General features: G+C 47.2%; 58 protein-coding genes, 1 tRNA gene, 1 pseudogene, 1 riboswitch and 1 other annotated feature (2 of these 62 cut by a window edge). Of the genes and pseudogenes, 11 read left to right on the top strand and 49 right to left on the bottom strand.

The window, feature by feature from the left end:
* Both HZF24_RS03420 and HZF24_RS03415 read right to left on the bottom strand, forming a co-directional pair.
* Positions 1-192, bottom strand: partial view of a hybrid sensor histidine kinase/response regulator gene (locus HZF24_RS03420; RefSeq protein ID WP_179236871.1) — the start only. Its footprint begins 1,029 nt before the window's first position; the window shows 192 of its 1,221 coding nt (coding positions 1-192); its start codon is at positions 190-192; its stop codon lies off the left edge, out of view.
* 281 nt (positions 193-473) lie between these two features.
* Positions 474-549 (bottom strand) — tRNA-Lys (locus HZF24_RS03415).
* A 117-nt stretch (positions 550-666) separates the two neighbouring features.
* Here HZF24_RS03415 and HZF24_RS03410 point away from each other — a divergent pair.
* Entirely contained in the window at positions 667-1,911 is a 1,245-nt protein-coding gene (locus HZF24_RS03410; RefSeq protein ID WP_179236870.1) for a pyridoxal phosphate-dependent aminotransferase, read from the top strand.
* A gap of 262 nt (positions 1,912-2,173) precedes the next feature.
* On the opposite strand, the gene HZF24_RS03405 is transcribed toward HZF24_RS03410, so the two are convergent.
* The gene (locus HZF24_RS03405; protein ID WP_179236869.1) at positions 2,174-3,421 is read right to left on the bottom strand and encodes an argininosuccinate synthase; all 1,248 of its coding nucleotides are present in this window, start codon (positions 3,419-3,421) and stop codon (positions 2,174-2,176) included.
* A 74-nt stretch (positions 3,422-3,495) separates the two neighbouring features.
* Positions 3,496-3,704 (bottom strand) — a binding site (T-box leader).
* A gap of 347 nt (positions 3,705-4,051) precedes the next feature.
* On the opposite strand from HZF24_RS03405, the gene HZF24_RS03400 reads away from it, so the two are divergent.
* The 6 genes from HZF24_RS03400 to HZF24_RS19425 all read left to right on the top strand — a co-directional run bounded on the left by HZF24_RS03400 (position 4,052) and on the right by HZF24_RS19425 (position 10,040).
* Entirely contained in the window at positions 4,052-5,839 is a 1,788-nt protein-coding gene (locus tag HZF24_RS03400; RefSeq protein ID WP_179236868.1) for an ABC transporter ATP-binding protein, read from the top strand.
* Positions 5,840-5,843: 4 nt separating this feature from the next.
* On the top strand, positions 5,844-7,649 hold the full coding sequence (locus tag HZF24_RS03395; RefSeq protein ID WP_179236867.1) for an ABC transporter ATP-binding protein: 1,806 nt from the start codon (positions 5,844-5,846) through the stop codon (positions 7,647-7,649).
* A 139-nt stretch (positions 7,650-7,788) separates the two neighbouring features.
* On the top strand, positions 7,789-8,073 hold the full coding sequence (locus tag HZF24_RS03390) for a putative quinol monooxygenase (protein WP_179236866.1): 285 nt from the start codon (positions 7,789-7,791) through the stop codon (positions 8,071-8,073).
* 48 nt (positions 8,074-8,121) lie between these two features.
* Positions 8,122-9,105, top strand: coding sequence for a haloacid dehalogenase-like hydrolase (locus tag HZF24_RS03385; protein WP_179236865.1), 984 nt, complete (start codon positions 8,122-8,124; stop codon positions 9,103-9,105).
* A gap of 54 nt (positions 9,106-9,159) precedes the next feature.
* Positions 9,160-9,669, top strand: a complete 510-nt coding sequence (locus HZF24_RS03380; protein WP_218835244.1) for a response regulator transcription factor — start codon at positions 9,160-9,162, stop codon at positions 9,667-9,669.
* Positions 9,639-10,040 (top strand): ABC transporter permease subunit, encoded by a 402-nt coding sequence (locus tag HZF24_RS19425; RefSeq protein ID WP_179237139.1) that lies wholly within the window; start codon positions 9,639-9,641, stop codon positions 10,038-10,040. Before HZF24_RS03380 ends, HZF24_RS19425 begins: the two co-directional genes overlap by 31 nt.
* Positions 10,041-10,115: 75 nt before the next feature.
* On the opposite strand, the gene HZF24_RS03370 is transcribed toward HZF24_RS19425, so the two are convergent.
* From HZF24_RS03370 to HZF24_RS03360, 3 genes are all read right to left on the bottom strand, one after another.
* Positions 10,116-11,297 (bottom strand): mechanosensitive ion channel, encoded by a 1,182-nt coding sequence (locus tag HZF24_RS03370; protein ID WP_179236864.1) that lies wholly within the window; start codon positions 11,295-11,297, stop codon positions 10,116-10,118.
* Positions 11,298-11,498: 201 nt separating this feature from the next.
* Positions 11,499-12,023 (bottom strand): hypothetical protein, encoded by a 525-nt coding sequence (locus HZF24_RS03365; protein ID WP_179236863.1) that lies wholly within the window; start codon positions 12,021-12,023, stop codon positions 11,499-11,501.
* 651 nt (positions 12,024-12,674) lie between these two features.
* Positions 12,675-13,889 (bottom strand): ATP-binding protein, encoded by a 1,215-nt coding sequence (locus HZF24_RS03360; protein WP_179236862.1) that lies wholly within the window; start codon positions 13,887-13,889, stop codon positions 12,675-12,677.
* A 220-nt stretch (positions 13,890-14,109) separates the two neighbouring features.
* On the opposite strand from HZF24_RS03360, the gene HZF24_RS03355 reads away from it, so the two are divergent.
* Both HZF24_RS03355 and HZF24_RS18905 read left to right on the top strand, forming a co-directional pair.
* Entirely contained in the window at positions 14,110-14,274 is a 165-nt protein-coding gene (locus HZF24_RS03355) for a hypothetical protein (protein ID WP_246345942.1), read from the top strand.
* 298 nt (positions 14,275-14,572) lie between these two features.
* On the top strand, positions 14,573-14,845 hold the full coding sequence (locus HZF24_RS18905; RefSeq protein ID WP_246345941.1) for a hypothetical protein: 273 nt from the start codon (positions 14,573-14,575) through the stop codon (positions 14,843-14,845).
* Positions 14,846-15,046: 201 nt separating this feature from the next.
* On the opposite strand, the gene HZF24_RS03345 is transcribed toward HZF24_RS18905, so the two are convergent.
* The 43 genes and pseudogenes from HZF24_RS03345 to HZF24_RS18895 form a co-directional block, all read right to left on the bottom strand.
* The gene (locus tag HZF24_RS03345; protein ID WP_179236861.1) at positions 15,047-15,916 is read right to left on the bottom strand and encodes a DUF1016 N-terminal domain-containing protein; all 870 of its coding nucleotides are present in this window, start codon (positions 15,914-15,916) and stop codon (positions 15,047-15,049) included.
* 83 nt (positions 15,917-15,999) lie between these two features.
* Positions 16,000-16,578, bottom strand: coding sequence for a hypothetical protein (locus HZF24_RS03340; protein WP_179236860.1), 579 nt, complete (start codon positions 16,576-16,578; stop codon positions 16,000-16,002).
* Positions 16,579-16,637: 59 nt separating this feature from the next.
* The gene (locus tag HZF24_RS03335; RefSeq protein WP_179236859.1) at positions 16,638-17,198 is read right to left on the bottom strand and encodes a hypothetical protein; all 561 of its coding nucleotides are present in this window, start codon (positions 17,196-17,198) and stop codon (positions 16,638-16,640) included.
* Positions 17,199-17,213: 15 nt separating this feature from the next.
* On the bottom strand, positions 17,214-17,495 hold the full coding sequence (locus HZF24_RS03330; protein ID WP_179236858.1) for a DUF4314 domain-containing protein: 282 nt from the start codon (positions 17,493-17,495) through the stop codon (positions 17,214-17,216).
* 14 nt (positions 17,496-17,509) lie between these two features.
* Positions 17,510-17,770: a DUF7736 domain-containing protein gene (locus HZF24_RS03325; protein WP_246345940.1), complete on the bottom strand. Its 261-nt coding sequence runs from the start codon at positions 17,768-17,770 to the stop codon at positions 17,510-17,512.
* A gap of 20 nt (positions 17,771-17,790) precedes the next feature.
* Positions 17,791-18,531: a metallophosphoesterase family protein gene (locus HZF24_RS03320; RefSeq protein ID WP_179236857.1), complete on the bottom strand. Its 741-nt coding sequence runs from the start codon at positions 18,529-18,531 to the stop codon at positions 17,791-17,793.
* A 14-nt stretch (positions 18,532-18,545) separates the two neighbouring features.
* Complete coding sequence (locus tag HZF24_RS03315) at positions 18,546-20,165, bottom strand: recombinase family protein (RefSeq protein WP_179236856.1); 1,620 nt, start codon at positions 20,163-20,165, stop codon at positions 18,546-18,548.
* Positions 20,138-20,995 (bottom strand): recombinase family protein, encoded by an 858-nt coding sequence (locus HZF24_RS03310; protein ID WP_246345939.1) that lies wholly within the window; start codon positions 20,993-20,995, stop codon positions 20,138-20,140. The genes HZF24_RS03315 and HZF24_RS03310 overlap by 28 nt, the downstream gene beginning before the upstream one ends.
* 37 nt (positions 20,996-21,032) lie before the next feature.
* Complete coding sequence (locus HZF24_RS03305; protein ID WP_179236854.1) at positions 21,033-22,613, bottom strand: recombinase family protein; 1,581 nt, start codon at positions 22,611-22,613, stop codon at positions 21,033-21,035.
* Positions 22,614-22,705: 92 nt separating this feature from the next.
* Positions 22,706-22,864, bottom strand: a complete 159-nt coding sequence (locus HZF24_RS03300; RefSeq protein ID WP_179236853.1) for a hypothetical protein — start codon at positions 22,862-22,864, stop codon at positions 22,706-22,708.
* Entirely contained in the window at positions 22,861-23,247 is a 387-nt protein-coding gene (locus HZF24_RS03295; protein ID WP_179236852.1) for a type II toxin-antitoxin system PemK/MazF family toxin, read from the bottom strand. Before HZF24_RS03295 ends, HZF24_RS03300 begins: the two co-directional genes overlap by 4 nt.
* Before the next feature lie 640 nt (positions 23,248-23,887).
* On the bottom strand, positions 23,888-24,307 hold the full coding sequence (locus HZF24_RS03290; RefSeq protein WP_179236851.1) for a sigma-70 family RNA polymerase sigma factor: 420 nt from the start codon (positions 24,305-24,307) through the stop codon (positions 23,888-23,890).
* 403 nt (positions 24,308-24,710) lie between these two features.
* A riboswitch (cyclic di-GMP riboswitch) is annotated at positions 24,711-24,799 on the bottom strand.
* Between the two features lie 41 nt (positions 24,800-24,840).
* Positions 24,841-25,203: a zinc ribbon domain-containing protein gene (locus HZF24_RS03285; RefSeq protein WP_179236850.1), complete on the bottom strand. Its 363-nt coding sequence runs from the start codon at positions 25,201-25,203 to the stop codon at positions 24,841-24,843.
* Positions 25,204-25,217: 14 nt separating this feature from the next.
* Entirely contained in the window at positions 25,218-26,546 is a 1,329-nt protein-coding gene (locus HZF24_RS03280; RefSeq protein ID WP_179236849.1) for a zinc ribbon domain-containing protein, read from the bottom strand.
* Positions 26,547-26,559: 13 nt separating this feature from the next.
* Positions 26,560-26,964, bottom strand: coding sequence for a hypothetical protein (locus HZF24_RS03275; protein ID WP_179236848.1), 405 nt, complete (start codon positions 26,962-26,964; stop codon positions 26,560-26,562).
* A gap of 17 nt (positions 26,965-26,981) precedes the next feature.
* Positions 26,982-29,270: a hypothetical protein gene (locus HZF24_RS03270; protein WP_246345938.1), complete on the bottom strand. Its 2,289-nt coding sequence runs from the start codon at positions 29,268-29,270 to the stop codon at positions 26,982-26,984.
* A 222-nt stretch (positions 29,271-29,492) separates the two neighbouring features.
* A pseudogene (locus tag HZF24_RS19420) lies at positions 29,493-29,561 on the bottom strand (zinc-ribbon domain-containing protein); the annotation flags it as partial.
* 12 nt (positions 29,562-29,573) lie between these two features.
* Positions 29,574-30,278, bottom strand: a complete 705-nt coding sequence (locus HZF24_RS03265; RefSeq protein WP_179236846.1) for a hypothetical protein — start codon at positions 30,276-30,278, stop codon at positions 29,574-29,576.
* A gap of 83 nt (positions 30,279-30,361) precedes the next feature.
* Positions 30,362-32,356, bottom strand: a complete 1,995-nt coding sequence (locus HZF24_RS03260) for a hypothetical protein (protein WP_179236845.1) — start codon at positions 32,354-32,356, stop codon at positions 30,362-30,364.
* Positions 32,357-32,378: 22 nt separating this feature from the next.
* Positions 32,379-32,939: a DUF4352 domain-containing protein gene (locus HZF24_RS03255; protein ID WP_179236844.1), complete on the bottom strand. Its 561-nt coding sequence runs from the start codon at positions 32,937-32,939 to the stop codon at positions 32,379-32,381.
* A 44-nt stretch (positions 32,940-32,983) separates the two neighbouring features.
* A complete protein-coding gene (locus HZF24_RS03250) occupies positions 32,984-33,475 on the bottom strand; it encodes a lipoprotein (protein WP_179236843.1) in 492 nt (163 codons plus the stop codon).
* Positions 33,476-33,488: 13 nt separating this feature from the next.
* Positions 33,489-35,378 carry a hypothetical protein gene (locus HZF24_RS03245; protein ID WP_179236842.1) on the bottom strand — a complete coding sequence of 630 codons (1,890 nt, stop codon included), beginning with the start codon at positions 35,376-35,378 and terminating at the stop codon, positions 33,489-33,491.
* The gene (locus tag HZF24_RS03240; RefSeq protein WP_007786229.1) at positions 35,375-36,325 is read right to left on the bottom strand and encodes a zinc-ribbon domain-containing protein; all 951 of its coding nucleotides are present in this window, start codon (positions 36,323-36,325) and stop codon (positions 35,375-35,377) included. Before HZF24_RS03240 ends, HZF24_RS03245 begins: the two co-directional genes overlap by 4 nt.
* A 41-nt stretch (positions 36,326-36,366) precedes the next feature.
* Positions 36,367-36,885 (bottom strand): hypothetical protein, encoded by a 519-nt coding sequence (locus tag HZF24_RS03235; protein WP_246345937.1) that lies wholly within the window; start codon positions 36,883-36,885, stop codon positions 36,367-36,369.
* Between the two features lie 133 nt (positions 36,886-37,018).
* Positions 37,019-38,431 (bottom strand): LuxR C-terminal-related transcriptional regulator, encoded by a 1,413-nt coding sequence (locus tag HZF24_RS19165; protein ID WP_179236841.1) that lies wholly within the window; start codon positions 38,429-38,431, stop codon positions 37,019-37,021.
* Entirely contained in the window at positions 38,428-38,637 is a 210-nt protein-coding gene (locus tag HZF24_RS03225) for a helix-turn-helix domain-containing protein (protein WP_179236840.1), read from the bottom strand. Before HZF24_RS03225 ends, HZF24_RS19165 begins: the two co-directional genes overlap by 4 nt.
* Positions 38,638-39,028: 391 nt before the next feature.
* The gene (locus HZF24_RS03220) at positions 39,029-39,295 is read right to left on the bottom strand and encodes a helix-turn-helix domain-containing protein (RefSeq protein WP_179236839.1); all 267 of its coding nucleotides are present in this window, start codon (positions 39,293-39,295) and stop codon (positions 39,029-39,031) included.
* An 11-nt stretch (positions 39,296-39,306) separates the two neighbouring features.
* Complete coding sequence (locus HZF24_RS03215) at positions 39,307-41,133, bottom strand: type IV secretory system conjugative DNA transfer family protein (protein WP_179236838.1); 1,827 nt, start codon at positions 41,131-41,133, stop codon at positions 39,307-39,309.
* Positions 41,134-41,202: 69 nt separating this feature from the next.
* Complete coding sequence (locus HZF24_RS03210; RefSeq protein ID WP_179236837.1) at positions 41,203-42,621, bottom strand: DUF3991 and toprim domain-containing protein; 1,419 nt, start codon at positions 42,619-42,621, stop codon at positions 41,203-41,205.
* 146 nt (positions 42,622-42,767) lie between these two features.
* Positions 42,768-45,644, bottom strand: a complete 2,877-nt coding sequence (gene mobP3 / locus HZF24_RS03205) for a MobP3 family relaxase (RefSeq protein WP_179236836.1) — start codon at positions 45,642-45,644, stop codon at positions 42,768-42,770.
* Positions 45,644-46,060, bottom strand: coding sequence for a hypothetical protein (locus HZF24_RS03200; protein WP_179236835.1), 417 nt, complete (start codon positions 46,058-46,060; stop codon positions 45,644-45,646). Before HZF24_RS03200 ends, mobP3 begins: the two co-directional genes overlap by 1 nt.
* Positions 46,061-46,460: 400 nt before the next feature.
* The gene (locus HZF24_RS03195) at positions 46,461-46,730 is read right to left on the bottom strand and encodes a DUF6103 family protein (RefSeq protein WP_179236834.1); all 270 of its coding nucleotides are present in this window, start codon (positions 46,728-46,730) and stop codon (positions 46,461-46,463) included.
* 13 nt (positions 46,731-46,743) lie between these two features.
* On the bottom strand, positions 46,744-47,118 hold the full coding sequence (locus tag HZF24_RS03190) for a DUF3846 domain-containing protein (RefSeq protein ID WP_179236833.1): 375 nt from the start codon (positions 47,116-47,118) through the stop codon (positions 46,744-46,746).
* A 19-nt stretch (positions 47,119-47,137) separates the two neighbouring features.
* Positions 47,138-48,226 (bottom strand): M23 family metallopeptidase, encoded by a 1,089-nt coding sequence (locus HZF24_RS03185; RefSeq protein WP_179236832.1) that lies wholly within the window; start codon positions 48,224-48,226, stop codon positions 47,138-47,140.
* Positions 48,227-48,230: 4 nt separating this feature from the next.
* A complete protein-coding gene (locus HZF24_RS03180) occupies positions 48,231-48,734 on the bottom strand; it encodes a gamma-glutamylcyclotransferase family protein (protein WP_179237136.1) in 504 nt (167 codons plus the stop codon).
* A 10-nt stretch (positions 48,735-48,744) separates the two neighbouring features.
* On the bottom strand, positions 48,745-49,782 hold the full coding sequence (locus tag HZF24_RS03175) for an amidoligase family protein (RefSeq protein ID WP_179236831.1): 1,038 nt from the start codon (positions 49,780-49,782) through the stop codon (positions 48,745-48,747).
* Between the two features lie 13 nt (positions 49,783-49,795).
* Positions 49,796-50,296, bottom strand: coding sequence for a hypothetical protein (locus tag HZF24_RS03170; protein ID WP_179236830.1), 501 nt, complete (start codon positions 50,294-50,296; stop codon positions 49,796-49,798).
* Complete coding sequence (locus tag HZF24_RS03165) at positions 50,296-52,125, bottom strand: VirB4 family type IV secretion system protein (protein WP_179237134.1); 1,830 nt, start codon at positions 52,123-52,125, stop codon at positions 50,296-50,298. Before HZF24_RS03165 ends, HZF24_RS03170 begins: the two co-directional genes overlap by 1 nt.
* Positions 52,118-52,705, bottom strand: coding sequence for a hypothetical protein (locus tag HZF24_RS03160; protein ID WP_179236829.1), 588 nt, complete (start codon positions 52,703-52,705; stop codon positions 52,118-52,120). The genes HZF24_RS03165 and HZF24_RS03160 overlap by 8 nt, the downstream gene beginning before the upstream one ends.
* Before the next feature lies 1 nt (position 52,706).
* The gene (locus HZF24_RS03155) at positions 52,707-52,964 is read right to left on the bottom strand and encodes a hypothetical protein (protein WP_179236828.1); all 258 of its coding nucleotides are present in this window, start codon (positions 52,962-52,964) and stop codon (positions 52,707-52,709) included.
* On the bottom strand, positions 52,940-55,561 hold the full coding sequence (locus HZF24_RS03150; protein ID WP_407695743.1) for a DNA cytosine methyltransferase: 2,622 nt from the start codon (positions 55,559-55,561) through the stop codon (positions 52,940-52,942). Before HZF24_RS03150 ends, HZF24_RS03155 begins: the two co-directional genes overlap by 25 nt.
* Positions 55,561-55,944, bottom strand: a complete 384-nt coding sequence (locus HZF24_RS03145) for a DUF7768 domain-containing protein (protein WP_179236827.1) — start codon at positions 55,942-55,944, stop codon at positions 55,561-55,563. Before HZF24_RS03145 ends, HZF24_RS03150 begins: the two co-directional genes overlap by 1 nt.
* A 19-nt stretch (positions 55,945-55,963) precedes the next feature.
* The gene (locus HZF24_RS18895) at positions 55,964-56,866 is read right to left on the bottom strand and encodes a conjugal transfer protein TrbL family protein (protein ID WP_322790711.1); all 903 of its coding nucleotides are present in this window, start codon (positions 56,864-56,866) and stop codon (positions 55,964-55,966) included.
* A gap of 160 nt (positions 56,867-57,026) precedes the next feature.
* Between HZF24_RS18895 and HZF24_RS03135 the strand changes: the two genes are divergently transcribed.
* On the top strand, positions 57,027-57,194 hold the full coding sequence (locus HZF24_RS03135; RefSeq protein ID WP_179236826.1) for a hypothetical protein: 168 nt from the start codon (positions 57,027-57,029) through the stop codon (positions 57,192-57,194).
* Positions 57,195-57,497: 303 nt separating this feature from the next.
* On the top strand, positions 57,498-57,671 hold the 5' portion of the coding sequence (locus tag HZF24_RS03130) for a hypothetical protein (RefSeq protein WP_018213991.1). Its footprint extends 174 nt past the window's final position; 174 of the gene's 348 nt are visible here — the first part of the coding sequence; it begins with the start codon at positions 57,498-57,500; the stop codon falls past the right edge of the window.

Raw genomic sequence — 57,671 nt, 5'->3', positions numbered from 1 at the left:
GCCTATTATGCTCATTAATTGATTGTTGAAATCATGTGCAATACCACCTGCCAGCTGGCCCAAGGCGGCCATTTTTTCACTTTGTCTTTTCGCTAATTCCTGCATTTCATGCATTTTGTACATCTCTTCGCTATCAGATGCCATTCTTGGAATTTCTTCTCTTGCAACAATTTGCATTTCTTCGCTTAACATCGTATCCCCTTTACCAATATTTTCTTAATTTCTGTCCCAATTAATATACAATGTAAAGAGTGAAAAATTTGTAGAAAAATGTAGTATAACTAAATTAATTGTTGTTCGCCTCAATAGTCACGCAACAATTAATTTTTTCAGAGGGGATTGACCACACTGAAAGCGTTGAATTACAAGCGAATACCTATTGAATGAAGTAATTTGCAACGGAGTGAATAAAGGATAATTTGCAAAAAAAAACAACATCCAACGTCAAAAGAAGCGTCAAATGTCGTTTGTAATGGTGATCCATCGGCGATTCGAACGCCGGACACCTTGATTAAAAGTCAAGTGCTCTGCCAGCTGAGCTAATGGATCATAAATAATAACTTTTATATAATAACCAACTTGTCTAATCTTGTCAACTGTTTATTTTATATATATTGACTTATATTTTTTATTTTGTTAGAATTAAAGAAAAACGAGGTGATATATATGGGTTTGAATATGGTTGCAGCTCATGCCAAATGGCCGGAAGAAAATGATGCAATATTTGGTTTGGCGGCTAAGGCAAAACAAGCAATTGATACATACGGAAAAGACAATGTTATTGACTCAACACTTGGAGCATTGGTTGATGATGACGGTAATCTGATATGTCTTGATACGGTATTCAACGAATTGAAGTCATTGCCGAATGCACAGATAGCGGCATATGCACAGGTTGCAGGTCAAGAGGATTTCTTGGATGCAGTTCAGACTGCATGCTTTAAAGAATACAGACCTGAAGCTTACATAAAAGCAGTAGCGACTCCCGGAGGAACAGGAGCGGTAAGACATGCTATATGGAATTACACAAATGAAGGGGAATCAATATTGGTATGTGATTGGTTCTGGTCACCTTACGTAACAATTTCCGAAGAATTCGGAAGAAAGGTTACAAATTTTGAATTCTTCAATGAGAAAGGTGAATTTAACATAAGTTCATTCAAAGAAAAGTTTGAAGATTTATTAAAAAAACAAAAGAGATTGGTGACTGTATTAAATACACCGGCTAATAACCCGACAGGATACAGCCTATCTGATGAAGAGTGGGATGAAGTTTTAAATATTGCAAAAGAAAATGCCAAGGACCCGGAAAACAAAATAATTCTATTGGTTGACGTTGCTTATATCGATTATGCAGGTGTTGGTTCTGAAAGAAGAAAATTCTTCTCTAAATTTTCCAATTTACCTGAAAACATATTTGTAGTTATTGCATACAGCATGTCAAAGGGTTACACGATGTATGGAATGAGATCCGGTGCAGCAATCGGTATTTCTTCCAAAGAAGAAATAGTTAACGAATTCTATTATTCGTGTATGCATGCCAACAGAGCTAACTGGTCAAACGGAACAAGAGGCGCAATGTCGGTTATGACCAACATTGCGAAGGATCCTGCAAAGAAAAAGGTATATGAAGAAGAGGTTAACAAATACAAAACTATGCTTAGAAATCGCGCCAATGCATTTGTTGAAGGCGCTAAGGAATGCGGCTTAGATATATTACCTTACAGAGATGGATTTTTCGTAAGTATTCCTTGCGATAATGCAAAGGAAGCATCTGCTGAATTGATTAAAGAAAATCTGTTTGTAGTAGCACTGAAAAAGGGTCTAAGATTTGCCGTATGTGCGGTTGCAGAGGATAAATGCAGAGTTGCACCGGCTAAAATTAAAAAGGTATTAGATAATTTAAAATAAGCAGACGACCCAAATCTCTGATTTGGTGTCGGTCGCTTATACTGTAAGTGAAAGCGATGGATTTCATACAATAAAAGATGAGATTCCTCGTTGCACTCGGAATGACAGGGTTGTCATCCTGAGCGTAACAAGGGATCTCATTTTTTATGTCAGTATTTTATTCAATAATTATATTATTAAGCAGCTTTTCTGATTTTCTTTTCCATCTTCCGGATGCATAGTACGGATCGGATATTATCAGCCTGTAAAACAAATTTTTATCTTATTCCTTAAAGCTATACGTTACTTCCGTTGTTGAAGCGTTGTTCAATTTATTAAGCGCTTGAATCTTATACGGCAGGCTGTAAAGATGAATAAATCCTGTTGCATCTTTCTGGTCATATAGTTCTCCCGTACTGAATGATGAAATAGATTCATTGTACAATGCATTTTCCGATACCATGCCGGCAAATTTGATTGTACCCTTGTACAGCTTCAATTTTACTTTTCCGGTAACCGACTTTTGTGTGGAATCTACAAACGCATCAAAAGCATCTTTCAGACCTGAAAACCACATAGCATTATATACCAGCTCAGCATATTTCTGAGACATCATATCTTTAAAATGTGCCGTATCTTTTTCCAGTACGAAGCTTTCCAGATATTTATGAGCTTCAATAAGCAATGTTCCTCCCGGCGTTTCGTAAATGCCTCTTGATTTCATACCTACCAATCTGTTTTCTAACAGATCTATAACACCTATACCGTGAGTTCCGCCTATTTTATTTAAGCTTTTAAGCATTTCCTCCCCATTCAGCTTTTTAGAATTTAATTTTACAGGTATTCCTTCTTTAAATTCAATTTCAATATATTCGGCTAAGTCCGGAGTTTTTTCAATAGTATTCGTCATCATCAATATTTCGTCATAATCGGGTTCAAGACCGGGATTTTCAAGCATACCGCCTTCATGGCTTATGTGAAGAATATTTTGATCCCTCGAATATATTTTTTCTTTTGTAATTCCGTTTAAATCTATATTTTTTGATTGTGCATAATCAATTGCTTCTTCTCTCGAACCGATATCCCAAATACGCCATGGAGCTATAATCTGAATAGTGGGGTCCAAGGCCGCTATTGCCGTTTCAAGACGAACCTGATCGTTGCCTTTTCCCGTACAGCCGTGAGCGATGTATTTTGCACCTTCTTTGTGTGCTGTTTCAACTAATTTTTTAGCAATTAAAGGTCTTGCAAATGCAGTACCGAGAAGATATTTACCTTCGTAAACAGCATTTGCTTTAATACCCTTATAAACATATTCTTCAACGAATTCATTGACTACATTTTCTATATATACCTTGCTTGCTCCCGATGATAATGCTTTTTTCTTTACAAATTCCATATCATCTTCCTGACCTACATTCACGCAGCACGCAATGATATCTAAATCATTATAATTTTCTTTTAACCAGGGAATTATAATTGATGTATCCAAACCACCCGAATATGCCAATACTACTTTTTCTTTTTCCATTTCATATGCCTCCAAATTTAAAATTAATTTTATAAATGAATAATTATTTATTTTTTCCACAAAAAATTGCCTAGCAAAGAGCCGATGATTACACCGCGGTACCACTCTTTTTCTAAGCAATTGCTTACTCTGCATTTTAACGGTATTTAACCGTATCCTCATACTGTTAATTCTGAGAATCTCTTCATGGGCTCTTTTCAATTAAACACAACTATCGGACTCGCACTCTGTTCCGACTCGCTGAAGTTAAAATTCAATTTACTCTTCCAATCATTAAATTATACATAATTCATAATTTTTATTCAATTATATGTGGGGAAATTTAATTTGTCAATAGTTATTTTAAAAAAATATAAAAAAAAATTTTTAAATATGCAAATCGCTTACGTAATACACTTCTGATTTGTCATCTCTATGAAAATAGCCGACTGTATCATTCTAAGGCGCAGCCTGAAAGAAGTCCTAGCCCTATTAAATATCCTTGTGAACGAGACTGAGAATCTCGGAATTTCAAAAGATGAGCTCCTTCGCTATCGCTCAGGATGACACGGTCAGATTCATAAATAAAGTTCTGTTATTTTTTCGAGAAAAGAGTATAATGGAATAGATACGAACTTTGAGGAGACTACAATGGATTTTGCAGAAAAACATAATAAAGCCAACGGATTTACAAAAAGCAAGTATATAAGAGGATATTTCAAAAAATACTCACTTAATTATATTTTAGGCATAATTGCACTTTTAATAGTTGATATTGCCCAAACGAGAGTTCCTATTATTGTTGGTGAAGTAATAGATGGAATTGAGCAGCAAAGCATTGAACTGTCTGCAATAAGGTCGGCAATCATTTTACTTTTCACTATTGCAGGCATTATGTATGCAGGCAGAATGGTGTGGAGATATTTTATTTATGGTACAGGCAGAAGCATCGAAAGAGATATAAGAAATGACATGTTTGCTCATCTCGAAAAAATGTCCGCGAAATATTATCAGAAGCACAGCCCCGGCGAAGTAATGGCATATATGACAAATGATTTGGAGGCAGTACGTTTGGCATTAGCCCATGGCATTTTGACATTGTTTGATGTAATAGCACTGGGAACCATAACACTGTTTAACATGGTAACAGAAATTGACCCCCTTCTTACATTGGCTGCAGTCGTACCTCTTATGCTGATTGCCGTGACCGTAAGGTTTGCAGGAAAAGAAATGTTTAGCAGATTTGCAAAAAGGCAGGAAGCTTTTGCAACCTTGTCAGATTTTGTACAGGAAAATCTTTCAGGCATAAAGGTAATTAAATCCTTCGTTCAGGAGGATAAATTCATTGATGCATTTAAAAAGGAAAACAGAAATAACTACGAAAAAAATATAAAATTAATGAAGCTGCAATCTATTATGCATCCCTTCATGCAGTTAATTTCAGGATTAGCATTGGCGGTTACAATCGGCTACGGAGGTTATCTTACTATTACAGCTAAAATAAGCTTAGGCGAATTTACTGCCTTTATTGCATACTTAGGTATGCTTGTCTGGCCGATGATAGCAATCGGTATAACCATTAATATTTTTTCACGAGGTGCTGCTTCGCTGTCAAGAATCGAGGATATATTGAATGAACCTGTTGAAATAAAGGATAATGAAAATACTTCAGTAGTTGACCGTATAGAGGGACATATAAAATTTGACAGCTTAAATTATAAATATCCGGACACAGACAATTACGTCTTGCAAAATATAAGCTTTGAGGTAAGAAAGGGACAAACATTAGGGATTATTGGCAGGACAGGCAGCGGAAAAACCACCCTGACCAATTTACTGCTGAGGATATTTGACCCTGACAAAGGTTCCATTTACATAGACGGAACTGACATTTTAAATATTCCTCTGAATTTACTCAGAAAAAGTATCGGCTATGTTCCTCAGGACAACTTCTTATTTTCGGAGACAATTGCAAACAACATTGATTTTGGACTAAGAGAGTCTAATATAGATAAAATAAGAGCGTCAGCAGAGCAGGCAGTCGTTCACGACAATATAGCGGAATTTAAGGATGGTTATAATACCGTCGTAGGAGAAAAGGGTGTTTCCTTGTCCGGAGGTCAAAAGCAACGCATATCCATAGCAAGAGCCCTGATTAAGGAACCGGATATACTTATACTTGATGATTCTGTTTCTGCCGTAGATACTGATACGGAGGAAAGGATACTTCGATACTTAAAAGAGTTGCGAAGTGATAAAACTAATATCATAATAGCCCACAGAATTTCAACAATTCAGGATTCCGACCTGATTATTGTTTTGGATGAAGGTAAAATAACCGAATCAGGGACGCACGAGGAGCTTCTGAAAAACAAGGGTCTTTATCATTCAATTTATGAAAAACAATTGCTGGAAAAAATGCTTAACGAACAGGAATAGGACAATGGAAAATAATTCAAAAAAATACGATAAAAATTTATATAAAAGGTTGTTAAGATATGCTAAGCCATATCTATTATACTTTATTTCAGCGATAGCAATTATTTTGGTAATAGTTGTATTAGAGCTTTACCAGCCTGTTTTATTGGGCGATGCAGTCGATACATTTTTATCTCAATACGGTAGCAAAGGAAACCCTGTGCTCTTAGACAGAACACAGGATATAGAGGGTGTTGTTAAAATCGGAGGCATATATTTATTAACAGTCATAATTATATTTTTTCTGAACTATGCACAGGCATTGATACTAAGCTTTGCGGGACAAAAAATAATTTATAATATCAGGATGGAGGTTTTCGCTAATTTGAGCAAATTGTCGCTAAGCTTCTTTACCAAGAGCCCCATAGGTAAGCTGGTAACTAGAGTAACCAACGATACAGAAGCTCTTAATGAAATGTATACCAGCGTAATAGTCAATGTTTTAAAAAGCTGCTTTGTGCTGGTGGGTATAATAATTACAATGATTTCATATAACCTGAGACTGTCACTTTACACATTCACGGTTATACCTTTCATAATGCTTTTTACTTTTATTTTTCAAAATGTTTCCATGAAAATTCACAGAAATATCAGAAGTAAAATTTCCGGCTTAAATGCTTTTGTTTCCGAGCACGTGTCCGGAATGAAAATAGTACAGATATTTGCCGTTGAAAACGAGGTATTAGATAAGTTTAAAAATGAAAATGAAAAGCTTAGAAATGAACATATGAAGCAGCTTTTTACATTCAGTATATATACACCCACAAACTTTCTTATGAATATAACAGCAACATCAATACTGATTTGGTTCGGCGGGAAAATGGTTCTTGAGGGAATAATTTCAATCGGAACCATAGTTGTGTTCCAAAGATACATAAGTAAATTCTTTGAGCCTATACAGGAACTGGCCGAGCAGCTTAATATCATCCAATCCGCTGCCGCTGCATCCGAAAGAATATTTGATCTTCTGGACGAAGATCAGGAAATAAAGGAAAGCGAAAATCCGGTGGAAATGGATGAGTTCAGGGGAAGCATAGAATTTAAAAACGTATGGTTCTCGTACAAAGAAGATGAATGGATATTGAAGGATGTTTCGTTTAAGGTAAATCCCGGAGAAAGTATAGCTTTTGTGGGAGCGACGGGAGCTGGGAAGACAACCATTCAGAGCTTAATATGCAGATATTACGACATACAAAAGGGTGAAATATTAATTGATGGAATTAATATAAGGGATATCAGAATTTCAGATTTAAGAAAAAATATCGGTCAGATGCTTCAGGATGTATTTTTATTTTCAGGAGATATAAAAAGCAATATAAGGTTAAAAAATGAAAATATAACCGACGAAGAAATATTTGAAGCGTCAAAATACGTAAATGCCGATAACTTTATATCAAGATTGAAAAATAAATACGACGAACACGTAATAGAAAACGGAACAGCATTTTCGTCAGGTCAGAGACAGTTAATTTCTTTTGCGAGAACACTTGCTTTTAAGCCTGACATACTTATACTCGACGAAGCAACGGCAAACATTGATACGGAAACCGAGGTTCTGATACAGGATGCTTTAAGGAAAATAATGAAAAACAGGACAACATTGATTGTTGCACACAGGTTGTCTACAATTCAAAACTCTGATAAAATAATAGTGATGCACAAAGGCGAGGTAAGAGAAGAAGGCACTCATCAGGAGCTGTTAGCTGAGCGTGGTATTTATTACAAGTTATATAAATTACAGTATGAGGAAAGGGGACACACCTCTCTTTGACAGGGTAAGTCTTTGAGGGATAGGAGGAATGTCCACAAATTGAAATAGGAAAGGAGACACACCTCTCTTTAACCGGATACGTCTTGAAGGATAGAAGGAATGTCCACAAATTTAAACATTAATATATGGAGGAATTAATATGATTAAAGTAGTTGCAAAGGGTACATATTTAGACGGCAAGGCTGAAGAAGCCATTGAACTTTATAAGGAGCTCGTTTTCGAAACAAGGAAGGAAGACGGATGTATTTCCTACAGCTTATTCAGAGACGTAAAAAACAGTTCGGTATTAACCATGATTGAAGAATGGGAAAGTCAGGAAGCATTGGACGCTCACATGAAGACAGAACATTTTACGAGGATAGTACCGATTATATCAAAATTAAGAATAAACAGTGAATTGAACATATATGAATTGGTTATGTAAAAATCCCGGGATTTTTAAAACTATATGAAATCTATTTTGGAGGGCTGAATGGAGCAAAACATTATTGCGGTTATATGGGATTTTGATAAGACGCTTATAAGCGAATATATGCAGACGCCCATATTTGAGGATTACGGTATAGATTCAAGTGAGTTTTGGAATGAAACCAATCAATTAAAAGAATATTACAAGAAACAGGGTATTAAGGTTAACCCGGATACAATTTATTTAAACCATTTTATTACATGCACAAAGCAAGGAATATTCAAGGGTCTTAATAACGAGAAGCTTTTAAGTTACGGTAAGAAGCTCAAATATTATAATGGGATACCTGATATTTTTGAAGCCATTAATAAAAACATACATACTAACGAAAATTTCAATCATTTTAATATTGCTGTAGAGCATTATATTGTAAGTACGGGTATGGCACAAATTATAAGAGGCTCATCAATAATCGGTTATTTTAAGGATATCTGGGGCTGCGAATTTATAGAAGATGTTAAAGCATCTGAACTGCTATGCGATGAACAGGACGCAGAAAGAAATGAATCTCAAAAGAACGTATGTAATAATACAGGACCGGAAAAAGAAATTTGCCAAATAGGATATACTATAGATAATACAACTAAAACAAGAGCGCTTTTTGAAATTAACAAAGGTACTAACATTAAAGAATTGCAGATTGATGTTAATTCAAGAGTAAATGAAAAATTCAGACGTATTCCTTTTGAAAATATGATTTATATAGCAGACGGTCCCAGTGACATTCCTGCTTTTTCGGTAATCAAGCAGTACGGCGGAAAGACATTTGCCGTATATCCAAGCAATAATAAAGAACAGTTTAAGCAAGTTGAGGAATTGCGCAGCAACGGAAGAATTGATATGTATGCCGAAGCAGATTATTCAGAAGGCACAACCACTTATATGTGGCTGATTGAACAAACAGAAAAAATAGCTCAGAATATTTATGACAAAAAAATGAGAGAAATAAGCAACAGTACATCCTCCGTTCCAAAGCACTTGACATAAAATAATTATTGTTGTTGATTTACCAATTTGGGGGCATATAAAGGGAGTTGCCTTATGATTAAAGTTCTAATTGTTGAAGACCAAACTTCGATATCCGAGTTAATTGCCATCAATTTAATCAGGATGGGATATGATTGTACAGTTGCTCACAATGGAAAAATTGCTGCCGACTTGATTGAAGAGAATACATATGACCTTATTCTTCTGGACATAATGCTGCCTGAAATTGACGGATATGAGTTGATTAAATATATTGAACCAATGTCTACACCTGTTATTTTTATCACTGCCAAGGGCAGTTTAAAAGACCGTGTAAAAGGACTGCATATGGGAGCTGATGATTATATTGTTAAGCCTTTTGAAACAGAGGAGATGATAGCTCGGGTAGAATCTGTTCTGCGCAGGGTAGGCAAAGGAAAAACATTGTTTGAAATCGACAATGTAAAAATAGACATTATTCAAAGAATCGTGAAAAAAGATGATCAGCCTGTCCTTTTAACGGTGAAGGAATTTGACTTGCTTGTCATGCTTCCATCATTCTTCCGGGAATTTTCAATCCGTTAGGGACATTTTGGATTAGACAGCATCTGAAAGGATTTCCAAAAGAATGCATTGAAGCGGCACAGTCAAGTGGCGCTTCTGAAATTCAGGTATTTTGCCATATTGTTTCGCCTAGCTTGAAACCGGCTGTTATCTCCCTCTTCGTCTTGACATTTGCTGAATATTGGAATGTCATAGATCAAGCAGTGGTATTGATAAAATCAATTCACAAGCAACCACTGTCTGTACATTTGGAAAGTATGCTCAATACTGAACCGGGTATGTTCTTTGCGGGAGCCTGCCTGTATCTGCTGCCTGCTGTCTTTATATTTTTCATAGGTAAAAATTATCTGGTGGATGGATGTGTATTACCCATTCAAAAAAATAAAAAGTAAAAGGAGGAAACCGCTCTCCTCTTACTTTTCTATAATCCTTGATTTTCTCCAAAATGAGATATCTATTTAAATTTACTATTTTTCCTCAGAATCTTTATTAAAGGTCCTTTCCTCAAGACGTTTAAGTACATTGCCGGCAAAGGCTCTGCCGCCCAATCCGAATGCAACAGCAAATGCTACTGCAAGAGCACCTATAAGAAGAATGAAAGCCGCATTAACCAATGTGTTGGCAATGCCTAACTGACTAAGTATCATAAAGCTTCCTATAGTCATAATAGCACACTTAACGATTATTGCATATGTATGGCTGTACTTCTCTAAAAACCTTGCCGCCACAGAGCTTAACAGGATACTTCCGGCTAATATCAGTACTGCCGCCAACGCATTAGGCATATAGCCTATTATAGCTGCGCCTGCGTTAGTGAGAACCTGCAGGTTCAGAATGTTTATACCTTCAACTACAAAGAAAATTGTAATTACAACCTGTACTACAATACCAACAGATTTTGAAATCAAGAAATTCTTCATCCTTCCATCTAACACAGAAGTAAGCTTTGCATCCAAACCGGACGCAGCCACAAGCTTCTCAACAATCTGACCGCCGAATTTCCCTATCATGAAGCCCACAACAATTATGATGAGCCCTACAACGATATTAGGTATAAAGTTGATGATATCGTTAAGAGTTCCTATTGCCGGTTGTGAAATGGCTTCTATGTTCAACGCATTCAATGCCGTAATAATAACCGGAATAAGAATCAGTACATAGACAATGTACGCAAGAGTAGAAGACAATTTTGCTGTCTCCGGCACATCCACACCAACCTTCTCCTGAAGCTTGTCCACCTTGATTTTATCAAATACCGGAATCAATAGCTGACGAACCAATCTGGCTACCAGTAATCCTACGATAAGTATAATTGAAGCTGCTAAAATATTGGGGATATATCCTAAAATGGTATTGAGCAGTCCTGTAATTGGTGCGGAAATGCTGCTCATTCCAAGAGAAGAAAAAATATCCGGAACGAAAAGCAAAAATGCAAGTAAATAAATTAAATTTCCGACAAAGCCATTTATCTTTTCAGCCTCATCATCGCTCAATTTCTTTCCTAAGTGAATTTTGTCCAATAATTTCAGTGCAATCTTTTTTATAAATGTGGCTACGACAAATGCAAGCACAAGAATAGCAGCAGCTTTTATCACAGACCACAGGCCTACCGGAACAAGGGAGGTAAAGATGTTAAAAATTCCATTCATAATATATTCTTCCTTTCTGTAATTTTTTATGAGACATACTGTATGATAATCTCATATTAACTCTATACCCGTAATTTATATGCTTTAACATTTTTCTTGTAAAATTTGTCTTTATCTCCCACAACTTCCGATTTATCATTCTTTCAGATTATATGTTAATAATCTGCATTTATTTCATCTCCATAATCAGGCGATTAATACTTAATCAATTTCAGGAATTTCATTTACCGCCTCGATAGATGTGCCTTTAGTATCACTATACCATGTAATATGTTTAATATACAGCTTATACAACTCATCTGATGTGGCAATAACTGTATGATCTGTGAGCATGATTGCAAATTTTGTCATACTATTATTAATAAGCATATAAGGAACAATCCCCATGTCTTGTGCTAATTTAATGCTGCCTTTGTAAAAATAGCTGATAGATTGTATGTTATCTTCAGCATTCCAGTTAATATATGTTTTCAAATCCCCTCTATCGGTTTTTTCGGCATGCGGAATTAAAAATTCTCCGGCAAACCCTTCTTCTTGCCTAAACAAGTAGTTGCTTTTTTTACCATTCATCACCAGCGTTGTCTGACCAATTACAACACCATTCTCATAAATATTGGCAGTAATTTGTTGATTTATATTTTTATCAAAAGGTACTTTATCAATAATCCATATTGCAATAATGATAAGTACAGTTGCTTTGATAATTGTTTTCAACTTATGATTCATCCTTTTACCTCTCTTCCTAATTATATAAATGATCCTCCTTCAAGCTTAACACAGATAAAATAAAAAGTCATGTATAAGTTCAAATCCTCATACATGACTTTAATGTGGCGGAGAGGGCGGGATTCAAACCCGCGTGGGATTGCTCCCAAACTGATTTCGAGTTATTTGAGGGCAAGTTTCAATGAGATTATCAAGGTAACTTTGAGATGCCTTAAAATCCCACAAACCCGCATGAATCAAGGCTTTTCGGGCGAAAACCATGAATTTACCACGCTTTGGCTCGCCCCCCGAATTTAACGGTTTTCAGAGCAAAGTGTAGAAAAAGCGTAGAAAAATGACCAGCGAAATAACCTTAAGATACTTTAGTTTCCTGGCATTTATAAAAACATAAACCACAGTGTCAGAATGGATAGCCAAAAAGAAATTATTCGGGGTGTGGTACTACAACAAATACCTGATATCCAAAGACTGCCTGATCGAATACATGGCAACCAAAGCCCACCGCATCACTCAGAAATCAAATAAGCACATGAGTCTGATACGAAAATTTTAAGGGGAACCGCAACAGGCTGGACAGTAGAAAAACAAATGCCCGTCATGGCAAGTAAACCATGACAGGCATTTTCTTATTTAAAAGGAAGGAGCAGAGACTCAATTCCATTGCTTAGACAATAAGAACTCACGGATATTCATATGCTTTAGTCCATTCCTGCTCATATCAAATTCATCATAGGACACAACATACTTGGGGAAGTTGTCCCTGACCGTATCATATGCTCCGAATTCACGCTGGATGGTTTCCTCGGATGCCAACAAATAAGCTACCTGAACGTAGAGCTTTTGCGTTTGCTTTTCAGCAATAAAATCAATCTCTTTTTCTCCTGCCTTTCCAACGGTGACCTTATACCCCCGCCGCAGGAGTTCCATATACACGATATTCTCAAAAATAAGGTTGATGTCCTTCATATTCCCGCCGAAAACAGCCTCTCTAATTCCGTGGTCGGCAATATAGTATTTTTCGTTGACAGTGAGAATCTTCTTACCCTGCAAGTCCTGTCTACGAACACGATAGAACAGAAAAGCATCCTCGCAAGCCTTGATGTAGTTGAGGATGGTCTCCGGAGCAACAGTACGTCCCTCGCTTTTAAGATATTTTGAAATCGCCGTGGCGGAGAAAGTGGTCCCGATGTTTGCCGTAATGTATGCGATGATACGCTCTAGCAAATCGACATCCCGGATGTTGTTGCGTTTTACGATATCTTTCAGAACGACGGAATTATAAAGGTCTTCCAGATACTGACGGCTCGGCTGCTCGGCATAGCGGAGGTTGCTCAAGTACGGCATCCCGCCATCGGTAAGGTACTGGGTAAACATCGCTCTCGAATCGGAATTAGGAAAAACGGTATGATACAGCTCCGAAAACTCTCCGAAGGAAAAGGGATAGATAACAAACTCCACATATCGTCCGGCAAGATATGTGGCCAGTTCTCCCGAAAGCAGCTTTGCGTTTGAGCCGGTGATATAGATATCACAATTAAATTCAACCCGAAAGGAATTGATGCACTTTTCCCAGCCAACGACTTCCTGAATCTCATCGAAAAAAAGATATGCTTTCTCAGAGATGCCATTTACCCGCCGAGTGACCTCCTCATGTAATGCCTCGGCAAAACAAAGGTGTGCGTTGCTCATATTTTCAAAATTGATAGAAATAAACTGATCCTCATTCACACCGGAGGCGACCAGTTCTCGCTGGATCAAATCCAGCATGACGGACTTTCCGCTGCGGCGGATGCCGGTTAAAACTTTAATAAGCTCATTTCCGATAAAAGGACGGATGCGGCTCATATATAACTCTCGACTAATCATAGATGAAAGACCTCCTTTGCAATATTCGAGATATATATTATCACGGATACGGATTAAATTCAAGCCAAATCGTATATTTTTATAAGGTATAACTTGCAAAAACTATATTTCCGCAAAATTCAACAGCTTAAACCAAAATTCAGTTAAAAAGCCGGAGAATCGGAGTGCAGAATGCGCTTCAATTCTCCGACTTTTTTTGTTTTTCAGAAGGGAGGAAATTATGTTAGTGCATTACAAGAAAAATAAAAAACCAGCTTGTTATGATTCGGATGCCATCATAACAACAGGCAGAATACCGCCTGACGAACGACCCCACGGCCCGTTTAAGAGCTATGGCAACTGCCCATATCCCTCGCCTGCTACAGCTCCGAGGGTGACTGCCTAAGAACAGATATGCAGAGGATTCACAGTAGTCACGACCAAATCCTTGCCGCCATCCTCAAGGAGCGGACGCCGGAGGAAACGGAATGCGGACTCATGAAATATTATCACGGGGATGACAGCGTAAGTCAGAAAGTCAAGTCCCTCTTTTTCACAGTGGAGCAAGTTGGGAACAAGCTAATGGGTGTGGCTGAATGCCAGATACAAGGGGATTTGAATGATGCGGAGCTGGAGCAGTGGATGATCGGCTCAATGCGGCATTTGCAGAGCTGGCGGAATCCAATGCCGATGTCCGAGATGCTATGAAACAGCAACTGGAGGCATCAATACTGTTAAAGGATCATCCCAAATACGATGATGAGCTGAAACAGATCGCAGACTCATACTTTGAAGCCATGCAGCTTTTATTAGGTGAATACAGTCAGCATATGTACATCCAGGGCGCCAAGGACTGTGTGACAGTTTTATTTTCTACGGATTGCTTTATGGGAATAGGTCAAAGCCTTATGGGGCAAGGGCTCAGACATATCCGTTTTCTACAGAAACAGAAAAAACGCCCTCAAAAGAGAGCGTAGAAAAGAACAAAAAAGGAAGAGCCTGCTGCGGACATTGACCGCAAACAGGCTCATGTGAAAACCGTGTAAAAAAAATTTCTTATTCTTCTCCATAGCAGACCCTCTTTTCATAAAATAAAGCGGTTTTTATGCCGTCATTCTCAAATCCAATTATATCAAAAAACTCGGCTTCGGACTACCCTTGGACGTATTCAAATTATTCTATGCCACGGTCTGTTCCAGAAGGAGTATCCTCTGCTGGATTCTACGTTGCGTTCTTCCGCATGAGGAGAGGTTTTTCTTTTGGGATTGCACGCCGGTTGGAGGTTTCTGCGGCGGTTTCAGGTTATCAGTCCATAGCACAAGAAGAGGCGGATATGGTTGATGTAGATTAATGAAACCGAGAGGCGGCGGTTCTCCATCGACTTTGCGTTTTGTCTGTCTACCGATTGAAACCTCTGCGGAGACAGCGGTGGACACCCTGTCGGTGCTGCGGGGCATAGTATCCCCTTGGCGGAGTGGTTCACACGCTGGCATAGATGGCTCACATGCCATTTCAATGGATGCGGCGGTGTCTACAGCCGCATTGAGAGAATTATCCCTTACAGGGGCGAAGCTGGGTTCACCGTTTTCAGCAGGACTTTCTTCATTAAATAAGGTATCAAAGGCATTTTCCTGAATGGCTTTCATAAGCGCCAGCTTGGAAAGGTTCTGTCCTGCCGCAAGGTCAATATAAAAAGAGCGCTGCTCCTGGGTTTCGCAGCACTCCAGTATAACGGCGTTCTGTGTCCAGCCAAGAGATTGCGCTTTTTCCATGAGAGCTGGGTTGTTTGCATAGATGCGGTAAAAGTCACGCATCCTGCGGAGATTTCGAAGGGAGAAGCCTTTCAGCGATGGAAACCGGGAGGCGAGCATTTCTGCCAAGTGAGCGACAAAGGCTTTTTCTCCCTGACGGCAGATGCATCGGCCGATCAGAATATAAAGCTCCATCAGAGACCGATTGGACGGCTTGTCATTGTTTTCGTAGCAAGCGGTTATGGCGGACACGATCTGCCCCGCATAGAGGGAGCTGTCATTTTTCAGTGCTTTCATGGACTTCTCCTTTCCGGCTCGGTGTGAGCCTGTTTTTTATGTACCCGGCAGAGTCGGCTCTGCCGGTGAGAATCTAAGGGGTATCAGTAGCTTTGTCCCATTTCAAAGCCGCAGTCCTGCTCCTGGGCATCTTCGGCAGAGGTGATGTTGACATACTCTCCGATGATGCAGAGCGCCTTGTCATAGCTGCCGCTGGCGATGATCCGCTCCCGCATTTCTTTTGCCTGTTCTCCAAGTCCGTTCTCTTTCAGTGTTCGGGACGCAATCCCTATCAGATTGAAAATGTTGCCGTCCTGCCCGATGAGAGCGCAGTCGGGTTTTTCCTTTTGGGCAGGCGGTTGATCCATGTCGACACCCAGCCGGTTGGGGAGGTAATCACTCAGCCAAGTGCCGCCAAAGGTTTCATGGCTCTGCAACCGCCACATGGCGAGCTTTCCTATGTTCAGATCCACATTTTCCATAGAAAACAGCAGATTGGTGCAGCCGTCATACTCAAAGACGGACACATCTTTGAAAGCATCGCCGTTTTGCAGGATGCCTTCCTGCGTCAGCATATCATTGATGCCGTTTACCAATTCCGTGAGGTCACCGCCGCAGCCCTGGATAATAAGCCCTTCACGGCCTGCCATGGCTCGAAGCTCATCTGTTGTAATCCGCTTCATATCGTTCCTCCATTCAATTATTGTAGTCTAAGAGGGTTGATTATGATAAAAGTCCGGTGTTAACCTATAACCGGGCCATTTTGCTGGTTAGAATTGGAGTCGCCTTCCTGCTGGCGGTCCCTTTCCATTTCCGGCTGTTCCGAATAGCAATGATTCAGAAGAGCCGCCACTTTCTCCGGTGCATTGTCGAAATCCACATGGTGATCCCGCTCGACAGAAACGGTGTACCAGTATTCGTATGGAATATATACGGTTGACAGGTACTTGGATTGGTCTGGCTTTATGTTCTCTCCGCCTTGTTCGATGACGCCCTTCGGTGTTAAGAAGAAGGTTCCCCAATGCTCGCCGGAGGACTCCAGATCAAGTGTTACGATGCCCAGCCCGATATGACCGGTGTTGCGTCCCTGTATGACAGCGGGGAGCTCAACGAATTCATAACCGCTATCGAGACAGTCCGTACCATAGATGTCTGTAAAAATGTCGTGAATCCGTTTCAGTATCTCTTTGGCATAGCTGTCATCTTCCGAATTGCAGGATTTATCCAGCTTCGGGAAGTCCACCGTGGGAAGCAGATAGTTTAACTGCTCTATATAAACTGTCCGCAAATCTTTATTACCCATATTTAAATTCACCTCTCATTCCATTTTCATGCCGAATTGCTCAGTTTCGTTTTCCGACAGATCGGATTGCTCCGGGCGTGAGATAACGGAAAAACTGTCCTCACCGGGGATGACGCCGAGGGTGCGCCCGTTGTCAAAAGTGCAGTGGAGCGTACCAATGTCATCGACAAGGTTCACCGTACCTTCCGTACCGGGTTCAATGGGGGCATAGGGATCATCCATTCCAATCAGTCGGATGCGGGTCCCTTCCGGGTATTGCTCCTTAATCCGCTGCACCTGTTTGTGCTCCATAAACATCGTGATCCCTCCTATCAGGCCATCTCATGACCTTGTTGTAATTGGCAGCCATCCGCGGACTTGATGGCCTCATACTCGGCTATCAGTCTTTCAGGCGTTTTATACTCATGGGTGTATACTGGCCGGCCCAGCACTTTCTCCACCGCTTCCTGATAAAGCTGCAGGGGCATGCACAGCTTATCCTCATATAACTGAAACTCCACAATTTCCTGCGGGAATTTTCCCTCGTACCACCGGCTTTCAGACTTTGCTGTCGCTTCTTCCTTTGTCATCATACTTACCTCCATATTTTTTATCATCGTATTTCCACCATCTGCTCCCATTGCAGAATGAATTGTCCTTCAACGGTGCGGTTGTCATGGTAGTGCCCGAAAAACCAGTAGTCGAAGCTGCACCGGCGTTTGACCGTTTCTAAGAAGCCGGTCAGACGGTCCGGCTTGTAGGGATGGCACACCTGTGCCGCAATGCTGTCGGGGGCGCAGTGAGTCAGGATGCAGTCCACACGCCATCCTGCGTTCTCCAGATTCTTCAGGGCAGTTTCATATTCCTTATCGCAGGGCATTTCCTCTTTCCACCACGAAATATGGTTGATGCGGTACAGTGCCCTTCGCCGATCCAGCATCTGTTTTCGATACATAAAATCGGGAGCGTCCGGCTCCAGTATGCCTGCGCTGATGTCGTGGGAGGCCGCACCGCCCATCGTGAAAAAGGTCATCCCGCCGATGTCAAAGACCTGTCCGCGCATCAGGTGCAGGATATGCTCCCGCACCTGATGGACATTGCCGCCGTTCCACGCCATAGTCGGGAAGCGGTTTAACAGGTCAAAGTTTTCGTGGTTGCCGTCTATAAACAGGGTGGTGAACGGCTGGTCGTTCAGCCAGTCCAGCCCTTGGTTCGATTGGGGCGTTTCATCCCATATTCCGAAATCGCCGCAGACGATGACGTAATCCTCCGGGCACAGGCTCTGTCCTGCGGGGAAGTATTCTTTTTCAAATCTACGGAAATTGCCGTGGGTATCTCCTGTGATATAAATCATCTTTGGTTCCTCCGCTATATGATCTGCTCGATTTCCGTTCCATCCTTGAAACGGATGAGCAGTTTTTCTTCGCTCAGTACCCTGACGGCGCTGATAAGCTGCCGCACCGCCACCTCGTCAAATCCGGTGATGCCTGTATCCACCGTGTCCAGTCCTGCGGCTATCTGTTCCGCACGCTTGTCTGCCTGTGCAATGTCCTGCTGATTTTTTTCCAGCTCGTTCCGCTTTGCGATCAGTGCGGAAAACTCCATGCTGATTTTATTCAGTTCCTCATCGTATTGGGTGGAGTTTACTCCCACGGATGCGGCGAGCTGGAGGAGCTCGTACTGCTGATTCCGCAGCTCCGACAGTCTGCCGTCGATGGCTGCAATACTGGTTTCCCCGCCCTTTTCAGAGAGGGCGGACAGGATGCTGTCCTGCAGCAGTGCTTTCATGGTCTTTAGGCTGAACATCTCGTTCATGGCCGAGACCACGGCGGCGTGGATACGACTTTCCTCCAGCGTGGGGGCATCCTTGCAGAACTTTTTGCCGTTTTCCAGACGGTTGATGCACCGCCAGACGATTTTCTTTCCCTCCGGCCTCGTCCAAGTGACACGGCGGTAGGGGCTTCCGCAGTCGCCGCAGGATAAAAGCTCGGTCAGCACATACTTGCCGCTGTATTTGGCAAGCTCGGTTTTGGCGGTGGCGCTGACTTTTCTCAGGCTGGAGCGCCGGGCCATTTCTTCCTGCACCCGCTGGAAGGTCAGCTTGTCGATGATGGCTGGGTGGCAGTCATGGACGTAGTATTGGGGAAGCTCGCCGTTGTTCTTCTTGGACTGGCGGGTGAACAGGTCTGCGATGTAGGTCTTTTGGAGCAGGGCATCCCCGATGTATTTTTCGTTTTTGAGCATACCGCGGATGACGCCGTCATTCCACTTTTTATGCCCCCGCACCGTTTCGATGCCGTCTGCCTCAAGGTCAGCGATGATTTTGGCTACGCTGTGCCCCACCAGATACCGGGAGAAAATCCTGCGGACGATTTCCGCTTCCTCCTGGTCGACTTCCGGCAGATCGTCCTCGCCCTTGCGGTAACCGAGGAAGCCTGCGTAGTGGTAGTAAACCTTGCCGTCCTTGAAATTCTTGCGGTGTCCCCAACGGATGTTGCCGCTCATGGACTCGCTCTCGGCCTGAGCCTGACTCATCATGAAGGTGAGGATCATCTCGTTGTCCATGTAAAGGGTGTTGACATTTTCCTTTTCAAAGAAAACCCCTACGCCCATTCGCTTGAGCTTGCGGACATAATCGAGGCCGTCCAGCGTGTTCCGGCAGAACCGGGATACCGATTTGGTGATGACAAGATCCACCTTGCCTTTTTCACAGGCTTTGATCATCCGCAGGAAGTCCTTGCGCTTTTTGGTGGAGGTGGCGGTTTTGCCCTCGTCCGCGAACATATCCACCATGGTCCATTCAGGTTGGGCGGCGATTTTTTCGGTATAGTATTCAATCTGCGCCTGATAGCTGTCGAGCTGTTCCTCGGAGTTGGTAGAAACCCGACAGTAGGGCGCCACACGCAGAGCCTTTTTGCGGATATCTTTTTGGGCATATATCGGATCGGCAGGAATAACCGTTACCTTCCTGATTGCTGTTGCAGGCATTTTCCAATCTCCTTTCCAGCCGATTCAAGGGCTTTTCCGTTGATGAGCCGCAGTCCCAAGCCACCGTCAGTAAGTTGGATTTCCCGTACCGCAGTTCTGAAAGTCCTATTGCGAAAGTCATCATCCATCGGCTGGCTTGTGATTTGCTCCTTCAGTCTTTGCATCTGATGGTAGGGGGTATAATCGGGCAGTCCGCTGTATTTTTCGGCGGCACAGGCCAGTATCAGCATTTTTGTATATTCTGTACCCGGCTCCGCTTTGTTCAGTTCACGGATCACCTCGTTCTGGATACGAGCTGCATCCAGCGTCAGCTCTCCACCGTGCTGTGGGAGGGGCCAGTCTAAGAGGATGGGGTTCTGCGCCAGTGCATCCAGCCGTTCTGTCAGGGCGGCGCGGGTATCCTCGTCCTCTATGTAGCGGCGGTTGGTACAGCCTTCCTTTTCGCAGTACCAGCGGACTTTCTTCGACGCCCTTGTATCGCGGAGCATCCTCCCGCCGCACACGCCGCAGACCGCCTTTTCACGGATGGGCTTGATGTAATCCGGGCAGGGCGTATAAGTGTTTTTATCTCCCTTGATGAGCTGGACATCCATAAAGATTGCCGGTTCGATGATCGGTGGATACTCCTTTTCTCCGAGATAGCGTTCATTTTCGAGGATTCGCTTGACCATGTGCTTATTCCATTGGCTGGTATGCTTATGGTAGGGGATGCCCCGAAGCATCATCTCATCGGCAATTTTGCTGTAGGCCATGCCCTCTGAGTAAAGCCTGAAAATCTCTTTGACGGCTGCCGACTCTGTGGGGCAGCACAGTGTTTCACCGTTTTTCATCGTATATCCGAATGGGATTTTTCTCTGCCATGCCATATTACCGCACCGTCCTTTCCATGGTTTCTTTCAGCGTGAGGCCGTTATAAAGGTTGAGGTTCATCTCGATTTCCGAGGAGATGGTGATGTTCTCCACCAGCGTTTCAAACAGTTCCTCGGTGAGTTCCTCTAAGTATTCGGGGCTGGCCTCCAGATAATCCAGCATCGCTTCGGTGGCTTTGATCTGCCTGTCCTCGCCGGTGGATTCCATGATGCGGCGGCGCAGACGGCGCAGTTCCCGGAGCTTGAAGTCGATTTCTCCTGTTTGGGATAAATAAAGAGCAGAATCTACGTATCCCTTCGACTTGAGTCGAACAAGAACCAGATTCTGCTCGGTGAGCTGGGCTATTTCTTTGTCAATGTCGTTTATCTTGCGGTTGGAGCGGAGTTCCTTTTCCCGAAGCTCGGTAAGCTGGTTTAAGATGGGTGATAGGATTTGCTCACGGTGCCTTTTCAGCTTGTGGTACATTCGGAGGATTGCTGTGATAATCTGTTCCTCCGGTATCTGCGAGGTGGGGCAAAGGTCTTTGTCGCGGTTATGTTTCCGGCATGTCCAGTAGACCTTTTCGTTATCGATTTTTCTTCGGAACAGGGTCCCGCAGTTTCCGCAGTGGATTTTCTTTGCCAGCAGTGCGGAGGAAACCGTTCCGGCTATCTGTTTCTGGCGGCTTTCCATGAGAGCCTGCACCCGCTGGAATTCGTCCTTGGAGACAATCGGCTCATGGCAGTTCTCCACAAAGTATTTGGGCTTTTCTCCTTTATTCCGCACCTGACGGAATGGGATGTCGTTGGTGGAGTAGCTCTTTTGCCAGACCATATCCCCGGTGTAGGAGATGTTGGTGAGGATATATCCTATCGTGGTTGAATACCACACCTTTCGGCCTTTTGTGCGGGGGATGCCCATCTGATTCAGCTCGTCTGCGATGTCATCCTTACCTTGGCCGCTCAGGTAGGCGGCGAAAATACGGCGCACCACCTCGGCCTGTTCGGGGATGACCGCCAGGGTGCGTTCCTCCAGCCTGTAGCCGTAAGGCATCGATGGCGAGAGGTAGTCGCCCTTTTCCATTCGGATGCGGACGCTGATCCGCATATTGTTTGAGTGGTTTTGCGATTCCATTTGTGAGAAGGCGCCGTAGATGGTGGCGATCTGCTCCGACGTCATCTTGCCGGTGTCGATGTTTTCTTTCTCAAAATGGATGGAGATGCCCAGCCGGAGGAGCTCCCTCACATACTGGATATATTCCTTGGTGTTTCTCGCAAAGCGGGATATGGATTTGACGAGGATGCGGTCGATTTTTCCGTCCCTGCAATCCTGTATCATGCGGTTGAAATCATCCCGCTTGCTTGCCACGAGGCCAGAAATGCCCTCGTCGGCGTAAATGTCCGCCATCTCCCAGCCCTCTTGGGCGGCAATGTTTTTGGTGTAGTAATCCACCTGTGCGATGTAGGAGTTCTGCTGGTCATCCGAGTCGCTGCTCACACGGGCGTATGCCGCCACGCGGAGCTTTGCCATTTCTGGCTTTCTTGCTGATATGACTGTGATTTTCGGCTGTTCTGCCGGTGTTGAATTGGGTTGATACATCTTTTTTCCCTCCTTTCAACGACATACACTACCACACCTCTTGGCACATAGCTACTGAATAATTGATAACATTTAGAAACAAAATCCGGGGGTCAGTAGGAGGCGATAATCGTGGGCCGCAGCCTGCGTTCCAAGTCCTTTTTGACCTGTTCAAACTCCTTGTCCGTCATGCCCTTGGCGGTCGCAAGGCGTACAAGCTGCTGCAGCGCGGCAATGAACATGAGGTTATCTGCTACCTGGGTGTTTGTCATGGCGTTTCCCTCCCAAATAAAAAAAGCGCCGGAGCCAGTCCGACGCTGATAATAAGTGCCTGATTGATTTCTTCCATTTCCTGCTGCTCCAGCCTGCCAACCCATTCCCGGAGCCGTATCCGGTCGATGGTGCGTATCTGCTCCAGAAGTGCAAATGACTCCCTGGACAATCTGCCCGCCCCGGCAATGGCCGCATGGGTGGGCAGGGGCTTTTTCGGCTTGCCGGTGATGGCACAGATGATGGTGGTGGGGCTGTGGCGGTTGCCGATGTCGTTTTGCAGGATAAGTACGGGGCGGACGCCCCCTTGTTCGCAGCCCACAACAGGGCTTAAGTCGGCATAGAAAATATCGCCGCGGCTGATGCCTTGCTTTATCGTGTTCAAATTTTGCACCTCCTTGGTTTGGACTTCCTTTGTTTTTTCTTAATGGCACAAATATAGGGACCGCCCTGCTATAAAGGCAGAGCGATCCCCATCGCTTCTGACATTAAGTCTTTTTTCTGTAATAACGGTGCTTAATTCGACACTACTCCCCAAGCACTCTGTGCAGAGCATACGATGCTTTGCACAACAAAGGCGATGGCCTGAACTGCGGCTGGCTATGCCGCATCATGGGAATCCCACCCCCGCCAGGATCTCTGCCGGCTGCCCTCATTGCGTGATCCCCAGGTCTTGTGGGGGCTGTGACTGGACAGAAGTATCAATATAGGATGACGGGATCATTGCGAAACAGGCTGCCACAGCCTGTTTTTCGGTCGGATGGGTACCGCTTTGCACCTTATTTGGCCGTCTTTGATAGGAGCAGAAAGAAACGAGCAAACAGAAAAATGAGTGATTTCGCTTTTCTTGCTGCCTGCCTACAGGTGGTCTTGGCGCATCCTCCGGGGTCGCTTTTCCCTTTCGGGGTCCGTCAGCTAAAGTATTCAGGTCATCGGATATGAAATTTTCAAAGTACGGTTGGGGGAATGAGAAAAACCCCCTCACTACTAATCCGGTTTCGTGAGGGGGTTGAGCCAAATTATTTTTACTTTTCGATAAGTTTTTTCAGACGAGCCAGGACACGAACCTTTCTATTGTGAATGGTCTTTTGGGCGATGCCTGTCTCTCTGGATACCTGATGCTCACTTTTATTCTGAAAAAACAGAGTAAAAATCAGCTCCTGTTCTTCTTTGGTGAGCTGGGCAAGGCACTGATGAAGTTTTTCCGCTACCAGCTTGTCCATGACCATATCCTCCAAACGAGGAGAAGTGCGGTCTGGAATCGCATCCTCACCATTGATTTCCTCAGTATCCATAGCACTATAATAAAACACGCCATGCGCTGTGTCCTTTTCCTCCAGATGTAGTTCACGGCGTTTCATGCGGTAATATGTCAAATAGACTTCTTCGGTGACGGGAATGAGTTGTCCCTGCACTTTAATCCTATACTCTTTCTTTTCTTCCATATGGCTTGTCCTCCGTTTTCTGAAATTTTGATGGCGAGTCAAAATGTCAGAAGCGGAGGAGATCGGCAGCAAGGTTCGACAAACCTACAGTTATCAGGTCTTAAAATTGGGGTAAATTGAAAAACAAACAGATTTCTTGTCGAAAAGAATAAGTCAGCACTTCGCCCATGGCAAAATGCTGACTTTTGTGGATTTATGATATGAAGTTGCAAGTGCAAAGGACGGTATGTACAGATTGCTCCGTCTCTATTTACACCTCGAAAAAGGATGATAGCGCAATATATTCATATGGATACCTCTTTCACCATAGCTCATAGCGAAAGCCGGTATCCTGATACCTGAAACGTCCGTAAAAGCCACAAAAGCCCGCCCTTCATGTAAGAGGGCAGGCTTTCGCTTGACTTTTAGCAGCCAGACTATCATAGTGCCTTAAGACACCTTAGACCCTCGGCTTTGCGTCCCCGGCTTTAACCGGGTTTGCCCTTGGCTATATTCATTTTGTTATTCTGTCTTATAGTGGTTCTTGTATATTTCTAATTTAGTTTCGCGCCGCAGGCTCCGCAAAAGCGAGCGCCGGAAACAACACCGGAGCCGCATCTCGGGCAGAAATTTATTTGCGGGTCGACCTGATAGGTGGCGGGTAAATCCTCATCTTCACTGGAGCCTGTCAGAAACAGCCAGTCGATGTCCTCGCCGTCCTCGCATAAGCCGATGGCTCCGGCGGGCGAAACCACATAAAAGCTGTCCTCATCGATGGGGTTTTCACTGTCGCTTGTCTCGGCAAGCACCAGCAAGCCTTTTACATCGTATCTATCATTGGATGTGGCAAAGCTCCAGCTTCCGCAGAGTGTGGCGGCAAACTCCGCCGCCTCCAGCATGGTAATAAATTTATCCATTACGAAAAGCCTCCTTATTTGAATAACAGGTTATTACACCTCTTGCAGCGGTCATTTTGTATGGGGTTCATCATGGAGCAGACGTTGCAATAGATGATTCGGTCTTTGGATTTATCGTATTTCTCGTATGTACCGAATCTTGGATGAAACCGCACCCTGTCGCCAACGGAGAGATAATCGTACATATGCCGTCCGCTGTCCTTTTCCACGATGGTCTTTTTCTTGCCCGCGTCGGTGTTGATGATTGTGGTATATTCCGTATAGGTTCTGTAATTATCATCCTCGCCGCCCCTATGCTCGCTTTTTTCCTTGCTGTACTTATTGACGACTACACCCTCCCACATGGGCTGCTTGGTCCTTCGCAGCGCCAGCATATTAATTATCAGCATGACAAGAGCGATGCCCACGCCGATGACAAGGGATTCACCAAAGGGGAAATCGTCCATCAGCAGACCGGCGACGGGAAAGCCGATGAGCGGCACGAAAACCAATATCCACATACAGCCAATAGAGGATTTCTTGTTTTTCTGCGCGGCGGCCAGTACCTCCGGGCAGTTATACCTATCGGAAAAGCCGACCAACCCCGCGCCGCCCTGTGGGGGCGCAGAAGATGCCGCTTGGCTTGCCTCCATCGGCTGCGATGCTGCCCGATTGACCGCCATCCCGCAGCCGATGCAAAATTCAGCGCCGTCCGGCAGCTTTGCGCCGCAGGCCGTACACACACCGGGGGCACTGACCTGTGTTTTTGCGCCGCAGCCCGAACAGAAAGCCGCGCCCTCTGGCAGCTTGTTTCCGCAGTTAGGGCAAAACATATCCGTATCACTCCTTGCTTCGATTATTTGAGGCGTGGCGGGTTTCCTCGCCGCTATTTTCTTCTTTTTCCCGCCTCTGGCTGTGCGTATGACAAGCAGCAGCAAAAGCAGATAACCGACGGGGGCGAGGATATGGTAAATGATCGCCACCTCACCCATCTCGCTGAATTCGCACAACATGGCGGGTTTGTTGACGTAGGGGAAGAAGGACAGATAGCGGATGCGCTCGGAGCGTGATTCACCTTCATCCAAGCTCGGCCACGCCTCGTCGCTGCTATATATCACATAACCCCGGTATTCCTTGCTGTTTACCATGAACCAATAGCCCTTGGAAACGGTGCGGGAGCGGTTTTCCTGCGCGGTCGTATCGTCCCGGCGGCTGTCATAGCTGTCCACCGTGCCCATGACGCTATCTCCCCATATCGCCAGAGCCAGCGTGGAGAGGCTCAAATACATGGCAAACAGCAGCACGGCGCAGATAAGGATGAGGATGGGCAGGGGAATGTTTTTGCTCGTTTTCTTCTTTGCCATCGGGACGCTCCTTTCATTGTTGTTCGTAATCTCGTTTTTCGCGCCAGCCCACGCCAAACAGATACAAAGCGGTAAACAGAATAAGCGGCGGCAGCGTGAGCGCGGCATAGGAGCGAAGCGGAACGATCAGCGGAACGATCAGCAGCACCACCGCCGCCAGTTGGATAAGACCGAGCGTCCGGCACCAGCGATATCGGTGGTGCCGCCCTGCAAAGGCCAGACCCGCGATGGCCGTTACAATAGAAAAGATGTACACGATTCCGGCCACGAAACATCCGGCCCCGGCGTATTCGTAGTCCAGCGCCGCGTTGTCTATGAGATGCAAGCACCACAGCAGCATGGGCAGGGCGGCCAGCAGCATCAGAATGGATGTAACTCGCAAAAAGAGCGGTGTTTTGCTGATTCCTTTCTTTGTCACATTTTCCCTCCTGTTGTTTATTCCATACGAATGACATCCCCCAGTGCTGAATATTGGTATCCCTCTCCCTTCCTGAACTGAATATAGTCAGCCCCATACTGCCCTTCGGATTTGTCACATGCAATCAGCTTAACGCCATTGGGGAAATCTTTATAGTTTTCAATGATAAGAGTATGCTCTACCGGGTCAAATACATAGTTACACGTATAATACTTCGACTCATCCAGTGCCGTGTAGCGGGACATGGTGCCTACATAAAATGCACAGGTTTTCTCGTCCAATATTTTAATTGCTACGTCGAGATATGGATCATAATCTGGGTCTCGTGACCAGTAACCCTCAAACCATTTAGCTTCTATCTTCATGCCTCCCAGCGGGATTATTTTTAACTTCACGGCTGGTGCAGAATATGCGAAGGAAAGAGTAAAAGCGGCTTTGTCTTCGACTTGGTCTTCCCATGTCTTATAGAATTTGACGAATGATGGCGTACCCATAGTAATGAAATTATAAAGTGTGCACATAAACTTACCGTTATCTTTACTTCCCGGCGACCAGCTCCAGATAGTAGGCTTATCGGAGGGGGATTTGGCAAATGCCGCTATATAATCCTTATACTCAGTCTTAGACAGAGGAATTTCCTTTCCGTCTACATCGGACGCATAGACACTGAATTCAGTTACCGTATTCATCTGTTTTTCAAAACCATTTATCTCCCAAAGAAGTCTCTGCTTTGCGTCTAAAATACAACGCTCGTAAAGGCAAGCAAACAGCTTCCTTAGTCGGTAACGCAATACGGCCTTCAGCCCTTCCGTATACTTTGTTTTCTCCTGTGTGCCTGGCTCCTGCCATCGGTCCGCTACGTGTATATCCTCGGCGATCATTTTCCGGGCACTCGGCTTCAGCTTCCAGAACACATTTGCGTAATCATCCAGGAGTTTGTCGATTGATTCAAACATTTTTTGAGGGTTGTCACGGTTTTTAATAAATTCCCGCTGGAGAAGCCACGCCCAAGTGTTTCCCTTGTTAACTATTACAGCATCTTCCATTTCATCAATAAATGCTCGCGCCGGCATATTATTAGGGAGGGAACAACCAAATTCTCCGGAATAGTTGGAATAGGAAACATATTCCCAGGTAAATTCCTGATAAGCGTGCTCTATTTCGTTTTCATACCCATAGTTCTTTACATCTCTTATCCCATCATCCACCATACCAGCAAGCCATACTCCAGCTGCGGCAACAGTCAATGGAGCAGCTCCAAGGGCTCCCGCAGCCGTGCTTAACCCGAGCTCGATAATGTCATATTTATTCTTTTTAAGCGTTTCACTCACATTTCCTGATTGATACCATGATAAGCCAACCTTGATTGCAGTCAGACCTGCACCGATCTTTCCAAAACTGTTTCCGAGAGCCTTTGACATTTCATTCGACATCAACCCCGTTGACGATACAAGCTGAATGGTATTATCTGATGCAGAGGTAAGATTGCTGGACAAACCAAAGGAGTCAATTCCAATATTGATAAGTCCGCTGTCCTCTGCCGAGTTTTTTCGCAGCATTGCGATAAACAAATCCTGGTCGCCGAAGCATTTATCAATCATATCATCCAGCTTTGCGGAACTGAAGACTACCTTTGAGAGAGGACCGCTGTTATATCCCTTTTCATATTCAAAATAGTCGAACAAGGCATATGTGGAAAAATGGTCGGTGTAAAAGGTAATCGTGCCATTAGATTCGTCGAGCTCGGAGTAAAGAAGCTCCCATGTGCCCGTACTGTCGTTATAATACTGCACGAACAGTCTGTCAGCCGCATTTTTTGTGCTTTCATACGGCAATGTTATCGTCACATACGTGGGAAATTCAGTCACATCTCCCAGCGAAAAATCATAGCAGTGGGCCGAAAATCCATTTTCGTCATCTTTTTTTACTCCGAGATCTCTAATTTCAAGCGTTTCCTCCTCAGAAAGGTTAAACTCGCCGAAATCTACAGAGATTCCTTCTGTTTCAGCACGCGTGCTTTCAGGTCCCACATCTACAGTAATGGGCTTGGTTTTGTAATCACTTTTACTTATTTTGATTTTTGAATAACCTGTAGGGCCGCTGGCTTCACTGCTATCAGTTTCCACAGAGGATTGATCCGCCTGTAACATGTAGAGATCACTCTTGCCAAACAAGCCGTCTACCGCAAAGCCTGGCCATCCGTACATAGCTACGGCAACAGTTTGAAAAAAAAGTACAATAGCAAGCACGATACAAAGCGAAGCACGGCCATTTTTTGTTTTTGATCCTTTATTCGGGCGTTCCATTTGTGCATAAGCAGGTGCCGTATAAACAGGCTGAGGTAAATGTACACCCTGCGACTGCGCAGTAGGTTTGGACTGCGGAGCTACGAAACCGGTCTGTATAGGTGCTGCAGGCTGCCTGGCTTGTCTTGATGCCACGGGTCGTCCGGCCTTCTGTACAGGTTGAGTTGTCGGCGGCGATAGAGCCTGTGTTGGCATCTGAACAGGTGCGTCGGTAGCAGGTTTGCCGCATTTAGCGCAGAAGCGAGCGCCGGTATGAAGCTCCTTGCCGCAATTCGTACAATATTTTCCCATATCTGCACCTCCTTATGGTCGCACCAGCGCCACAAGCGCCGGTATCCCGTCGGGCGTATCCATCGTGCCGATGGCGTATTGCTTTCCGCTTTGCTCGTAGAACTGTGTCAGGCGAATCGTTCCCGCACCGGATGCCCACAGGCCGCCGTTTTCCCACTTGCCGTTGAATACGCCGTCCTCCATATCCGTTTCATCGAAGCTCTCTCCCTCGTTGGCCCAAAAAATTTGATACCAGTCGAGGGTGAGGCTCAGGCTCTCCGCCGCACCTGCAAGGGCGACATTGAGAAACTCCATAGCGCCCGCATCGTATTCGTTATTGGGGTCGTAAATAATCAGCGCTTTCCAGCTCCCGGTCAACGGGCCGATATTGTCTATGATATTCGCATCGGATGGAACTCCGTCATAAACCACGTCCTCTGTGTACCAGAGAAAGTCCTCCAAATCGGGGCGTTCCTCCGTGGATAAGCTCACGCCTGTTACCTCCGGCGCGGGAATACTACCGCTTTCCGTGGCCGCAGGCGGGGTTTCTTTCTCCGATGTCGGTGTAACGAGCGCTGTTTGCTCCGTCCTCGGCGCAGGAGATTCCTTTACTGCTGCTGACGGCAAATTGGGCGGTATGGTGAGAACGCCTATCACAAGCATCAGCAGATTGGCCGCGATCAGTATTGCGGGCAAGATTTTATTGCCTCTGCCCGCAGATGGAATATTATCTCTCATGGATATGCCTCCAGTTTGTTTGATCCGATTATTGTGCGCTGTTTTCTCATGTTGGCCGACATATCTTGTGCTTGGGGTCGTTTTTACCTCTGACAGGTAATCACGCCCCACTCTTTATCGTTGTGGTCTCGCATTGAGGCACTGAACGATGTTCCGTCAGCGGAGAATACAAATTTTGCTCCCGCAATATTTGCCTCGCCTGTCGACCACCGCACAAAATAGCTGCCGTTGATGTAGGTGCTCTGGGTTTCATTATTTGAGCAGACGATTTTATAGTAAGAGCCGTCGCCAAAATCCTTTTCAAATGTGACTGCAGTTGTCACATCAATGTCCTTACCTGTTTCCGCGACATGAAGTACGCCTGTGAAGGTTCCTGAACAGTCAACCTTTTCCGCCTGCGTTTTTATGGTGAAGGTTTTTTCGGTGTTTGTAAACGGTTTTAGCTTTGTGCTCGCCGCAACCTTACCCTCCTCCCAATCCTTTTGCGTTTTAAAGAATTCCAGTTTTATCGGGAATCCTGCTGTTTCGTGGGCAAGCAGAGTAAATTTCAACTGCCCGTTTGATTTATCATCCAACTTGATTGTCCATGCTTTTGCGGTAGCCTTATCGGAGAGCGGCGCCAATTTGACATAGCAGTTTGCCCATTTGGGCTGCTCGCCCTCTATCTCCTGTTCCTTTATCGTGATGGTATATATCGTGTTGAGCTGTGCGGCGAGCTGTTTATACTCCTTTTCTCTCCGACTGAGAGCATCAAAATACATATCCCGGCTCAGAGACTGGAACATAACCTGAAGGTAATCATAGATCTCAGCTTTGTAATTACTTGATATTTTTTCGCGGTCGCTCTCCGACGGCCACGGATACTTGGACAGATTGCCGTTTTTGTCAAAGGCGTCTATCCATGAATCCCAGTCGCTTGCTGCGACCTCCCAGTATTTGTTTACATAGTTGTCAATCTCGCTCTGCATTTTGTCGAGAGCTGTCTGCGGGGCGGATTTGTTTTCTTTGTATATCTTCTTGAATAAATCGTACCAATCCTTGACACGGCGCTTGTTTTCGGGTCTTGCGTAATAGGCGTCGTACATATTTTTTGTGCTTTCATACTTGGTGTCGATGGCGAAATTCATCACATCGGTAAGCGCGATGTCGATCACTCCAACGCCCACATAGGCCACCTGAAATGAATCCAACAGATATTTCTTTGACGACGCCAAATTCAGCCCCAGATTCAACACGGTTTTCATTCCGCTGATCGACGTTTCCTTGCTTGTCAGCCCGTTGCTGTATGCATCATACGCGAACTGGGTGCAGGAGGTCGCGATGCCCAAAACCGTCAACGCGTTGCCGAACGGTTCGGTGATCATATCGTCGTATGCGCCTCCAAGCGATACGAGAGTTGGGATATTTGTTTCAGCGAACATCGGCAGTGAGTTGTTTGCATTTAGAAACGCTGATATAACATCCTCTTGCCACGACACACCCTGCTCGGCGTAGGTTTTGAGCAGCTGCTCCGCTTGCTTTGTCGTCATGTAAGCGGCGTAGACGTTGACATCGGAAATGTATTCGCTGCGCTTTCCTGCGTTCGTGACCTTAAACACGCTATAGGTGGAGAGGTGGTCGGTGAGAATATGCACCTTGTTGGCTTCAGCGTCCACCGTATAAAGGACATCCTCCCACTGACCGCTCTGTTCGTTGAGATACTTACCGCAGACCGACAGCAGCTCCTCATCGGCGCCAAGCCCCGCATCGTCATAGGGTATGGCCAGCTCGACAGTGCCCTCCGGTTGTCCGGAGGACAGCTTGAAATCGTAGGCGTAGATTTCAACATCGCTGTCTATTGACGCGGGCGATACCTTTTGTATGGTGAGTTCATCGCCAGCCTCCAGCAGACAGCCAAAGTCTATCGCCGCACCGTCCTCTGAGGCCAATGCCGTCTGTCCGTCCTCCACCGTAAAGGTTTCAGATTTCTGTGTGCCGGGAGTCATAGCCTGATTACCAGAGCCGCATCCGGAAAGCCCCGCCATTAAGGACAACAGCATAGCGACTGCAAGCAAAAGGGATAGTATTTTTCGTTTCATAACGATATCTCCTTTCGCACGCTTAGGCTATTGGGAGCTTAAATTTAACGGTATCATACATGACGTTATATTTCATGATGATTTCTTTTTCGTCCGGTTTTAATTGGAACACCGTCCAGCCGCTATTCGTTTCGCCGGGGTCGATTGTCTCCTCAAAATACATTCCTTCGGTTTCAAAATTCCATACATCACTGTTGCGCGAATTGTCCGATAGCTCGGCGTCGTACTCTCCGTCTCGAACGATGCAGAGCAGAGGATCCTGTGCAAACTGTATTTCATCAGAGATATTTTTTACAGTGGCATAAACTTTGACATAGACGGACCCCTCCACATATTTCTGGAGAATGCTCATATCGTCAATGATTTCGATCTTGTCGATTGTAATCTCAATGCCATCGACCTCGGCCGCCTCGCCGATGCCGTAATACTTGTTTTCATCCGCTCCCGCTTTACTGGAGGGAGTATTTCCCGATTCGGTGGGCGCGGAGCTTTCTGACGGTGATTTACCGCCGTTCTTTTCACCGCAAGCGGCGAAGGTGAACATAAGTACCAATGATAAAAATATAATTAATGTCTTTTTCATAAGATTACCTCCTAAAATTCTTGTTATAGCAAGCCAACTTTCAGTCAGTCGATCTTGTATCCTTCGTACCGGGGTCCATCTTTTGTTTCGTCTTTAAATAACATAGTCGTTTCACCTTTTACCTTTGTACTCCCATCCTCAAGGATAAAAGTATATTTTGCATCTATTGTGATTTCACTGTCTTCATGGGGAATCTTTTGAACATATGAAGCTGTTCCCGAAGCCTGATCATAGGATAATTCAAAAGGTTCTTCACCTTTAGCATCGCTGGATGCCACCAATTTATCTCCGCTCTTTGTGAACACGACAGTATGCTTCTGTTCTTTGCCGTCATAATAGGTATTCATCGAATAAGTCCCGGCGATATCGTCGAGGGAAAGCCCGGCCTTTCCCTTTTCCTCTTCGCCGGAAGGGGCATTGCTTGCTTCAGTCGGAGCAGAACCTTGTGCTTGCGATCCTCCTTCTCTTTTCTCACCGCAGGCGGCGAGAGTGAAAATCATTATAAACACCAGAAATAAAACCATAAGCTTTTTCATGATACTACCTCCATCATTTGTTCTCTCCGTTCAGGTTATCCCCAACGGTTCCTGTGACGTTTTTTTCAAAGCCGACTTCGCCAAGCTTCCCGGCGGTTTCTGCCACCTTCTTTATCGTGCTGTCTTTGCCAAGCATCTCGCCGTAGGTACCGCCGACGGCATCGCCGTAGGCATCACCGACTGCGCCACTGGCTGCGTTAAAGGTCCCCTTCACTGTGCCCTTTACCAATGCGTCGGTCAAATCCCCGCCGTCATTGACAGCCTGGGCAACCTCGCCCGCAACCGTACCGCCAAAGGCTGTAGCCGCCTTGCCGATACCCGCATCCATAACGGTGGTTGCGGCCTCGGTGCCGCCCTTAATTGCACCCTCTGTAAAGGAGCCCCAGCTTGCGCCCTTTTCCGCCATGGTTGAAACGGTGTTTTTGATTCCCTTATAGGTGGCGGACACAGTCTTTCCGCCTGGAACTACCGCTTCGCCTGCCGCCATCGTGTAATCGGCAATATCCACGGTAGCTTCGAGAATATCGACAGCTGTGTCTCGCCGCTGGGCGTAATCGTTCATCTTCTGACGATAATCCTCGTCTCTTTCCATGCGTCGTTTAAGCTCATCTATAACCTGCTTTTCGCTGGCGCCGCTCATGCCAAGGTCGGTGGCAACGCGCTCAACCTTCTCCTTGCGGCTTCGCTCCTGCCGCTCACGCTGCAAGTCCTTCTCAAGCTGACTGCTCTCATCACTGCGCTCTTGGTTGCGCTGAGAATCCTCGCTGATATTTTGCCTGAACTGCGCTTCGTCCTGCCGGATGGTGCCGGCATTGTCCGCGCGGTGCTCAAGCTGTTCGGAAAGCTCCTCGGGGGTATAGGTAGCACCGCTGACGGGGTCGGTATAGGTGCCGTCGCCGTTTTGGACAAAGGTGCGCTTCTGCCCGTTTACAGGGTCGGTTGCCTCAATATCTCCGTCGCCGTCAAAGCGCAGCCATCGGCTCAGACCGCTGCCCGAAGGTACGGGAGCGGGTGCGCCGCCTGTCCCCACGGGCACAGTCGGGATGAAGCCGCCCGTATTCCCAAACAGAATGGACAGCAAAATCGCAAGAATGCTGATGGTAATGGTGGCCAACGGTCCGGCATGGTCGGCGTCTTTTGCGCTATTGCCACCAAAATTATATCGGAAGCCCCAGCCTCCGTCCTCCGGTTTGTAATATTCCCACTTTCCCTTAGCTCCTGCGTTTTGTGTAGAGTCGGTATCCTCTATTGGATATGGGTCGGAAAATCCAACTGTCTCCATATCAAAAGTCCATTCGTCGTCGTATGAATGTTCATTTGTTGTGCTCCCCCCCTCCACATCGTAAATTGTCTCGGTTCTGGTACAATGAAATTTTAGTTTGAATAAAATATGATGCTCCAATTCCTCATCGTCATAGCTCGTTGTCTCAAGAGAGCCTTCATAAGGAACCATTCTAAATTTACTGACGTTGGAATAGTTTTCCGAGACCGAAGGTGTCAGCACGGTATAGACAATCTCATCCGGCACTGAAAATTTCCCTACAATCCATCTGCTATCTGTCGCACCGAATTTGCGCTCCATTTCTTTATCTATCCTGTAATTAGCCCTTCCCTCAACGTGGAATGCTGTTATCGAATGGTTGTCGCCATAACCGCGCATATCCGATACGGTGTTGGCAGGATATTCAAAATAGAACCGCCCGTCTTCGTGGGATTTAATGGTGATTTTTTCCGGTTCCAATTCACCGGAATCACTGAACAATTGTTTTGTTATTGTCATAGTTTCCGGCAATGCGATAGGCTCTTCGATTATTTCTTCTGCCATGGCTGTTATGGGGAAAAGCAGCACACAACAAAGCGCCACGAATAAAATTGCGGAGAGTTTTTTTCCTATCTTTTTCATGCCACAGCCACCTCCTTTTTGCCTTTTGAGACAATGACGAATATCAAAGCAGCAATTAGCAGCACCGTTCCCAGCCACGCACACCAGCGCAGACCCATAGCCGATAGAGCCACGCCAAGGGCAAAGCCCAGCGTCATGCCGCTTATACAGCGCGTGACTCCTATGTAGGACGGCGTTCTGCCCTTGGAAAGACTGTTTGCAGCCGAAAAAGCAAGCCCCCATAAAAACCCGCCCTGCTTACCGATGCCCTGCAGCAGCATTATAAAGGCGATAATGCCCACCATGCTGTTTTGCAGTGACTGGGTGCTATTCATGAAAGCGTAAAGGAGCAAAGAAGCGCCTACTCCGCCCAAAAGCGGGGCAACAGCAGTTATGCTCTTAACTGCAATCCCACTGAAAAAGCCCTTGATACCGCCGCCTATCCCCGAAAACGGCGCTTTTTTCTGGAACAGCGGCACAATGGCGGCGTTCAGAAAAGCAGCGACCGCCACCTTGCCTAAAATTCCGCCCACAGCGCCGAATACGCCGCCGAACATCCCGCCCTGTGCAAAGGTAAGGAAGCTGAGAATGCGTACCGGAAGCGGATTGATTCCGAAAGAACCCAGCAGCGCAAGCACCAGCCAGACAAGCCCCAACAGTGCGGTAGGGAGAATATGTTTGGGATTTTTCAGCACCGTCAACGACTGGCGGATATATGTAATGATGAATTTTCCCGCACCCATCGGACTGTGCTGTGGAGCATTACCCGAAGCCCGGTTTATCGGCGGCTTCTTCTTTGTACTGTTCATTGTTTTCGGAATTCCTTGCTCGGATTTTGCGGCCTGCGGTGGTGTCTCCGTACTTATTTGTGCAGATTCATTGCTTTGAAAAGCATTGGCTCCGCACTTTGCACAGAATTTCGCTCCCTCATTCAGAGCCGTGCCGCAGCTTGTGCAGAATTTACCCATAATACTCACTCCTCTTTCATTAATCACTCGCTTTTGCCGCGTTACCATCCGGTGATGTCTGCCGTTACGCCGGTTTCACGAAGCAGCTTTTGTGCGGCATCCAGTACCGCCTGCTTTTGAGTCATTCCGTGCAGCAGCTCTACCCGCATGGTCTGATCCTTATCGCCAAAGGTAAGGTACATCCGCTCCTTATCAATTTGAACGGCGCTCAGGCGCACGCCATGTACCCCGTCGAGACCCCATCGGTAGATTCTGCTGCCAATTAACACACCAAAGGTAGATACTACAGTTTCCTCGGTGTCTTTTTTTATTTGGCGGCCCGGTATGGAGATAAGAGCCGATGGCACTGCGAGGATGCGATTATCCCAAATGAGTGTTGCGTCATAGAGCAGACGACTCTGCCTCAACAATAACAGGAGAGAGATAAGGCTGATAGCTCCAAAGGCGAGTGCCGCTTCCAGCGAAAATGCCATGCCGGACCACACCGCCAAACAAATACTGGCTGCGAATAATAAGACATATCCATTACGTCGTTTGCGGATTGATTTCATTTGCACCATACCTCCCTCCAGTATAAATTTTAGGGAAAGATGCCTTAAAAAGCATCGTTCGAAAGGATGAATTTGCAGAAAAAGCCTCTCATACTTTAGTATGAGAGGCCAGTAAAACCCTGTATTTATGTGGTTTTATGTATCATTCAATCGTTTGATTCTTCAGCAGGGTGCTTATGAGTTCTGCCCGACTACCTACATCATATTTTGAAAAAATGTTCCTTGCATGTGTTTTTACAGTACTCTCACTGATAAACAAAGCCCCGGCAATTTCCCGGTTGGATTTGCCTGAAAGGATTAGCTGCAATACCTCCTGCTCCCGGACAGTCAGCGGATCAAGAGTTTTAGTTTGACGAACAATGTCCGTTTGCTGTGACTGGCTCATATTGTCATAAGCAGCAAGATAAGCATGGCTTTTCAGCAGTAAAACAAGCTGGTTGTTCAGCGGCGGTAGCATAACCAGCGTAACGCACACCACTGTCAGGGCAATCACCGCCACCTCCGCACCGGGAAGCCCCATAGATGTCACAGCCATCCCCAAGACGCCTCCGCAAAGGATGCCGAATACATTGGCGGAAAGCCCAATGCCAAAGGTTTGTGCGGGATTGTCGCTATAATCCAGCATTTCTCCAAGGATGCTCCACCAAAACAGATCAAAAATACCGCAAGCACCGAGCATCAGCGTATCCACAGTCAAATAGTCGGAGGTATTTCGCCCTAACAACATAAAGCTGATGAACGCTCCTATAATCATTGCCATTCCAATATACAAAATTCTGGAACGCTTTGCTTTCATAGGTAAGTTGCGCATAATAACAAGCGCTACGATATAAGGCACGGCCCAATACCAGCTCACCAATCCCGTCAGATGCTCAAAAGCAGGATTGATGACCTGATACATCAGTCCAGAATTAATTGTGATGATAAAGACAAAAAAACACAGCAATATCAGTTGGTTTTTAATGCCGCCATGCGTCTTGTTTTTAAATGTTTTGTTCTGCTCATTCTCCTGCCCCAACGGCAGCATCCAGATGAAGGCTATACCGATTACAAGACAAAGCATCGAGAGGCTTAGCCCGATAAACGGCGACCGGTTCATGGCAAACACGTTAACTGCAATCATCAGCAGATTGGAATAAATCAGAACATCGGCGCAGGATTTAATGCGCTCGTTCTTGGGCGTAAAGGCCCTGAGAAAAAATCCCCATGCCGCCACTGCGCAGCCACTAAAGTATCCGCTGACAATCAGTCCGCTCAACCATAGAGAGGAGGGAGCAAAAAAGAAGGGAACAGAAGCGGCTAAGCATAAGCCCATGCCGCCGAGCATCATGCTTCTGGCGGCCGCTTGTGATTTGACAAACAGACCGCAGGTAAAAAGCCCCGCAAAATGTGCGATAATTGCAGCCAGTATGTAACGGTCGGCGTCTGTTCCACGCAAATCCAGCAGGCTGTACAGCACCTGCCCCTCAAACTGAAACGACAGAATATAGGCAAAGAGAAATGAAAATCCGGCAACAGAAAGCCTGCGGGCATTGAAAGATTTAAGTCCGTTCATTTGATAACCTCCCGCTCATCGGAGGCTCCGCCTTTTTTAACCCATTCGTCTATATCAGCGGTTTTGAAACGCCAGAGCTTTCCCACCTTGGATGCGGGCATACCGCGCTGATCAATCCATCGCATAATAGTATGGCGCTTCACGCCAAGATAATCGCAAACTTCTTGCAGGGATATCCATCTGTCGTTATGTATTGTTTCAGGCATAGATGCCACCTCACTTTGATAAATTCGCACAAATATCCTAATGGATTAATTGTAACATAATAATATCAAAAGGACAATTGATATTTGTTGTTTTGTGTTATATTGAGTAGTATTACTCTTGTTTATGTATTGGAATATTTTGATTGAGTCTGTCCACAATTAATTTAATTCCCTGCCTTCTATACTAAACAAGCTGGTAACCCTACGAACCATACCTACCTCTTTCGTTGCCATTCTACCTTAAGGCATCCCAAGATACAGTTTGTTCTTTTTCTGTGATAAGCCTTTCTTAGAGTGAGAGATTCTGGTAGGTTCATGATGAACCACACCTGGGTTCAGAAAAATAGCAGTCGTTCCCCTTGGTGGAAAGACTGCTATTTTTCTATTACAGCTATTTCCTTAAGATCAGCCTGTTGCTGGTATTGCTCCCATTCTCCCGATAGCGCGGTTCCTTTTCAATGAGCCCCGCTTTGACAAGATCATGCAGGGCACGCTTGACGGTGCTTCGGGAGAGCTGCAAGTCGGAGGCAATCGTTTTTACCGCAGGCCAGCAGTCCGATCCTTTGCCTGCCCGGTCACAAAGATATATATAAACAGCCCTCGCCCGATGGGGAAGCTCATCAGGCGAGGCGGTATAAATGTGGTTGAAGTAACTCATGGAAACCTCCTTTACGTTTTGAGTACATTACGGCGGCGCATGGTATTTTCAGATGGTTCGGCTACCGGCGTATGAAGGGTTCCTGTTCCTGCTGGCGGCTCCAATATTTCTCCGGTTTCTTCGTCCACCATTATGCAGGCCATGTGCTTGCGGACGATGTTTTCCTCCAGCGTCTGCTTATCAGCATAGACTACTTTTCGGTGTGCCTTTTCCTCCACGGTATAAGGTGCTCCGAAACGGATGCCCCAATCAAGGAACAGCCGCAGCTTTGTCCGCATGGGATGGGTGCCGGTTTTCATGACAACAAAGTTGCCCTTGGGAATGGATTTAAGCTCATCCGGTGTCATGAGGGGACGCTCCATCATCTGCAGCGATTGCGATGGATCGTTCTTTCCACGGCTCACGCTGCCGCTCAAGACGGTGCGGCTGCCCAGCGCCTTACTCAGCACCTCGGCCGTCTGACTGTTCGGGGCGAAGCCACCGAAGATGACGTCCTGACAGTTATCTATAATTATTTCTGAGCCTTCCTTGTCGTAGTTCTTTACCAGTTGGCCCGATATGCTCTGCACCACGGGTACCAGAAGCAGCGAACGCGAGCGGGAGGCGCTGAACATGAGTTCCAGCGACTGGATGGGCGGTATCGTTCCGATCTCATCCATGAAGAACACCGCACGGTTTTTGAGCTTTCCTCCCATCTCATCGGCCACCGAAAGAATCTCCCTGTAGAGCTGCTGGATGAGCAGCGACACCATGAAATATTTTGTGTTATCTTCTTCCGGCAGTACAATAAACAGTGCGGATTTTTCATTACAGAATTTCTCCGCATCGATGGCTGTTTCAAAACACAGAATCTGCTCCATTTCTGAGTCGAGAAAGGCATTTAAACGGGATAGCACGGTGGAGAGCACCGATGCCATGGCCTGTTCCGCGGAATTGAGAGCTGCTCCCGCAAACCAGCGGGCCTTGTGGTCGGAGGGCAGCTTATCCATGAGGAGCTGGAACTGACTTTTACCCTTTACCTTGCTGGGCGCCAGCAAGTCCTGCACCAATTTGAACACACTGATGATATGACGGCAGTCCACCTTTTTTCCATCTGCCTCAGTGGGAGGAAGATACTCGGCAATCAGCAGAATCACCGAGGACAGGAGTCCTTCGGCGGCATCGTAGAAAAACTGATTTTGCCCATAATTCTCGCCGCTAGCGTTGATGATGGTTTTGGAGATGAGCTTGGCATATTTCTCTGCTTTTGCCTTTGCCACAAGGTTGTTTTCATCGGCAAGGTATTGGTCCATATAGGTGTTGACCAGATGGAGCATATTGTTGCCGTCCGAGCGGGTAGGGTTTCTGAGGTCGATGACCGCTACATGATAGCCGTAGTAGTCACGGGCGATGGCGCCATAGTTTCTGTACAGGTCGCCCTTGGTGTCGGTCGACAAAAAACTCATCCCGGTGGCACAGGCGTATTCCAAGTTGGGGTACAGGAAGAATGCTGTTTTCCCTACGCCGGAGGCGCCAACCATAAGGCAGTGGACATCATCGGTATCCACCAGCGCCGTGACGTTATTTTTTGCACCTGTGCTGCCGAGAATGATTCCCTGCTCGGTTTTAGCAGGGAGGCTTTGCCTTTTCCTCCACAGCTCCGGCTGAAAGGGGATGTGCTGATAGGTATTTTTGATTTCCTGCTTTGAGGCGAACCGCGCGGTACCGTGCTGGCCGTCACCCACCGTGCGGGATTTGATTCCATTGAGGGTGTAATAATGGGCCAAAAGAGAAAGGCCGCCGATGACACAAAACATCACGGCGGCCGCTGCAATTAAAATATAGACTTGGGATGGCATGATAGTGTCCTCCTTCTTCTAATTTATTGGGGTTGTCAGAAGCGGAGGTGAAGTGTTGTTTTCCGGATGTTACATAGACAATTTCATTCCCTGGTTTTGCTCCATCTTTTGCCGGTGCTTCTCCAGCAGAATCGCTCCCTTGAGGCCGTGGGCGGCAATGTGTTCATAGCACTCTGCCAGCTTCTCCTTTTCGCTGGCAGTCACCACACGCTCAAAGCCCCGCAGGGACATGATATCGGATTCCAGCAAATCCAGCCGGGTTTTTAGATGCCCGCGGTTTTGATAAGTCCTGAAACCGTTATGCAGACGGCTTCGTACAGTAGAAAGGTCACGGCTGTGATCCATCTGCCGGTACTCCCTCGCAGCGGCCGCCACAGAGAGGCGGCACATCTCCCGCAGGCAATCATCTGCTTCGGAGAATTGTCCCCAATGCAGATGGGAACGGGCTTTTGTGAGCAGGGCTGACAGGATATCCGCAGAGCAGTCGGATTTCACAGTCATTATCGATTCGGTAAGCTGCTTGCAGATTTCATCCCGGATTAAGTGCTGGGGATGTTCCTCCGCAGGGATAGCCGGTAAGCCATGATTGGCTTTGATATCCTCGTTCCAGTCCTTGTGTATGGGTAGCTCCCTTTCGCATAGAATCCCTTTTTCAGTGAGCAGATCGTGATACTTCTCCGAGGATTCGATGCCCGCCTCGTCATGATCAAGACACAGAACCACATGATCCAGGTGGGGATGCAGCTCCAGCATCTTCAGCATGGCGTAGCCCGATACTCCGCAGAGCGCCACATAGCTGTGCTTCTGCCAGTCCTGGGGATACAGAGTGATGTAGGACAGTAGGTCGATGGGCGCCTCTAACACATAGAGGCTGTTGTCGGTGCCCGCATAGTGAAAACTGTATTTTGGATCGCAGCCATCCACATTTCCCTTGAAGCCGGTTCCCTCGGTATAGAGTCCCCGCTTGTGGGCATGGCGAGGTACTCCGTTTTCATCGTATCCTACAAATACAGCGTTATGGTATTCCTTCGTGCCGTCCTTGGATTTTTCGCAGCTCTCATACAGGAGCTTTGCCTTGGCAAAGTAACTGACCACTTCACGGTCGATGAGCCGGGTTTTCACCAAGTACGCATAGACGCGGCGCATATCGCTGTGGGGATTCGGGAGGGCAAAGGGCTGTTTCGGTTCCTGCTTCTTTTGTGAGGCGGGCCGGTAGATTTCGCCCTGCTCACCGCCCAGCAGCATGGTCACGGCTTCGGGGAATGTGAGACCGTAGAAGTTCCGCACGAAGTCAATGGCATACCCGCCGCTCTCTGCGGAGTGATCGTACCACTCGTTCCCACGGACGGTGATGCTATGGTCAGACTCCAGCCGTTTATCACGGCCGCTGGGGATCAGCTTCTCACCCTGTCGCTGGAGAAAGTCCACAAGGTCCACATTGTTGGCACGGTATTTCTGGTCATCTGTAAAATGCACATATACACCCATGGTCCACCTCCTATTTGTGGCGATTGCCGATTCTATGAAAAAAAGCCGCTCTTTTTACAGGACGGCAATGGCTTTGGAGCAAATTTTCCTTGATGGGGGGCTGCTTAATTTTCTTTTTCTGTTTCTTCACGGTTATCCTCCAATCGTTATAATGACATGGTCTGCTCATGGTCATCCCTCGCATGGCCCTGCGCCTGCTTTTTCTCACGGAGCTTGCGAAGGAGTTTGCGGTCGGTTCGCTGACCGGGCGGTTTCAACGGCGGAGCGTTGTCTGAAAATATTCGGCTCATGTGATGCAGGAGCCGTGTTCCCGCCAGCATAACGGAGGGGTCTTTGAAACTGTCCATATGGTCGAGGAAAAATTGGGCATAAATATTGCCCTGTGCTGCTGAGAGGGTAAACCATCGGACAGCGGCATCCTTGTCCTTTGGGACATCTTTTCCCATCAGGTACAGCTTGCCGAGGGTGTACTGCGCATATTGATTTCCCTGTTCAGCGGCAGCCGTCAGAAATTGCAGGGCGGCCTGTATATCCTTGGGCGCATCCTCGCCCATGAGATAAATCTTGCCCAGCCGGTATTGTGCGAACTGGTTTCCCTGACCGGCAGACCGTTTCAGGTATTCCAGGGCTTTCGGGATATCTTTCGGAACATCGCTTCCTTTTATATATAGGATGCCGAGGGCATATTCGGCAAATTGGTTCTTTCTGTCGGCGGCAAAGGTCAGCCAGCGAATGGCGGACTCCACATCCTTCAGCACACCGTCACCGCCAAGGTACAGCTTTCCGAGCCGGTATGCGGCAAAGTCATTGTCCTGTTCTGCCGACATGGTATAGAGCCGTACTGCCTCGGAAATATTCTGCGGAACGTGCTGCCCCTTTTCATAGAGCTTGCCGAGAAAATATGCGGCATAGGGATTTTCAGCCTCCACCGCTTTCCTGAGATAGCCGAGGGCTTTCTCCACCTCCTGCGGCTGTGCTTTTTCGTCGGAGAGGATGAGCTTGGCAAGCTGATAGCAGGCAAAGGGATTTCCCACAGATGCCGCCTTTTCAAAGTATTCCTTTGCCCTGGCTTCATCCTTGTCTGTACCCACGCCATTCAGAAGCATCCAGCCCAAACGGTACTGGATCTTATCGTCATAGCTCTGTTCCTCCATGGACACAAAGCCGAGAAAGGCTTCCTTGAAGCGGCGGTCAGAATCCTGCTGATTTTTCACACAGCCGATTCCGTCCCGCAGCATTTTTCCAAGCTCGAAACTGCCATAGGGAAAGCTCTGATCCGCCGAGCGGGTATAGAGGGCAAAGGCAGATTCATGATCCTGATCCACGCCTTTGCCATGGTAATACAGGCCGCCAAGGGAATACTGTGCGTACTTGTAATTCTCAGCCGCAGACAGGGTGAGCCAATCCGCCGCCTGCAGATAGTCCTGCTCTGTGCCAAGTCCGGTGGCATACATTTTGCCGATACGGTACTCGGTGTACTTCCAAGATTTTTCTTCCTCGGCAGCATGGAAAACAGCAAGGGCCTTTTCGTACCAGCGGTATGCTTCATCGGTGTCCGCTTCGCAGCCAAGACCATTCGCAGACATTCTGCCCAGGTCACACAAGGCGAGAGGGTTATCTGCCTTCGCTTCCATGAGGAAGATTTCATGGGCTTTTTCAAAATTCTGCAAAATCCCGGCATCCTCATCGCCGTACAAATATTGCTTTGCCTGTTTGTAGCCATCCGTCCACCATGAGTCGGAGGATTCCTTACCGGCAGAGGCTTCATCGCTGGAAGACCGTTCCCCGGAATCATCTGCCGGTTCTTGATCTTCTTCATCCGCCATGTCAGAGGAGGACATCTCCAGATCATCCTCCGGTTCCGACAGGGCTGTTTCCACAGATGCCGGTTCCTCAAAGGTCATGCTCCCAATAAGCAGGGCTTCCTGAATGACCATGTTGCGGATGGGTTTAAAATCATCACAGCGGGAAAGGGGCGGCGGCTCTGACGGGGTTTCGGTGTAGATGGATTCGATCCTGCCCCTGACCTCCCACCACAGGCGATAGGCTTCTGCGATACGGCTGTCCTTGGCAAGCTCATCCACGATTTCATCCACCACATTTTTCAGTTCTGCTTTGAGATAGCCATACTGTTTTTTACCGGAGGTGTTTTGCAGACGCTCGGCAAGATGTGTGAGGAGCTGCTCAATGCGGCCGCTCTGTAAAACACCGCTTTTCATCTGACGGATCAGCTCCCGCATGGATTCGGCCGCCTGTTCCTTCAGGTCATCCCGCCGTTGGGTCTTTTCTCCGTAAAGTGGAATAAGCTCCTGACGGAAAATCTCATTTGCCAGTGAAGACTTCATTTTTTTAATGCCCTGTTTGGTGAGATAGCCCTCTCCTCGGTCGGTGCTGTAGCAGACCATGTGGATATGAGGGTGGTGGGACTCGTTGTGGAAAGCGGCGTACCATTTCAGATGGTCAGGGTGGATTTTTAAATTCTCCGCAAGCTCCACGGCTTTTTCGGAAAGCAGAGCCTTCCACGCAGGGGCATTGTCATAACCCAACCGTGCGGCATCCTCACGACGGAGAGAAATAATCGGGGTCCACACATTTCCGGTGTGACCGGATACTTCATCAGCAACCTGTGATAAGACCAGCGGTTCATCCCCGGCCGTGAACAAGCCGTGGCTGTCAAACTTTTCGACACGGGGACGGTTTGCAATGTAGTCCAGGTATTTTTCCCGGCCGTTGATTTTATCAAGATTCTGTTCCAGGGCAATGGTGATGAATTCAGAGGCGTTTCCCCGGTTGGGATTTTCGAGGTAATCCTCATATTCAAACAGTTCCTTGGCATCGGGAAACTCCCGGAGTATCTGTGCAATCAAATCCTTTTGTTTTTTGGTGGAGTGCCAGAGCTTATGACCGCTTTCCATTTTTTCTACGCCGTCGCGGGTGGCGATGTATTTGACGAGGTTACTTAAATGGGCGGCAGTCTTTTCCCCACCTTTGAGGTAGGGACATTTGAGAATGATGCGGGCCATTATTCTTCCGCCTCAGGGCTGCTCTGGAAATCCACCGCATCGTCCAGACGGATTTTTCCTCTGGTCCGTTTTACCTCGGCAACACACCGACCGCGGAGCCGGTGCAGTTCCTCATCGGTAATATCCAGCGTAGTTGCCAGCAGATGCATCATCATGCTGATTTCCACAGAAAGCCGAAACAGATTGTTTGCCACCCGGTTTTCGGTCTTTTGCAATGTGCCCTGAATGGATGCAAGCAAAGCCTTGGAGAGATAGGAGGAGATGTCCTCCGTCCCAAGGTAGCCCATGTAAAAGCCGAGCGCTTTTTCAATAAACTCGCTGCGGCTCTTGCAGTTATCCTTTGGCAGCCAGCCGTCCAGCCGTTCCATGGTTTCGGGGTATAGCCAGACCGCTGTCCGTTCCTTGTTATTTTTCATGTTAAATCCGACCTTTCGTGGGTGTCCACCTATGAGGTGACCGTGCAAATTCCTTTGTTTCCCTGCATTTTCTCAAATCCCGACCACCCTGGCTGTGACAAACCCGCAATCCGACCACCTCATGGGGAAGTGCGAGAAACGCCCAGCACTGCTGGGCGAAGTGGGCGGCGGGAGGGCGCTTGCGACCACCCGCCTTTATCCTGCTCTCTTTTCGACCATGGAGAAGGCAGGGTCTTTCTGCATCCTTTCGCTGGATGGTGGTTTTTTGTTGCTCCCCACAAAGTCCTCACAATCGGTTTTAGTAGGTGCTGTGGGTAAACCTGCCACCTCCCCCTACAAAAGTCCACACAGGGGCGGACAGGGGGCAACGGGTTGTCAACGGGGGTGGGAGCCAAGCGCCTTACCGCTCCGCAGGGGTTTGAGCACCATTTGAGGATGGGGCTGCTCCCATTTTTTCTTTCTGTTTTTTGAGTGAAGGAGATGCTGGGGATTTTTCATTTGCGCTTTCATCAATATATTCCCGGACGGTAGCAGGCACATATTTCTCATAGAGCTTTTGCAAAGAGTCGCCAAGCTCCTTTTCTAAATTTGCATCCTTTTTCTCCATATAGCGTTTGACCGCACGGAGCTTTTCCGCTTCCATTTGTATGGTGACGGTTTCTTTTTTCATTGTGATTGCCCTCCTAATAATTAAATCCGATAAAGGTGATGCCGGGTTCAAGCTCCGGCTCCTGTCCGGTGAACTCAGGAATTTCAGAAAAGAGCTGGCTGTATTCGGCAATTTTACTTTTGCTGAGAGAGGTGAAATTCCCATCACAGGTGGTGTCGCAGACAAAAAAAGGGCCGCAGATAATATCCGCGCCCAGCCGTCTGTTGGGTTGCATTCCTCTTAATTTACCTTCTTCATTGCAGACTACAACACAGCCGTTGGGAAAGCTGATGCATTCAATCAGGCCGCCCACCTCCGCCTGCAGGCTTGCAAGGTCATTTTGAATTTCCTTTATTGCGGGTACCTGCTCTGGCTCAATTTTCAATACTCTGATCATGTTTTCTTTCATAAGACCTTCCTTTCTTTTATCATGGCAGATAGCTTCTTGGATTCTGTTTTTCTCCGCCAATCCTGACTTCAAAGTGCAAGTGATTTCCCGTGGAACGGCCGGTGGAGCCCACCTCGGCAATCATCGTTCCCGCCTCCACCTGTTGTCCTTCGGTGGCAAGGATTTTGGAGCAGTGGGCGTATAAGGTTACGAAGCCACCGCCGTGATCGATCATCACATGATAGCCGTAACCGCTGTTTGCATAGCGGACGACATAAACTGTGCCGGGCAGTGCGGCACGGATCGAAGTGCCTTTTGGTGCGCCGAGATCTATGCCGCCATGACCTTTGGTCTGCCCTGTGAATGGGTCTTTGCGGTAACCGAACTCGGAGGTGACCATGCTCCGCCAGTCCTCACCCAGAGGAGAACAGAAACCGTCCGCCCCGATAAACGGTGCGGACGAAAGGGGCAGACCGTCCGACCATTGGTCGAACGCATCGCCATAGGTGGGCGCCGGTCTGCCGTAAAGTACACGGTAGTATATCTCCGTAGCATTGACCTGGCTTTCATGGGTGGCAGATACGCCTATGGCGGAAGTGATATTTGCGTATACCACAGCCAGCTCCCGAATGGGAACGGCCACAGTATAGGTTTCTTCCGAGGTCGTGCCATCCTCATTTTCCACAGTGCGAGTGCGTTCCTCGTAGGTGACAAAGCAGTCCACATATCTTCGGTGTTCCAACCGGGAGGGAGATTCTGCACCGAAGAACAGAGAATAAAAAATCGCCTTGACTCGCACGGAATCAAGGCCGTTGCTGTCCTCCATATCTGCGTTGACGGTGGCTATGGCTCCGTCTATGAGGGTGAAGCTCTGCCGCATATCTCCGATGTATTCCCTGTAATCCGCGGGCATACTTCCCGGAATCACACCGCCATGAAAGCACAGATCCACTGCCGTGTTGTTGTGGTCTGCGGTGCCGGAGAGCAGGGCGCAGACCAGTACGATGATTAAGATGAGCGGGGACAGAATGGCGGCGATGATCCATCCGATGGTTTTTCGGGTGTGTTCATCCGAGAGTACGGCAGCGGCTGCTTTTGCAACAGCCGTAATGGTTGCGGGATCTGCCATGCCGTCACCACCATTTGAGGCCGTCAAAGCCGAACAGATTTTGTTGTTCCGGCTCCGGCTCGCTTCCCATGAGCTGCTCGGTATAATCGATTGCCTGCTCTAAAACAGAGGGGTCAAATCCTGCACTTTTATAACCTTCAAGTATGGTGTTGTAATAAAAATCTGACGGATAGCCCAGCCTGTGTCCCGGAGTCATGATATAGACCATAGCAGAAACAAGCTTGTCATCCAGCGAAAGCTCTACGGTTTCCTTGTCGTAAAACCGGGGGAACCCTTCATAAATATCAAGGGCAGCCTCATCTTCCGGGGTGATTTTCCAGAGCAAAACAGGAACAGAAGAACCCTCGCAAGGCTCAATAGTCGCCACTGCGCCATTCCTGCCTCCCCGAAACACAAGGGCATAATGCTTAATTGCAGAAGCCCCAACCACCTTGGCGGTGGGACATCTCCCAGCCATCTGCGGCAAATTGAGATTACTGCCGTAGGCAATATACAGTTTGTTTTTCATATGAATTCCCTCACATTGACATAGTAAAAGCGGGGGATTCTTCATCCTCCGCTTCCAAAACAATTTCTTCAGTTGGTTGCTGTTCTGCTTCTGCGGCTTGTATTCGCTCCGCTTCACGCTTTTCCCGCAGCCGTTCTTTTTGTCTTTCTGCTTGTGCCGGGTCTTTCCATGCGATGCATCCCTCTAAGTGATCCAGCAAATGCTTCCGGGCTGTTTTAAACTCATCCCCAATCAAGCCAAGCCGCAAAAGCCACACACGAAAGGTATATTTTTCGTTGGTGGATTGGGTTTTAACTGGACTTGCCGACCGCTGGTTAAGAGCCTGTGCGGTGATGGCAAGACAGAACTGGACATAGGCTTTAATCTTTCCTGCATGCAAGTCTCCATTAAAAGCACGGAATTCTACAGTGCCTTTTTGAAACACGCTGTGCAGATTGAGACAGCGATAGCGGCTGGAATGATAATGCTCCCGGCTGCCATCATCGCCATTGTACCAGATACGTTTAAGTTGTTCTAAGGTGGAAGGCTTTTTTCGATTCATCTGCTCCAAAAAGACGGGATCAATTTTCTGGCAGTAGCTGCTTTCCCTGCCTCGTGAAACCTTCAGTGCCTTATAAATCATATCCTCCTTGGCCGCCATGATGTTGACCAGATTACGCAGCTTTGGTGCTTCAAAGGGAGCGGCGTTGATGTGGATGTGAATGCCGCAGGAGGAGTTTACAAAAGCACCTGCTTCTCTCAGGTTTCGGATCATCTCTTGCACAGCTTCAATATCTTTGTACTGACAGATGGGACTGACCAGTTCCACGCTGTAGCTTCTATCAGCACTTACTTTCCGCCGGTCTTCTTTTCTTTGGCAGTCAATACTGGCATCGCTCATGACTATCCATTTGCGCCCCTCGCTGTCACGGGCATAGTAAACATCGTAATAGGTGCCTTCATATTCCTTGGCTGTGCCAAAATATTCGGCAATCACCTCTGCGGCACGGCTCCTTGTAATGCCGGTCATTTCAATTTCAATTCCGAAATCCTGACCCTGTATCTCCATTTAACCACCGCCTTTACCACATCCTGTGCTGCAGGGTGTGGTCTTTTTCATGTAGGAGTCCTGCCATTTCAGCGGCGGAGTTGATAAAACTACAAAGCCTTTCCCTTCGCCAAGTATCAATCAAAGACCGGTCACATTCCTCATTGAGGGCATTGATTTTTAAGACCGTATCCCGAACACATTCAGAAATTGCGGCGGGATCATCCTCAGCTAATATGAGATCGTCGATATATTCGTCTAAAATCTTTCCCATCAGGGACACATCCTCCGGTGTATAATGATAGCCACCTGCGTAGGGATTGGGGTATTCCTTTCCGTCCATGCAGCATCGCAGGCTGTCTAAGATTTCGGACCGTTCTTCATTTTCGGCTTTCTGGTATTTCTCCATAAAAGCCAAGATATCCGCTTCCCGATTCGGAGTGTAGCGGATAAAAGATAGCATATCATCCAGGAGTCCTGCTTTCGTTTCCTTATGATTTTGTAGTCTGTCCATGTTTTTTTCTCCCTTCTTCATTATCTGCCACCTGCTTTTCCGAAGAGTTTTTCCTTATAGACAGGGGCGTGGACTGCAAGGTTATACCGCTCTATGCCGCACTTGTAGAGGCAGACACCACGCTGGGGAAAACGGATGAGGTTGTATTCGCTTTCTTCAAGCTGGAGGGAATCGATATAAAACTGTTTGTCGATGTTGCCTGCATTGAAGAGAAAGGCGTGGGTCGGGATAGAAAACAGCGGCTTGGTCAGCTCCCGGATACCCTCAATGTTGAAGTCCTCCAGATTCTGAGAAGCTAAAATTACTGCCGAATCCTTCTTTCTCACACGCTTCATAAAGTTGCGAATATACTCAATGGCAGTCAGATTGGTCAGGAACAGGTACAGTTCATCAATACCGGCAACGGTATTGCCTTCGGTCAGCAGCTTATCGCTCATGAAGGAAAGCACATTAAATAGCAGGGCGTTCTTGACATTCTTACTGGCCTGCAGCAGTCCCTTAACCCCGAACACAATGAAGCGGTCAGAGGTTACATTGGTGTGGCCGTTGAAGAATTTACTCTCAGCACCCATACACATGGAGTGTAGCCCCAGCAGGATTTCCTGCAGAAGTTCTGCGGTATAAAGCTGATGCTTGGTTTTATCATAGCTTTTGTACTCATTCTCAATGAAACCGTAGAGGTCGGACAAGATGGGATAATCCGCAGCCGTCATCCTCCTGAAATCGGTTCTGTCGCTGATGCCGTGTTTTTCGTACAGCTTGCCCAGCATGATTTCAATGGCGTCAATATGACGGTCAGAAAAGTCTTTATAGCATCGGAAGAAATCCTTGAGAAAGCTGATGTGCTGACTGAGCTTGGTGGATTCATGGAATGCCTGAGGTGCATCGGTATCCTCCGGGCTGCCGCCTTCATCCCAGGTTTTTGGTTCCAGTGGGTTGATCATATACCGGCCGGACATGAGGTCGATAAAGCAGCCGCCAAGATTTTCAACCAGCTCCACATATTCGTGCTCGGGATCAAGGCAAAGCATAGCCTTGCCCGATTCGAGGATATTGCAGAGAATGAGCTTAAGAAGGTAGCTCTTGCCCTGACCAGAGTTTCCGAGGATCAACACATTGGCATTCGTCTTGTCATCATCACGCTTATCGAAATCCGCAATGATATTGGAGCCGAATTTGTCTCTGCCAAGGTAGAATCCATGAGGGTCGGTCTTGCCGGAGTAATTGAAGGGATAGAGGTTTGCCACAGAGCTTGCCGGAAGCACACGCTCAAACTGGCTGCCGAACACATTCCGTCCTGCCGGACCGACCGAGAGAAACCCCTCCCGCTGGCGGAGCATGAGACGATCCACATTGAGTTTTGAGCGAACCAGCTCGGTCAGCACATCGGTTTGGAGCAGTTTTAGAGCGTCGATATCGTGAGCTGTCAGCTCGATGAAAACAGCACAGTGCAGGAGCGGCTCACGGTTTCGGTGCATGGAGGAAATCAATGTGACCACATCCTGCAAGTTGCTTTCAGCGGTGACCGTCTGCTGAAGGTCATTGGTGTTGCTCTTATCCATACGGTTTTTATTGGCGGCATTGTGGATGATTTTCTTTTCCTCGGCTGCCGTTACCTGTCTGGTGTAGATGCGCAGGGTTACGCCGTCCTTTTCTCCGAGATGGCGCAGGATGGCCTGCTCGTCGGTGGCAGTCGGATATTCACGGAGCGCCCAGACACACCGATAGGTGTTGCCGCACACAAAATGGTCCGTATTAAACTTAATGATACCCGGCGCAACCATGTCGAGGAAGTCCTTGATTTTCGTTCGCTCAGCCTCCGGTATTTCTTTTTTTCTGATTTTACTCACCAAATATCACCCACCTTTCTCCGTCATAATCCTCATATTTTTCTGTTGTTACGTTCTGCTCGTAGTAGACACCCAGTAAGCGTTTTAAGTCTGATTCATCCGCCTTGTGTGCTGTGAAGCCTTGATCCTTGAGGCTCTTTTCAATGCGGGAAAGATAGGGATGCACATCCTTTTCTTTTTCGCCCCGCAGACGGATGATGATTAAAAATTCCCGCGCTGTTGCCATCTGCACCTGCATACGGTCAAGGGCTGTCATATCCTGCATAAGCAGCTTGCGGATGACAGGGTTCTGCTCGGCCTCCATTCTGGCTTTGAGATAGCTCTTGTTGCCCTCGAAGTTTTCACGGCTGTTCAGACACAGTATTTCAATATCCGAGATCCCCTTCAGCACATTCATAAGGGCATAAATCCTTGCACCAATGCTGGAATCGGACAGTACGCTGATGTTAGTAGGTTTTATCATAAAAAATACCAGCTCGCCGTGAGGAGTTACAAGGCTGTGGCCTGTGATGTCCTCAATGCCCATGAGCTGGCGGGTGGAGGCTTTTTCCCTGGCCTCCTGTTTCTTTTTTCTGTTCATATCACGCCCTCCATTCATAGGTCTGCTGCTTCCCGAAAAGGAAAGTGGCGGCATAACGGATAAAATCGAGGATGCTCACATCCTCAAAGCGTATGGATAAAAAAGCATAAAGTGCCGTCAGGACGATGGGCGGCAGCCAGCCAAGCTGGGAAAGAGCGAATACAGAAATCAGGCATCCGACACCAATGATGCCGATATCCCGCAGTTCCCACAGCCACAGGGTAGCCTTTGATTTTAAGTTGTCGGGGTAGATGTACATGGGGGTGTTTCCTCCTGTTCCTCATGAATTTTTCGCAAAAAATATGCGATACCGCGGAGGACAAAATCCACGCATGGTATCGCTACACTGTTACCAAGTGCCTTGTAGCGGGCAGAGTCGGATGCTCCCGGTATCAGCGTCCAGCCATCGGGAAAGCCTTGAAGCCGTTCACACTCCAGAGGGGTGAGCCTGCGAATGAGGTTGCGATTTTCCACGATGCACTTGTCCTGGCTGACATACTGGCTGCCGATGCCTTTCTCATCACCGCGGCAAAGGGCCCCGACGACCTCTTGATATGGTTCGCACACCGCATGGCGGTCGCTGGTGGTAATGGTGTAACTGACATCCGTTTGACAGCCCAATCCGTTGCCGCCGTTTTCCGGTTGCCGGTCAATGGTGTTGCCTGCGATGCAGATACTTTCCTGCAATATAGCGATGCCCCCCTGATTCTTACTGGGATCCGGATTGGTGGTGTCGATGGTTCTGGCAACTTCCGTTTCCCGGCATCCCGAATGGGGATTGGCTGATTTCATGCTGTTGGATTCCTTGGAGTCAAGGGAAAAGGCAACAGGGCTTCCCACAAGCGGGACATTATTCCCACCTGTACCGTAGGTTGATGTTACAGTAGGCGCTACCTCCAAGGGCCCGGTATATCTGCAATCCTTGGCATGGTTATCAAACAGCACAGGTTGGTTGTTGCCGGAGGTTCCTGCGGCCGATGTAATGGTTGGGCAGATGCCCTCGCCAATTTCCGCGCCGCCCTGCTGGGTTGCCATGACCAGCGGCTGATGTCCATGCTCCTGGGCACGAAGGGTTCCTGTTATATCCTCCGTGCAGTGCATCTGGCTGCCGCCCTGATCGTTGAGGCAGAGCACCGATGGAGCAGTGCCGGTTTTAATGGTAGGTGAACACTCGTCCTGGTAGCCGATTCCTCTGGCCTCGGCACTGGCGCTGCCGCAGAATCCCGCAGTCAGCACGCAGGGATAGCCCTGTCCGGCCTGCCCGCCGCCGTTGGTGAGCGAAGTGTGGGTTTCGGGTGTTAAAAAGCAATCGCCATCGCCCTTGCTGACCACTCCTGCCGCAAACAGAAGCCCCGCCGGGTTTCTGCCCCCGCCGCCTCGTCGTTGCAAACTTCGCTCAGTTTCTTCGGGCGCTTCGCACCCGAAATCCACACGCTCCGTTGCACCTCCTCTCCCCAACGAATCTGACGATTCGCCGGGGTCCCCTTTGGCGGCAAGAGTCGGCGCCACACCCTCCGGAGTGAACACACGGCTTTGCTGTGTATCCCATCCATTCAGACAGTTGGGCTGTGCCACCAACGGGGGATGCCTGCCCATGCCTGCACGGAGTGTGGGCGTCACTTCCTCGGTGATGTCCATCCGTTCCCCGCCGTGGTCGTTTAAGCAGACCAGCGGTTGCTGAGTGACAAAGGTCTGCATCTGCATATTGCGGGTTGCCAGCAGTGCGCCGGATACGCCATCAAGGTCGATGACCTCATCTCTCTGGTTCACATGAAAGGCGTTGATTTTTTCCGTATCCGCTACAAAAGTCTGCTGTTTCATGCCCGGCTGGGCCTGTATTGCTCCGGCGACATCGTGCAGATCCCGCACCTCGTCACGTTGGTTAGCGGCAAAGGTGGTTGATGTGATTACACCGTTTCTTCCGGTAGACATTCCGCAGTTAACACCAAGAGTAGAAGCCAGCTCCCCGGTTAAATCACCGTTATAACCGTCAAATCCCGACACCTTTTTTTCTTCTGTCCTGATGTATCCATGACCGCCGCCTTCGCCGCCATAAAGAGAGGGCCATGTTCCGGTTTCCTCAAAGATGCGGCGGCTCTGCACATCCCATGGGGTCAGGCAATTCCGGCCTGTATCATCAGGGCCTCCTTGAGCTGAGGCGGCAGCTCCTTCCCTCTGGCTTCGGCTCTCCGCAGTATCCCCAAACAGGCTGTCTTGCTTAAATAGTATTTGGGGTGCGGTTGTGCCTCCAAAATCTGCGACAAGGAAGATGCGGCGGCGACGCTGGGCGACTCCCCAGTATTGTGCGTCCATGACACGCCAAGCCAGGCTGAATTCATCTCCCAAAATGGCAGCCCCAGCAGATTCCCAGCGCCCGGACTCAGGTCGAGGCACATCACAGGTACTGTCTTTGATGCGGACGATCTCCTCGATGACCGCCCGGAAGTCCTCCCCCTCTGCGGAGCTGAAGGCTCCGGGGACATTCTCCCAAACGAGGTATCGAGGTCGAACAAGGTGAGCTGGTATGTTTCGCTGTTCATCGGCTTTTCTCATCTCCTTCGTGATCCGTGTCTGCTCCATAAACAATCCGGAGCGCTCTCCCGCCAAGCCAGCACGCTGACCTGCAACCGATAAATCCTGACAGGGCGAGCCGCCCGTAATAACATCCACAGGCGGCAGAGTTGCTCCGTCCAGCTTTGTAATATCCCCGACATGGAGCATTTCGGGAAATCGTATTTTCGTCACATCGATGGGGAAGGCTTCGATTTCACTTGCCCATAAGGGAGCGATACCGTTGCGGACAGCGGCAAGGGGGAAGCCTCCGATCCCATCAAAGAGACTCCCCATCGTCATCATCAGACCATACCCATTGCCAACAAGGGAGCCTCGGCCGGTACATTGTCTTTTACTCTGTCTATGACAAAGCCGTTTTCCTGTTCCATTACCCGGCACACCGGGATTCCGAGTCTGCCCGCTTCCTCGATTTCAAGGCGCATCCCCGGTGAGACCCGGTCACCATAGCACCACAACTCATCGCAACGGAATAGCATGGCAATGCCCATGTCGAGTCCGGTCTGCCGCTCATGGGGATTGGCGTCGTTGAGGAGCTGCGGATACATCAAATGGGGCGCAAAAAAAGCATGCCCCTCATTCATCACATGGCGGCACGCTCTCTTGGCAAACTCGGTATTCTTTTGGATGTCCCCGGCATAGGGGGACGCCACATAGATTAATTTCATAGTCTATTTCCTTTCTCAGTTATTTTGCCACCGCCTGCACGATGGTGCGGGTGGTACTGACAGCCGCCTGTGCGGTATATACAGCACTCATCAGATTGGCTTTCGTGCTGGTGTCCAAGCCAAAGGCCCCGGCAATCCTTGGCACTTCTCCGGCTGACAGCATCAGCCCAAGACCCAGCAGGGCATGGGTTCGCAGTACCATAAGCCCCGCGGCAAGGATGGTGGCCTGCAAAAATGTGGTGAGGCACAGGCCGATGATCTGCTTACTCCATTGGATAAATCCATCCAGATACCCGCGAGGAACGGAGAACATATACAGGCTGCCCACGGCAATCTGTATCAGCAAAATACCTCCGCGCTTCAGGTTGGCAAAGAACACTTTAATGACCGCATAGCCCATCATGATTATTATAAAGAGCGTCAAGATGGGGCTTGTAATGACTGCCAGGCCTCCGAAGACGCCGGAGCCCATGGCACCGCCGACATCCGGCGAGCTGCCAAGCTCGGCAATGATATTTCCTGCAAGGTCACCAAAGCTGCTTCCATAGCCGGTGATCCCCGCCGTGATGCTGCTCTGGAGATTGACCGAGAGCTTGAACAGCTCCACCGGCAGGATTGTAAAAAGGGACACCGCCATAAAGCCTTTGAGGGCATTTAAGGCGGCATCCTTCACGCTGCCCCGGCCATGCTGGTACTCAATGCCGGTTTCAAATACCGAGACCACAAGTCCGGTTCCATACAGCGCCCAAGCCAGATAAGAAAAAAACAGGACGATGGACTGTACCCAATTCATTTCGAACAGCTCCATGCCCATGTTTCCCATCTGTGCAAAAAAGTCGGCAAGAAAGCCAACCACCTGTCCATAGAGCCATTCGATAATCTGATCCATCACGGTTCCAAGGACAAAATCCCATATAAACACTTGAGATTCACCTCCCTTAATATATAAAAATCTTGTTTGCCAGATTTCGAGCAGTGAGTAATACTTGAGAATAGTTCAAAAACAACTTGACAATCAGCTCCTTCAGAGTTTCAATACCACACAACGGTGGCCACCGAAATAATTTTAGGAGGTCAATTACGTGGCAGATTACAGAAAAATGTATGATTCGCTGTTCAACGATGTGACGGATGCCATTTCGTTGCTTCAGCGTGCGCAGCAAAAAACAGAGGAACTTTTTATCTCTGGTGACGACGGCGTTGTGCTTGAGCTTGGGAAAGAGCTGGGGTCGGAAAAGGAGAAAGAGTGAGTAGAAATCATTTTAGGAAAACAAGGGGAGCGACTCGTGCCGCTCCCCTTGTTTTCTGATGTAAATGCGACTATCCCTTACATTCCAAGTATCTGCCAGAGTATCCTTGCATAAGGGTGGTGAACGGACTTTTTTAATAGTATCTGTGTCCTTTCCATTGTTCATATTTGTTTGATTGAAAGTTCCGATTTACTATGGTAAACTCACTTTATATATCTACCGTGTAAAACTTTTGTGAAACGGTAGCATGGGAAATTAACGCTCGGTGAGCAAGTTTATATAATGTGCGAGGTGGTGCAATAAATGTTTAATGAAATTTGTATCTATGAGGCAAAGATTGAAAAGCAAGAGGAAATTGAGCAACTTATGAAAGAGGTTGCCGCCTTTTATATGGAGCAGGATGGTGTTATTGAAGTTAGATATATCAAACGCACCCACCGCCAAACAGATTTTAATGCCGTTAAAGAAGGGGCATTG

This window comes from Sedimentibacter hydroxybenzoicus DSM 7310 (assembly GCF_013403245.1).
GTDB classification, from domain to species: domain Bacteria; phylum Bacillota; class Clostridia; order Tissierellales; family Sedimentibacteraceae; genus Sedimentibacter; species Sedimentibacter hydroxybenzoicus.
The sequence above is the reverse complement of the archived record's forward strand: the minus strand, read 5'-3'. Positions and strand labels throughout refer to the sequence as shown.

Coding starts and splice junctions, on each gene's coding strand:
- HZF24_RS03215 (WP_179236838.1), bottom strand. CDS start 41,133: ATGCCATCCCAAGTCTATATTTTAATTGCAGCGGCCGCCGTGATGTTT.
- HZF24_RS03355 (WP_246345942.1), top strand. CDS start 14,110: ATGTTAGTGCATTACAAGAAAAATAAAAAACCAGCTTGTTATGATTCG.
- HZF24_RS03305 (WP_179236854.1), bottom strand. CDS start 22,613: ATGTATCAACCCAATTCAACACCGGCAGAACAGCCGAAAATCACAGTC.
- HZF24_RS03170 (WP_179236830.1), bottom strand. CDS start 50,296: ATGAAGAAGGGAGAAAAAAACATGGACAGACTACAAAATCATAAGGAA.
- HZF24_RS03175 (WP_179236831.1), bottom strand. CDS start 49,782: ATGGAGATACAGGGTCAGGATTTCGGAATTGAAATTGAAATGACCGGC.
- HZF24_RS03190 (WP_179236833.1), bottom strand. CDS start 47,118: ATGAAAGAAAACATGATCAGAGTATTGAAAATTGAGCCAGAGCAGGTA.
- HZF24_RS03270 (WP_246345938.1), bottom strand. CDS start 29,270: ATGGAACGCCCGAATAAAGGATCAAAAACAAAAAATGGCCGTGCTTCG.
- HZF24_RS03365 (WP_179236863.1), bottom strand. CDS start 12,023: ATGAATCATAAGTTGAAAACAATTATCAAAGCAACTGTACTTATCATT.
- HZF24_RS03185 (WP_179236832.1), bottom strand. CDS start 48,226: ATGGCAGATCCCGCAACCATTACGGCTGTTGCAAAAGCAGCCGCTGCC.
- HZF24_RS03320 (WP_179236857.1), bottom strand. CDS start 18,531: ATGATTTATATCACAGGAGATACCCACGGCAATTTCCGTAGATTTGAA.
- HZF24_RS03300 (WP_179236853.1), bottom strand. CDS start 22,864: ATGACAAACACCCAGGTAGCAGATAACCTCATGTTCATTGCCGCGCTG.
- HZF24_RS03345 (WP_179236861.1), bottom strand. CDS start 15,916: ATGAAAGCACTGAAAAATGACAGCTCCCTCTATGCGGGGCAGATCGTG.
- HZF24_RS03335 (WP_179236859.1), bottom strand. CDS start 17,198: ATGGGTAATAAAGATTTGCGGACAGTTTATATAGAGCAGTTAAACTAT.
- HZF24_RS03280 (WP_179236849.1), bottom strand. CDS start 26,546: ATGGCAAAGAAGAAAACGAGCAAAAACATTCCCCTGCCCATCCTCATC.
- HZF24_RS03210 (WP_179236837.1), bottom strand. CDS start 42,621: ATGGGTGTATATGTGCATTTTACAGATGACCAGAAATACCGTGCCAAC.
- HZF24_RS03200 (WP_179236835.1), bottom strand. CDS start 46,060: ATGAAAAATAACAAGGAACGGACAGCGGTCTGGCTATACCCCGAAACC.
- HZF24_RS03255 (WP_179236844.1), bottom strand. CDS start 32,939: ATGAAAAAGACATTAATTATATTTTTATCATTGGTACTTATGTTCACC.
- HZF24_RS03285 (WP_179236850.1), bottom strand. CDS start 25,203: ATGGATAAATTTATTACCATGCTGGAGGCGGCGGAGTTTGCCGCCACA.
- HZF24_RS03360 (WP_179236862.1), bottom strand. CDS start 13,889: ATGATTAGTCGAGAGTTATATATGAGCCGCATCCGTCCTTTTATCGGA.
- HZF24_RS03390 (WP_179236866.1), top strand. CDS start 7,789: ATGATTAAAGTAGTTGCAAAGGGTACATATTTAGACGGCAAGGCTGAA.
- HZF24_RS03220 (WP_179236839.1), bottom strand. CDS start 39,295: ATGAGTTACTTCAACCACATTTATACCGCCTCGCCTGATGAGCTTCCC.
- HZF24_RS03265 (WP_179236846.1), bottom strand. CDS start 30,278: ATGAGAGATAATATTCCATCTGCGGGCAGAGGCAATAAAATCTTGCCC.
- HZF24_RS03310 (WP_246345939.1), bottom strand. CDS start 20,995: ATGAAAAACGGTGAAACACTGTGCTGCCCCACAGAGTCGGCAGCCGTC.
- HZF24_RS03145 (WP_179236827.1), bottom strand. CDS start 55,944: ATGAAATTAATCTATGTGGCGTCCCCCTATGCCGGGGACATCCAAAAG.
- HZF24_RS03260 (WP_179236845.1), bottom strand. CDS start 32,356: ATGAAACGAAAAATACTATCCCTTTTGCTTGCAGTCGCTATGCTGTTG.
- HZF24_RS19165 (WP_179236841.1), bottom strand. CDS start 38,431: ATGAACGGACTTAAATCTTTCAATGCCCGCAGGCTTTCTGTTGCCGGA.
- HZF24_RS03325 (WP_246345940.1), bottom strand. CDS start 17,770: ATGATGACAAAGGAAGAAGCGACAGCAAAGTCTGAAAGCCGGTGGTAC.
- HZF24_RS03180 (WP_179237136.1), bottom strand. CDS start 48,734: ATGAAAAACAAACTGTATATTGCCTACGGCAGTAATCTCAATTTGCCG.
- HZF24_RS03400 (WP_179236868.1), top strand. CDS start 4,052: ATGGATTTTGCAGAAAAACATAATAAAGCCAACGGATTTACAAAAAGC.
- HZF24_RS03330 (WP_179236858.1), bottom strand. CDS start 17,495: ATGTTTATGGAGCACAAACAGGTGCAGCGGATTAAGGAGCAATACCCG.
- HZF24_RS03380 (WP_218835244.1), top strand. CDS start 9,160: ATGATTAAAGTTCTAATTGTTGAAGACCAAACTTCGATATCCGAGTTA.
- HZF24_RS18905 (WP_246345941.1), top strand. CDS start 14,573: ATGAAACAGCAACTGGAGGCATCAATACTGTTAAAGGATCATCCCAAA.
- HZF24_RS03250 (WP_179236843.1), bottom strand. CDS start 33,475: ATGAAAAAGCTTATGGTTTTATTTCTGGTGTTTATAATGATTTTCACT.
- HZF24_RS03235 (WP_246345937.1), bottom strand. CDS start 36,885: ATGGTGCAAATGAAATCAATCCGCAAACGACGTAATGGATATGTCTTA.
- HZF24_RS03290 (WP_179236851.1), bottom strand. CDS start 24,307: ATGGAAGAAAAGAAAGAGTATAGGATTAAAGTGCAGGGACAACTCATT.
- HZF24_RS03370 (WP_179236864.1), bottom strand. CDS start 11,297: ATGAATGGAATTTTTAACATCTTTACCTCCCTTGTTCCGGTAGGCCTG.
- HZF24_RS03385 (WP_179236865.1), top strand. CDS start 8,122: ATGGAGCAAAACATTATTGCGGTTATATGGGATTTTGATAAGACGCTT.
- HZF24_RS03160 (WP_179236829.1), bottom strand. CDS start 52,705: ATGAACAGAAAAAAGAAACAGGAGGCCAGGGAAAAAGCCTCCACCCGC.
- HZF24_RS03150 (WP_407695743.1), bottom strand. CDS start 55,561: ATGATGACGATGGGGAGTCTCTTTGATGGGATCGGAGGCTTCCCCCTT.
- HZF24_RS03340 (WP_179236860.1), bottom strand. CDS start 16,578: ATGAAGCGGATTACAACAGATGAGCTTCGAGCCATGGCAGGCCGTGAA.
- HZF24_RS03155 (WP_179236828.1), bottom strand. CDS start 52,964: ATGTACATCTACCCCGACAACTTAAAATCAAAGGCTACCCTGTGGCTG.
- mobP3 (WP_179236836.1), bottom strand. CDS start 45,644: ATGGCCCGCATCATTCTCAAATGTCCCTACCTCAAAGGTGGGGAAAAG.
- HZF24_RS03195 (WP_179236834.1), bottom strand. CDS start 46,730: ATGAAAAAAGAAACCGTCACCATACAAATGGAAGCGGAAAAGCTCCGT.
- HZF24_RS03240 (WP_007786229.1), bottom strand. CDS start 36,325: ATGGGTAAATTCTGCACAAGCTGCGGCACGGCTCTGAATGAGGGAGCG.
- HZF24_RS03225 (WP_179236840.1), bottom strand. CDS start 38,637: ATGCCTGAAACAATACATAACGACAGATGGATATCCCTGCAAGAAGTT.
- HZF24_RS03395 (WP_179236867.1), top strand. CDS start 5,844: ATGGAAAATAATTCAAAAAAATACGATAAAAATTTATATAAAAGGTTG.
- HZF24_RS03410 (WP_179236870.1), top strand. CDS start 667: ATGGGTTTGAATATGGTTGCAGCTCATGCCAAATGGCCGGAAGAAAAT.
- HZF24_RS03315 (WP_179236856.1), bottom strand. CDS start 20,165: ATGCCTGCAACAGCAATCAGGAAGGTAACGGTTATTCCTGCCGATCCG.
- HZF24_RS03245 (WP_179236842.1), bottom strand. CDS start 35,378: ATGAAAAAGATAGGAAAAAAACTCTCCGCAATTTTATTCGTGGCGCTT.
- HZF24_RS03405 (WP_179236869.1), bottom strand. CDS start 3,421: ATGGAAAAAGAAAAAGTAGTATTGGCATATTCGGGTGGTTTGGATACA.